The sequence below is a fragment of the Runella aurantiaca genome (assembly GCF_003339505.1).
Lineage (GTDB): Bacteria > Bacteroidota > Bacteroidia > Cytophagales > Spirosomataceae > Runella > Runella aurantiaca.
The window spans coordinates 57,672-115,342 of sequence record NZ_QPIW01000007.1; the positions used below are offsets into that span (position 1 = coordinate 57,672).

Sequence of the window (57,671 nt, forward strand, 5' to 3'; positions counted from 1 at the left end):
GCGTTACAAACGACATTTCACAGTCAATCTGCGTAAACTCTGGCTGACGGTCGGCGCGTAAATCTTCGTCGCGGAAACACTTTACAATCTGATAATAACGGTCAAATCCCGACACCATCAACAATTGTTTAAACGTCTGCGGTGACTGCGGCAAGGCATAGAACTCACCCGGATTCATGCGGCTAGGTACCACAAAGTCGCGGGCCCCTTCTGGCGTTGATTTGATTAAAACGGGCGTTTCTACCTCAATAAAATTCTGGGCGTCCATAAAAAGACGCGTTTGCTGGGCTACTTTATGGCGCAATTCTAAGTTTTTACGCACTATGTCACGACGCAAGTCTAGGTAGCGGTATTTCAGGCGGAGTTCATCTCCCCCGTCGGTTTTATCTTCAATCTGAAAAGGCGGCAGCTTGGCCGAGTTCAGGACCGTCAGCCCCGTCAATTTGATTTCAATATCACCCGTTGCCATTTTATCATTTTTGGCAAAGCGCTCAGTGACCACCCCCGTAGCTTGAACCACAAACTCACGGCCTAAATTTCGGGCCTGAGCGATGATTTCTGGGGCAGTTTTACCTTCTTCGAGCATTAGCTGGGTGATACCGTAGCGGTCGCGCAGGTCAATCCAAATCATACCGCCTTTGTCACGTGTACGTTGTACCCAACCGCTGAGGATTACTTCTTTACTGACATCTGAAATACGGAGTTCTCCGCAAGTGTGCGTTCTAAGCATACAAAAGTCTATTTCTTAATTTCTTTAAAAAGTGCCGCAAAAGTACGGAATAAATGGGAGTTCGTTATAAATAGTACAAAGCATACCTCAATTTTTTACAAGTATTTTCCAATTATAATCTTCTTGCCCTAACCGTTTTATCCACTTTTACACCACAATTCCCACTCACTCACCGTTATTTTTGAGTGAAGTGCACATCTCTTTCCTTCTTCTAAACTTGTTTGATAACATTTTCGTTATTTACTTTGAAAAAGAACGGTTTTACCCGAACTGCTCCTTTTTTTAGTCAACTGTAACTAATCATACAATCCCTTGAACCGCGTAATAGACAACCACGGACGTCCTATCAGCTACCTGCGGCTTGCCGTCACGGACCGTTGCAATCTTCGCTGCTTTTATTGCATGCCCGAAGAAGGCATCAAATACGTACCCAAACCACACTTGTTGACGTGGGAAGAAATGGAGCGTACCATTAGGATATTGGTCAATATGGGCGTCGACAAGGTGCGTCTTACGGGAGGCGAGCCGTTTGTACGGCGCGGAATCATGGATTTTCTGGAAGAATTGAATAAAATCGACGGTCTTCGCCAAATAAACATCACAACCAACGGCGTATTGACGGCTCCGCTGATACCTGAATTTCAGCGATTGGGCATTAAATCGGTCAATCTCAGCTTAGACACCCTTGACCGTCAACGCTTTTTTGACATTACCCGTCGGGATGAATTTCAAAATGTATGGCAAACATTTGAAGCATTGCAGGAATACAACATCCCTACAAAATTGAATTCGGTCGTCATGTCGGGAAAAAATACGGACGACATTATTCCCATGGCCGACCTGACGCGTACGCACAATGTCAGCGTTCGTTTTATTGAAGAAATGCCTTTCAACGGCGATGGCGCCCACGAATACCAAGAGTTTTGGAACTACCGAAAGATTTTGGAAGAACTAAAAAAAACGTACCCAGGGATTTATAAACTGCCTGACCCACCTGCTTCGACTTCGTATAATTATCAGATTCCGGGCCACAAAGGTACCATTGGAATCATCGCGGCGTTTAGCCGAACCTTTTGCGGCACGTGTAATAGATTGAGAATCACGCCTCAAGGCCAATTTAAAACCTGTCTGTACGACGACGGAGTATTCAATATCAAAGATTTACTTCGACAAGGATTGGATGACGCTAGTGTAACACAACGTATTTTTGAAGCACTTCAGCACCGGGCCAAAGATGGGTTTGAAGCAGAAGCCCGACGCACGGTAGGTTTAGTATCCGAGTCTATGTCGACAATCGGGGGATAAAAGCCAACTATTCATCATCCACTTTAACGTGTTTCCAGTTTTCGCCAGAACGGATTCGGTTGAGTTGTGTGTGCGTTATCCCAAACTGTTTGGCAATCATCTTCAATCTGCTCTTGTCACTTTTGAGCATTTTTTTAATCATTCTGACTTTGATTTCGGTCAGTTTGTAGTTGCGGGTACGGGCAGGAAGCTTACGATTTATAACGGCCGGGTTTTCACGGTTATGCTCCACCATTTCTGTCTTGGTTACCCACTTCAGATTGTCGGCACGGTTGTTTTGTTTATCAAAATCAAGGTGAATGACGTATTTATGCAATTCACTTTCGCGTTTTAGGAACAATTCAGCCACCAATTTATGCACATATCTATTGATGGTTTTTCCCCCTGTGATACGAATATTGAGCGAACGATACCCCTGAATCACCGAACCTTTTATAATAACCGCTTTTTTCTCTTCGTTTTGAAAACTTCTCAGGCGTCCATAGTTAGAGACATCATACCGAGGTGGGTTCTCTACTCCCTCAAACTCGACAGGCACCCACTTTTCATTCCAATAACTAAGCACTTTTTTGTCGCTCATGGCCCCTATTTTATAGATTGAAGATTTAGTTTACAAAATAAAAAAGTACATTTCATAGGATGTGAGTAGAACAAGTTTCAAAAACTTTTGTTTAGAAAAAAGGAGTAATTATTATAAAAATGAAAAAAACACTCATTATTGGCGCTTCCACCAATCCAGCTCGTTATTCATTTCTAGCTGCCAATCGATTGGTGAATCATGGGCATCCGGTGGTATTGCTTGGATTGAAAGCGGGGCAGATAGCTGGCAATGAGATTTTAACTGGCAAACCCGACCTCAAAGATATTGATACCGTAACGCTCTACATTGGGCCTCAGCACCAAGCCGAATGGTATGATTATACTATAGCACTTCATCCAAAACGAGTAATTTTCAATCCCGGTACAGAAAACCCCGAATTTGAGCAATTATTAACCCAAAACGGAATCATTGCGGAAGAAGCCTGCACGTTGGTACTGCTTTCGATAAACAGTTACTAACAATAATTAAAGAAGGGGCAATGCCCTTCTTTAATTGTGAACGAACATGGGTATACTTTCCGATTCTTCGGCCTCCACCGTTCCGTCGGCATTGATATTTGTCAGGCGTAGGGTTTTCATTTCATTGATCAACAATGGGTCATATTGTACGCTTACCCGCACGTAATTTTCGGTAAAGCCCTGCATGTACCCATTGACTACATCTTCTTCAAACAAAACCGTACGCTCCAAGCCTAATTGACTTTCATAAAATGCCCGGCGTTTTTTATCAGAAAGGATGTGCAACATTTTAGAACGCTCCGCCCGCTGCGACTGAGGCACGACGGGTTTGATGTCAACCGCTAAGGTATTCGGGCGTTCTGAATACGTAAATACGTGCAAATACGAAATATCCAACTCGTTCAGGAATTGATATGTTTCCAGAAAATCATCATTGGTTTCGCCCGGATGCCCTACAATAACATCCACTCCGATACAACAATGCGGCATTAACTCCTTGATTTTGGATACTCTATCAACGTATAATTCGCGGCGATAACGTCGGCGCATCAACCCCAATATTTTATTTGAGCCTGACTGCAACGGAATGTGAAAATGCGGCACAAAGCGTTTTGATTGCGCCACGAAAGCAATAATTTCATCCGTCAACAAGTTAGGTTCAATCGACGAAATCCGAAATCGCTCAATGCCTTCTACCTCATCTAGTGCCTTAACCAAACCTAAAAACGTCTCCACACGTTGACCATTTTGTAGGCCAAAGTCACCGATATTTACGCCCGTCAGCACGATTTCTTTGACACCCCGCGCCGCAATTTCTCGGGCCGATTTAACTACATTTTCAATGGTATCAGACCGGCTTTTCCCCCTCGCCAACGGAATTGTACAATAAGCGCAAGGATAATCACAGCCATCTTGCACTTTGAGAAACGTGCGGGTGCGGTCATTGAGTGAGTAGGCCACGTGATAATCTACCGCGTCTTCAATCGGCGAAGCAAAAACTTTGCCCTGCTGCTGCGAAGGCTCTTTGACGAATCCATCCAATAAATCAATGAGTCGAAATTTTTCAGCGGCACCCAAAACAGCATCCACGCCAGGAATTTCCGAAATTTCTTGGGGTTTGAGTTGAGCATAGCAACCGATGATCGCCACATAACCGTTTGGATTAATCGCTTGTGCTTCGCGTACAATCTTGCGGCATTTCTTATCGGCATTTTCGGTAACTGAACACGTATTTACGATAAATATATCGGGTTGGTCATTGAACGCCACTTTCTTATACCCCCGTTGCTCAAACATCCGTGAAATACCTGACGTCTCTGAATAATTGAGTTTACAGCCTAATGTATAAAATGCTACTTTTTTCATCCTGCAAAATTAGTGATAATCAGGCTGATTGAGAAAATGAGCGATTGAAGTTTTTAGTATTTTCAATAAATAGGCCTAATTTAGGCCATAAACAAAAAGAACCTGGTTCATTTCTTCAAATTGCTTTCATTACTTTTGTCAGTCAAACAAAAAAAATATATGTTTGGTGTGTATTCCCGAAACAGTTAAATTATTCCAAAATCTAATCCTATAGCATGGCAAATATGCGATTTAAGGCCATCGAAACGGCCTACAACCGTTCTACAATCAGCGTACCCGCTCCCAGCGAAAAAGTAGCCGATTACTACGGTTCTTATACATTTAATGACGACGTAATGAAAACGTTGTTGACACCAGAAGCCTATCTTAAAGTATCCAACGCCATTAAATCGGGCTCCCGAATTGACCGTGAGATTGCCGACGAGGTAGCCGCCGCCATGAAAGCCTGGGCCACTTCCAAAGGGGCCACGCATTATACGCATTGGTTTCAGCCCCTTACGGGTGGTACGGCCGAAAAGCACGATGCCTTTTTTGACGTTACGCCGTCGGGCAAAGCCATCGAGAAGTTTAAAGGAAGCGCACTTGTACAGCAAGAACCCGACGCATCCTCTTTTCCAAGCGGCGGCCTGCGTGCTACGTTTGAGGCACGAGGTTACACGGGCTGGGACCCCAGCTCGCCCGCATTCTTAATGGACAACGGGGCCGGTGGTAAAACGCTTTGTATCCCTTCCGTTTTTATTTCTTACACTGGCGAAGCGCTCGACTACAAAACCCCGATTTTGCGCGCCCTACACGTACTCGACAAAGCCGCCACTGCTGTAATGTACTACTTTGACCGCAATGTCGAAAAAGTAACGGCTACGTTGGGGGCTGAGCAGGAGTATTTTTTGGTCGATAAAGCCCTTTTTTACGCTCGGCCTGACTTAGTGATGGCGGGTCGGACAGTATTTGGGCACTCTCCCGCCAAAGGGCAACAGTTGGAAGACCATTACTTCGGGTCGATTCCTCCGCGCGTCAATGCCTTTATGGTTGATTTTGAATATGAAGCTTGGAAACTCGGGATTCCCGTTCGGACGCGTCACAACGAAGTAGCGCCTGGACAATTTGAATGCGCTCCTACTTTCGAAGAACTCAATCTCGCCATTGACCACAACGCGCTGTTGATGGATTTGATGAATAAAGTCGCCGAACGCCACAATTACAAGGTTCTTTTTCACGAAAAACCCTTTGCGGGCATCAATGGAAGCGGCAAGCACAACAACTGGTCAATGATGACCGATACGGGCGTCAACCTATTGGCACCCAGCACCAAACCCAAAGAAACCCTGCGATTCCTGACGTTTTTGATGAACGTCGTCAAAGCCGTCCACGACCACGCAGATTTGCTACGGGCGTCTATTGCTTCAGCAGGCAATGAGTACCGTTTGGGTGCCAATGAAGCGCCACCGGCCATTGTTTCTATTTTTCTCGGAGATGAACTCATTCGGCTGTTGGAAACCCTCGAAAATCGCGGTGAAGTCCAGCTCGAAAAAGGAGACAATGTCTTTTATAAACTAGGGATTACGCGTACTCCACCTTTGATGCGCGACAATACCGACCGGAATCGTACGTCACCGTTTGCGTTTACGGGCAATAAATTTGAGTACCGCGCCGTGGGTGGAAGTGCCAACAGTGCCTCTCCAATGATTGTCCTCAATACCATCGTGGCCAATCAGCTTCAGGAATTCAGAAAGGAACTCGAAGCAAGGCTTGAATTGGGCGAGAAGAAAGAATTAGCCATCGTTGATATTTTAAAAGACTACTACCGCGAATCCAAGCGTATTTTGTTTCAAGGCAATGGCTATTCGGACGACTGGGTGCAGGAAGCAGCCAATCGCGGCCTTACCAACATTGCCTCTACGCCGCTGGCATTGGGCAAATATATTGAACCTTCGGCCGTTCAGGTACTCGAAAAAATGGGCGTTCTGAATGAGCGTGAGGTCCATGCTCGTTACGAAATTGAGCTCGAAAATTATATCAAGAAAGTACAGATTGAATCGCGGGTTATTGGCGATTTGGCGTTGAATCACGTAGTTTCGACGGCTGTCAAATACCAGCATCAGTTGGCTCAAACGGCCAAATCGTTGATGGAACTTGAATTGGTGGAAGAAGCACAACCCCTCAAAGAACTCATCAAAGAAATCTCGCAACGGGTATATATTATCAAACAGGCGGTAGAAGCGATGACCGAAGCCCGTAAAAAAGCCAATAATACGGATGATATTCCCACCCGGGCCGAGCTATACGGTTCAGAAGTAAAAGATTACTTCGAAAAAATTCGCTATGAAGTCGATAAGCTTGAGCTCCTCATTGACGATGAAGACTGGCCTTTGGTCAAATACCGTGAAATGTTGTTCGTAAAATAAACTCATTTCTTGACTTATTTCTAAAAAAAGCCGCTTATTCAGCGGCTTTTTTTAGAAGGGTTAATAAAATGATTGGCTATTTTTGCGCACGCTAATCGATTTTGTTCAGCGCATTTTCAAGACAAATATGGTTTCAGAATTCGGCACTATTTTCTTATTCATCGTTACGGCTATCGTCCTCATCGTCTCCATGCTGATGTTGGCCAAGTTGCTGAGGCCTCATAAACCTAACGTGGAAAAACTCACCACTTATGAGTCGGGAGAAGACCCGATTGGCAACGCCAACGTTCAATTCAACGTGCGTTTTTACGTAGTGGCGCTGGTTTTCCTTTTGTTTGAAGTAGAGCTGGTTTTCCTCTTTCCTTGGGCCGTCGTTTTTGGCCAAGCCACACTCATCCAGCAAACCGATGGGTTGTGGGGGTGGTTTTCATTGGTCGAAATGCTGATTTTTGTAGGAATTCTCGTTCTTGGACTCGCCTATGCCTGGGCAAAAGGCTATCTGGATTGGGTACGGCCACAACCCAAAGTGCCAGTTATAGAAACGAAAGTCCCCGCCAATCTCTACCAAAAAGTCAACGAAAAGTACGGACGCCCCTCCGTAAATGAGAAATAGACGTTAAGATGATTCAATCACCCCAACGTCTATTTCAATAAAGGCTTACGCTCAGATGAGCGTTAGTTATTTAACACCTACTAATTCTACTTCGAAAATCAACGCCTGCCCCGCCAGTGGGTGGTTGGCATCTACCAAAATCTGCGCATCGGTTACTTCAACGACCGTTACTGGTACGGGTTGGGGGTTGCCATCTTGGTGCATATTCAATTGCATTCCTACCTCAAACGGAATATCGTCGGGCAGTTCAGAACGGTTGAATGGAAAAACCAACTCCGCCTGCGAAGGACCATAGGCCTCCTCTACAGGAATATCAATCGTTTTTTTATCTCCAATGGCCATTCCCTGAATTCCGTTATCGAAACCCGGAATCACCATTCCCGAGCCGAGTTCAAACTCCAATGGCTCACGTCCTTCCGACGAATCAAAAACAGTACCGTCGGTCAAGGTCCCTTTGTAATGTACCTTTACGGTATCTCCTGATTTTGCTACACTCATTTTGTTGTTGTTTTGAATGAATTGATTTTATTGACTGATCTAATTTAAGTTGCACTCGCTGAAATCAAATCCTAAAATCAACTTCAACCCAACCTAAAAAAGTTTTACTAATAAGCCCGCGCAAATAACACCCGCCGACTTGATGGACGCCCCGTCAGAATACATTTGCCTTCTTCTTCGGGAGCATTGTATGGTATACAACGAATCGTTGCTTTTGTTTCTTCTTTAATGCGCTCTTCGGTTTCGGGCGTGCCATCCCAGTGCGCCAAAATGAATCCTCCTTTTTCGTCCAAGACTTGTTTAAACTCCCCATAATCATCAACGTGGTGCGTATTGGCGGTTCTAAATGCCAGCGCTTTATCGTAAATATTCTGTTGAATTTCTTCCAACAAGGTCTCGATTCTGTCCACAATTCCTTCCAGCTGAACCGTCATTTTTTCTTTCGTATCGCGACGGGCCACTTCTACCGTACCGTTTTCAAGATCACGCGCACCCATTGCCAATCGCACAGGCACGCCTCTCAACTCATACTCGGCAAACTTCCAGCCAGGTTTGTTAGCGTCAGAATCATCAAATTTTACACTGATGCCTTTTTTGCGAAGACCCGCCGAGATTTCTTTTACTTTTTCGGTAATCTGAGCTAGCTGTTCTTCACTGCGATAAATAGGCACAATCACCACCTGAATTGGGGCCAATTTAGGCGGCAACACCAACCCAGAGTCATCGGAGTGTGCCATCACGAGTGCGCCCATCAGGCGCGTACTTACGCCCCAAGAAGTTCCCCAAACGTACTCCAAGGTACCTGCCTTGCTCTGAAATTTAACGTCAAATGCTTTGGCAAAGTTCTGGCCTAGATAGTGCGAAGTTCCCGCCTGCAATGCCTTGCCATCCTGCATCATGGCCTCAATACAAAGGGTTTCTTCAGCCCCCGCAAACCGCTCATTGGCAGTTTTATAGCCTTTAATGACGGGAATAGCGGCCCATTCTTCCGCAAAACGCGCATACACTTCGAGCATCTGACGCGTTTCGGCCATGGCTTCGTCAGACGTGGAGTGGGCCGTGTGGCCTTCTTGCCACAAAAATTCAGTGGTGCGTAGAAACAAGCGGGTACGCATTTCCCAGCGCACAACGTTGGCCCATTGGTTTATCAACAAAGGCAAATCGCGGTACGATTGAATCCAGTTTTTATAGGTGCTCCAAATAACGGTTTCAGACGTGGGACGCACTATCAATTCTTCCTCCAATTTGGCATCGGGATCTACGATTACGCCGCTTCCATCGGGCGCGTTTTTGAGTCGATAGTGCGTAACCACCGCACACTCCTTGGCAAAGCCCTCCACGTGGCTCGCTTCTTTGCTCAAAAATGATTTTGGAATAAATAAGGGGAAATAAGCGTTCATGTGACCTGTTTCCTTAAACATATCATCCAATGCCCGCTGCATTTTCTCCCAAATTGAAAAGCCGTACGGTTTGATGACCATACATCCTCTTACGGCTGAATTTTCGGCCAAATCAGCCCTTTTCACTAATTCATTGTACCACTCAGAGTAATTTTCACTACGGCTAGGTATCGCGTTTGCCATTGCTTTTATTTTGGTAAATTTTTATTTTAAATTTTCAAACTATTCTTTCTTCAATTGCGTCTACATTTAGAGTACGTACTTTCTCTAACACCTTAATTAATAACCCCTTAAATCCCCCTAAAAATAATTACTAACATAAAAAAGGCGTAAAATCTACACTTAAACTATACTAGTTGTTCGCAATCAGCACTTTGCAGAATTTAGTGTAGCATCTACATTTATAAATATTTGATTATCAGGAGTTTTTAGCACAAATCTTGACTCTGTTTTTTAGAAAAAACTCTTGCAAAGATACTTTTTTATCTTAAATTTGTGACGAAACTGAATCAATATCAGCCAAATTGACGTTTATAGTAAATACAGACCCTGATTTTCTTTTTAAATCGTAGGAACAAAACTTTTAAATAACCATGAAAACCTTTCGTTCACTCACCTTTTGGTCAGCAGTAGGCTTGGTTGGTTTATGGGGGTGTAACTCTAACCAGTACACCACCGCAAACGACGCCGAATATGACGACCTATATGGTAACTCATCCAGTGTGGCAGTAGCAGCAAAGTCGGGAAACCAGGATGAGGAAAAGAGAAGCCTTCGCAACTATAACCCTGACTACCGTACGGGCCAACAACTGCCCAATACCACCTCTGAAGATTATGATTACTACGACGAATCTTATTTGAGTTCGCGGGGTATTCAGCGTAATGTCGGCCCAAATGCTGGCTATAATTCAGGTTTTTCTGATGGATACCAAACGGCAATGAACAATAACTGGGGAAGTTATTGGAACAACCCTTATCGTTACAATTCGTTTGGATGGAACAGCTTTGGCAGTTCGGCCATGATGTTAGGTTTGGGATACGGTTTTGGTTCTTCTTTCGGCAACCCCTATCGTTTTGGCAGTCCTTTTGGCTGGAATTCAGCCTTCGCTTATGGTTATGGTGACCCATTCTTTTCACCCTATTCCTATTATTCTCCGTATTCTGCTTGGGGTGGCTATTCTAGTTTTGGCTGGGGGAATCCGTGGGGCTTTAATTCGTTCTACTCTCCATACAGTTTTTATGGAAGCGGTTTCTATGGCAATAACTTTTACGGGAATAATAACCTCTGGTACAACGGCCCCAACAACAACATACAGATTGTTGACGCGCGCCGCCGTCCAGGCTCTGATTATTACAACCGTGTAGATCGTTCAGCCAATTCGTATAACCGTAATAATGACAACAGTCCTCGTTATACCAACGACGGCCGCCGTCAAAGCTATGACCCATCTTCACGGGCAAACAGTAGCTCCACCGCCACAAGCAGTGATACCTACTACTCACGTCCTCGTGGTGGTGCCGACCGTTCGTACAATGGCTATTCATCAAATTCGGGCAGCCGTACTGGCAGCACCTATAGCGCTCCTTCTACCCAAAGCTCGGGGTACTCTTCGGGTACTCGCGGGGGAGCAACACGCTCGTATGGTGAAAGCAACACGTACAGCAACCAGCGCAGCAGCTCTTACAGCAACAACAACTCTTCCAACTCTAGCAGTTGGAACAACAATAGCAGCAACAGCAGTGGAAGAAGCAGCTACAGCAGCCCAAGTCCTAGCTACAGTAGCCCAAGCTCAAGCAGCAGCAGTTCGAGCTCAAGTAGCAGCGGTTCATCACGCGGACCACGCTAAATGGTTGGAGCAACGGAAAAGTGAACAAAGACTTTTCCAAGAAAGACAGACCGTTTAAAAAATAAATGACAAAATTCGCTTTCATAAAAAACCTCGCTATTTTTGAATGGCGAGGTTTTTTCTTGCTTATAAATGTACTTTTAACAATAAATAAGGCTCCACATATTATTTTAACAGGGAAATCGTTTTAACTCTGCCATGAGAACACGTCACATTTTAGTGGGAATTGTCGTCGGAATGACCACAACTCACGTTTTTTCCCAAAGCCGTCTTTATTCCAATGCGGCTTCTCAATTATCCCAAATTACCCAAAATGGAACCGCTCGCTTTCAGGGTGTTGGTGGCAATCACGCGTCACTTGGGGGAGATGCAAGCAATATTTTTGGGAACCCCGCCGGCATTGCTTTTTTCAATCGCTCAGAGATAAGCCTCAGCCCGACTTTTTATTCTATCAACAACAAAGCCGACTATATTGGCAACACCACGACCGACCAAAAGGTCAATCCGAACCTATCGCAATTTTCGTTGATTCTGGCTGGAAACCCCCAAAGTTATAACCGCGAATGGCGTCGTACTTCTTTCGGAATCAGTTATTCTAGGCAGGTGAACGCTGGCACCCAGTTTTCTTACGGTGGTACCAACAACCGCAGTTCAATGATTGATGACATTGCAGAACTAGCAAACGGCGTTCCAGTTACAACCCTCGAAAATGACTACAACAATGGCCGCCCCTACTCAATTGAATCGGCTTTTTATAATCTTTATCAAATAGATGCCCTTTCGGCCAACGGCCCTTATCGCCGCCCCATTCCTTTATCACGTTCCTCCTTCGAACAAACTGGCAGTATCGAGCTTTCTGGTGGCTCATCGCAATGGACTTTTGCCTATGCGGGAAATTATGCCGATAAGCTTTACATTGGGGTGTCGGGAGGGTTTTCACGCCACACCTATATTCGCCAACAAAACTATGCCGAACGCTTCGTCAACGGTGGGGCATTTCGTGGATTGGATTATCGTGAGGATATAAATATCAACGGAACGGGTGTATTTCTATCAGCGGGGGTTATTTACAAAGCCACCGAATTTTTACAGTTAGGGGCCTCACTCCACAGCCCCACTTGGAGTAATATGCAAATGACATACGAAGAGGAAGTAGGCGTAGACGTCTTAAACAACCGAGTTCCGATTTACGACTCTAATGGTAACCCCGTTACGAACGGACAAGGGCAACAGGCTTTTGACCAACTGCCCACCAATCGGGTAACGATTGAACCTTATGATTTTGAGTACAGTATGCGTACTCCTCTGCGGGCCACGGGTGGCGCAACTTTTTTCTTTGGCAAAAAAGGCTTCCTCACCGCCAGTGCCGAATACGTGGGTTATAAAGGAATGGGCATCAGTACCCCAGATGACAACCAGTTTCGTAGCAATAATCGCCGTTTAATCCAATCTACGTTCAACAACGTCGTTAATCTACGGGCTGGAGGCGAGGCTCGTCTCAATACCTTTAGGGTACGGGCGGGAGTCGGTTATATGCCGAATATTTACAGCCAGAACTACAACGTAGAGGGAAAACTAAACCGCGCCAAGCTTTCATTTTCAGGCGGGTTAGGGTATCGCAACGAACGTTTTTACATTGATTTGGCGGGTACATATCTAATCACGAAGGATGCTTTTGCCCCTTATCAACTCAACGACCCCAACAATTACTTTTCGGCACAGTTGAACGTCAGCAGCATTAATGTAGTAAGTACCATTGGCTTGTTTTTCTAATTCGTACTCTCTTCAAATACAAAAATCCCCGTCAGGCTTCTGACGGGGATTTTTGTTGTAGTGTTATCTAATTTCGTTGAAATATTAATCAAAAATAAGTAACAGATAATCAATCCCTTATCGCGCCTGTGCGCCATGCTTCCACCATTGAACAGCGTAATTTTTTAGAACGAAAAACGCACTCGCTGAAGCATCTGCATAGGGCGTAGCTGATAGCTTGATTCAAGATACGAGAAAGCACTGGTTGAAACCAACGAAAGTTGGGAGGTATTCCAGATATTATTCCAAGCCGTTTCAAAATCAATTTTTCGCTTTTGCCAAGTAAAGCGTATTATCAAATCGCTGAAAAGTGTATGATTGCTTTTAGCCACCAATCTATTGACATAATACTCATTTTTGAAGCCAACGTGCAGATTTCGAGCAGGATATAGACTAAGGTTAAACTGGTGCTGCTGTTGGGAAGTGGGTGGATATGTACGTTTATTGACTTGATTCAAAAAGTCCATTTTTTTGTAACGATACTCCCAATCCGCCCATTTGGCTACTTTGCCATCTAGTCGAAAACCATAGGTCGTATTTTGGTTTCTGACGGTAGCAGCCACGCCATTTATAATCTGCGGCCGCTCTGTTTGCACGAATTGACCTTCGAGGGTGAATTGGGTGCTTAGTTCAGTAAAATATTTACTCACCTGCGCCATAAACACATCATTGATGGCTCGGTTGGACGATTCCAACGCATAGCTTTCGGCGGCACCGTTGGCATTGAGTTGTGTCCTGTAAAGTAAATTGTTGTCTATCAATCGCTTGGAGTAAGAGGCATGTCCAAAAATCGAGGCAACAGGATTGCGATAACTGGCGTTCAGCCTACCTCCGTGCGAAACATTGGCAGGCAATGGCGCGTTGCGGCGTTCGATGTTTCGATACGTACGGAGCAAATACCCGTAAAAAACATTGTCTATTTCGCCAAAAGTATTTTGTCGGTCTATCGTCGTCGAGAGGGTCCAAAAAGGCGTGGCCTCGTAGCTGGTATTGAGACGAGGCTCAAACGTAAACTGTTGCCTCCGTTGTTGCTGTTGTAGGGGCGTATCTCGTATCGAAAAATCGTAAAAATTCAGTGGCGAATTGAGCGTTATGCGCCACTTGTTTCTACGATACTGGGTTTGTAATTTGGCATAAGCGTGTATTTTTCCCCAGTCCAACTGATTTTCAAAAGTGCCACCGACAAGTTCTAATACCTCCTCCCCATCACCCCGCGCTATCTGGCTTTGCAAGCGTTGGTTTTCTACCTGAAAACCAACTTGTGGCGACACCGAAAAGCCTCTCGCAAGCCCCTTCGTGAGGCTAACCATGTTGTGCGTAAAAAAACTACGTAAAGTTACCTCTTGACTTAATCTATTGTAGGGTAAGTTGTTATTAATCAGTCCTAAAAACGGCCCAGGCGTAACGGATAGTGACTGTGGTGCGTTTTGCAAACTCATAAAAGACTGCAACGTAAGTACCTGCTTTTTGATTTTGAAAATATCTTTCAAATGATTGGAAAGGGCATAAAATGGGCTACTCACGCGCTGCGTCAGAGGATTACCATTGAGCAAAAGTAGCCCCGTTTCGCTGTCCCATTGCCGCTTAAACGAAAACTGATTTTTGAAATATTGACCTCTGTCGTTTTTTTGAAGTGCAAAACTCCCTTCTAATGTCCTGAAAGCAAATCCATTACGTTTTTCTTCTAAGATATTAATGGTATCCGTAGGTGTATAATTTATAGTCTGAGTTCGGCCTATTTGTAGCTGGTGGTCGTTTAGGTAAGATAGGTTGACGCGAAACTCGTAGCCTTTCGGGAGTTTTTTTAAGAAATTAATCGTTCCCAAATGCGCTTTGTTGTCAAGCCAGCGCGTGTCAGAAAAAGTCGGTGCTGCCAGTGGCATTACACGCGCCCATACTATCTTGGCAGGCTCTTTTTCAAATGGATTGAGCACATCTTCTATCGTCAGCGTTTTGATCTGACGGCCTATATTCTGCCCGATATTGTTTGTTTGGTAAGAGGCTATCAACTGCTGGCCGCGTGTAAAAAGCATCGGAGTAACGTTGGCCTCCCACAAAAACGGGCTTGCTCCTACGCCCACACGGGCGGTACCGGTAGTGGTTATTTTGTTTTTGAGACGGATGTTGAGGGCAGCATTTTCAGAAAACACCAAACTATCAAGCATACGCACAGGCTGGTGGTTTTCCAAAATCTCTACCCGCGACACGGCATCAGCAGGTAGGTTTTCATTGGCCAAGTTATAACGGCCATCCAATAAATCTAGCCCTTCAATGTAGTATTTGTTGATGGCTTTGCCTTGGTACAAAATTTTACCGTCGGGCTGTACTTCTACACCTGGTAGCCGCCTAATGACATCACCAATGGCGCGGTCTGACTGGGTTTTGAAGGCATTAACCGAGTACGAGAGCGTATCGCCACTACGCGTAATGGGCTTCTCTTTTACTACAACTTCTTTGAGTTTGATTTCCTGCTCCGACAGTTCAAAATTTACTTCTTGCGTTTTATTTAACACGGTGCGTTGTTGCGTGGCATAGCCCAGCCGATACACTTTCAATACTAGCGTATCAGCCATCGACTTGACTGGAATCGAATAAAAGCCCGATTTATCTGCAATTGCAAATGCCAAAATAGCCGACGAGCGCGGCACATGAAGCGTAATATTTGTACTGGCAAGAGGTATTTGATTGGCTTGGGTAATTTTGCCCGTTATAACAACCTGCCCGAAAGCACTGTTCAATACCAATAGCCCCAAAACCCACCAATGCTTCATACTTAAGGTTTTAATTCGAGGGGGTTGTTATCCCAACTGCGGTCGACTCTGGCCTCGCTGGCGGGTTTGGTTACCCCATCTGGTGTAGTGACGGTAGCATTTTTAAAATTACGGCCGGTTCTACGTCTTATGTACTCGTATCTATCTTTTCTAAACTCAGTTCGTAGCGAAAATACCTTTGCTCGGTCAGTTGGCACAGGTGCTGAATTCATATAAACAGGCTTGTACGTTCTTTCTATTTTATCTTCTTGAAAGCTTTGCATTACAAATACGTAATGGTTACGCACGTCGTTGAGTTTTACAATCAATCCTGGCAAACCTTTGAACACGTAAGGGCCGTCAGAAATGGGGATGTCGGTCGTAAACCAAGCCTCATAGTCTCGACCAGCGTAATGGGTGGTTGCTTTGGTGCAAAAATAACCCACTATACTGTCTTGTTGCGCCAGAATTTTCCAATCTAATGTATTTATAGGATAGATAAATCGGTCGGTACTGAGGGATTCGTGAACCATGGTCTCTGCTTTGGTATATTCTTTACAAACAAAATATCTAAAGTTAGTCTTAAATCTATACTCACTATCCATTTGAATATTTTGAGGCAGAACACCTTTATTCACCAAATCTTTAATAGAATCACTCTTGAAGCGACCTTCTGACCCAAATATTGACGACTCTCCTTTGTTCAAGTAAAGAAAGAAAGTCTCAGAGCCAACGCGTTTTCTATTGGTTGAATCGGGCTGATAAACAAGACTATAACTCACCTTATACGCTTTTGGCGGTACAGTTTGAAATACACAAAACAAAGAAAATAATACAATTTGAAAATATACCGTTGGGAGATGATTCATACAAAGCAATTAACTATGACATGGGGAGTTAAAACAACGTAAAGCTAATATTTTTCTATTGGGTTAACCTGTTTTTCTTTTAGCTGACTTTCAGCCTCTGCGCCATTAAAATTCCCTACTCTGAATCCCCCTTGTTCTAATGTTTTTAAAGGATTTTTAAGACTCTCTTTTTTAAGACTCTTGTATTTATCGAAAGAAACATTGAATAATCGATTTGCTTGTGATAACGTTGGTAAGGTTTCCATTACGTATTTTTCTAAACTTTCAAGACTGAAAATGTAATGTTTTTCCGAATCATAGACCTGAACAATAAGCCCAGGTAATCCCCAAAATTTATATGGACCGTCAGAAATTGGTATTTCAGTAGTATACCAAGCTGTATAATTTCGCCCTTCGTAAGTAGTATTAGCTTTTTGACACATATATTTCTGTATTGTTAATGTATCTGGCTGAGGTGACCAAATCAATTCATTTGCCTGAGTGTAGAAATAACTATCTACTCCGATTTTATCAATAACTTGTAATGTTTTATCTGCATATTGTTTCGATACAAAACTCTGAAACCCTGTTTTAGGATATCTGTTGTTCATAACTTCTTGTGGGGTGATTTTTTGTTCTCGAATCAATCTTCTGATGGAATCCTGTTTGAACAAATTTTCGGTGCCATATATTGAACTTCTGGCTTTTTCAATTACTAAAAAAGCTAATTCTGTCTTTGTAATTTTAGAAATGAGTTCTGGAATGTAAGTCACACGGTACGTTACTTTATATTTATCAATAGTTTGACAAAAGGCCACGGAATAAGTTATCCAGATTAAAAACACAATAAATATTCTATCTTTCATAATATTTGGTAGAAAGTATCCAATACATACATCGATAAAAACAATCAATGTATATATTGGATTACGTTGTTATTGTAATTGACTTATGAGCACGGGTCTATCCACCACAGTAAGCGTCCTCTAATTGATACCACATATCCACAACTTCCTCAGCAGTAGGAGTGCCACTCCAAGTACCGCAGACGGTACCGCAACTTAGGCCGAAGCATTCAAACGCAGGATCTTCTGCTGGAACACTCGTGGATTTATTTTCTACCTCAGAGAATACTGTTTGATTACTTTTTTCTTTTTCCTCCCCTACTTCACCCGCATAGCTAAAAGCAAATGTAAGTAACAACGCACCGGTCAACAATACTTTTTTCATAAAATGTAAGGAGTTTATGTTGTTTAAAAATTGATTTTCCCAATGCCTTTCATAGCTCGGCCGCGCATGAGCTGCATTGGTTGGCACAAATCTCTAAAACCTGTTTTTAAAAAACTACCACTTTTAGTTGTATTTTATAAAGAAAGAAATAAATTTTTCGTATTAAAACGGAGGTTCTAATTAATTAGGTACAATACAAAGAGTATAAATACTAAAAAAAACACGTATTTATACGTAGTGACAAGTGTTTGCATTGTAAGTCTAATTAGTTGAAGTGATATAAAAGCAAATAGATTAAGTATATCAAAGTAATGCCAATTAGATCTAAAATTTTAGACTCATGTCAACCTTACAAAACTTAGCCAACTTTAACATTGGAAAGCTTCGCAAGGAGAAAAAGTTCTCGCGTGAAGATATGGCACATCATTTAGACATCAGTCTTGAAGCCTACCGTAAAATAGAAAATGGGACAACCAACATGAATCTCGATAGGCTGGAGCAAATCTGTGAAGTTTTAGAAATCGATATTTTTAAAATACTTGCGCCGCACCCAGAAAAATATAGCCTGAGTGAAGTAAACGACCAAGGCATGGGCACCAACATATATACAGTAAATCACGGACAAGACTAAAATCTTGAAACCAGGACAGGCAAATAGAAGAAAATTTAAAACTACAAACTCTGCTTAATCCCTTACCGCGCCTGTGCGCCATGCTTCCACCATTGGATACCAAATGGGCTGGTATTCTACATAGCGTTGGAGCTCATAGTGGTCTTCCACAAATTGATTGGCCCGACGATTAAAAGTGAAGTTAATTTCGGAAAAATTGGCGCGCTGTGAGTACACCCATACTTCGCGATCCTTGCTGCGCTGCACACGGTCGGGCGGTCCCATCACAATAAAAATCATTCCTTTGTCCGTTTTCCAACCTTCTTTATACGTAGTAAAAAGTCGATTGGCTTCTTCCACGCGGTTATAAAATACGCTTATGGTACGCTTGGCCAAATCGGTGTTGCCATTCATCAACGAAAGCCAATACCGATCCAGCGATTTTTTAGCGTCTTTTGTCCCTAGGAGTTCGTTGATTTCCTGATTCTGACTCATATACATCACAGGCCGAACCAACTCAACAGGGCGGGTCATTTTAGGAAAACGTTTATTACTTACCACCAATCCGATACCCGTGGCGTCGGTGGTGTCTTCGGTCATATAATACAAGCCCTCCTCTTTAAACGTAAGCGGCATACTGGTATTAATGATGAAAGTTGTATCAATGCCCAACGTACGAGGTGCGTTGCGCGGCGTAGTATTCATCGGCGACGAGGCCGCCTCGAAATCATGGTTATAGCGCATGACGTACAGCGGCTTCACGGTCTTTTTGATGTCTTTGATGAGCAATGTGTCGTTTACGTTGACATAATTTTGGAGCATCACGACTTGACCTGTTCGCTCAAACAACGCAAAGCGGTCGCTGAGTTTGGGGGCGTTGAACCGAACTGCCAAATCGTTGAGCACCTTTTTGGTCGTTCCAATTTCCGATATTTCGGCCAACATAACGGCCGTAGCGTGATTTACTGGCCTTTTCACGTCAAACCGAATCATAAATTTGGTGGCACTGAGCTGCACCACATTCTGCTCATTGAGAGGGATATTGCCGTAACCTAGTCGCTCGCGAGACGCAAAATCAGGATACAGCACGTAGTTAAGGGTAAATTTATCCGTAAAATCTTTCCAACGGACGGGGATATTATTGGGTTTGCTCAAATCAACCCGCATAAAAATAGCGACCGAGTTGGTATCCTTGCTCAAAAATTTACTTTTAATGCCTAAGATGGTCACGTCGTCTACCCCACTAGCGGCGGCAGTCGTTTGAGCATCACCTTTGCGTTTTTTGGTTTTAGAAGTTTGCTGTGCCTCACTAAAAGTGCCGACAGCAATTAAAAAAAATAAAATCAGGCCAATGCGATTCATCCTGTGAGTGTGTTAAACCACTTGAATTGATAAAGAAGCGGTATAGGTTTACTTACCTAAAAACGTAAAAATCCACGTAATAGCGTACAATCCGTTTATTTTTTCATCGAACTGATTTTATCTAAATCAGTAGTTTGATAATGTCGGTACACTTTCAGAATAATAGCCAAAGCAACGGCCGATTCGGCGGCAGCAACAACCATTACAAACAAGGCAAAAAGTTGGCCTTCAAGCCGTAAAGGGTCATATTGCGAAAAAGCTACTAAATTGAGATTGACCGCATTTAAAATTAATTCAACGCCAATCAGCACCGCAATGGCATTACGTTTGGTAATCATGACCGCAAGTCCAATGCTGAACAATGCCGCCGCAACGATAAGGAAATAGTGTATCGGAACAATTGGTTGCATGATGCAATGTTAAGAAAAATATTCAAAAAAGAGGCGCTATTTTTGCCTTATTAAAAAACCATCCGTCAATGTCTGAAGTACCTGCCCGCCTCCCCCATTATCAACATTTGTACGAAACCTTACGCCAACAACTCATTAAAGGCGTCTATGAAATCGGGAGTTTGTTGCCTTCTGAAAAAGAACTACAACAAACCTACAATCTAACCCAACCCACTATCCGTCAGGCGCTTTCGATGTTGGCCGAAGAAGGATTTATCAAGAAATACCAAGGAAAAGGAAGCATCGTTCAACCGCTTCCCGTGGGTTTGGGGATGCTTTCGATTCAAGCACATTATCCAAACCCTTTGCATAAAGAACTCAAAGAGGAAGACATCAGAACCGAAATTCTGAAAAAACCTCAATTGATGCCTTTTCCAATCGATTTTTTGTTTGCGCCCATCCATCCAAATGAGCCATTTTATTATTTTGAGCGCTTACGATTGGTCAACAAAGAGGTGATTTTTTTTGAGAGGCTGGCTTTCCCAGCGGCAGAAGTTCCTGATTTTCATAAACAAAAATTAGAAAATCGCTCCCTTTTTGGCGTCTTTCGGAGTCGGTACAATATTATCGTAAAAGGTGGAGAAGAAAAAGTTTGGGCTACTGCCGCTCAAGCTCCCTTAACCGATATAATGCGTGTTGCGGAGCATACCCCCGTGCTTCGTCTCGAAAAATGCATCGAGACCAACCGTCCTCATTTTACCATCTATTCCTCTTTATATGCGTGTACGGATACTTATTTGTTGAAAGGAAGATTTTGATAATCCCTTTGAATCCTGATATATTTGGGAAACAATCATTTAACTTTCCTCTTTGCCATGGGATTATTAACTACGCTAAAACAAAAGGTAATTGCTACCAAAGAACAATTATTTCCGCAAACAGAATTCGATGAAGCAACCCTTCCATGGATTGATCGGGCTGATGCAGACGTAGATGAATTTGTAAAAAAATACCAACCCAAATTTGACGTCTCCTACAATTTGGCCGAAAAGCTGAAGTTCTGGCAAAAAAATGGGTACGTTATTTTAGAACAATCAATCCAGTCTGAATTATTGGATTTATTTTGGTCAGATGTTGAAGAATTAGTAGAGCATCCCGAAAAATACAAAATGTGGGCGCGCATCGACCTTCCAAAGTTTGACCCCGTCCGCGAACGCCACATCAAAGATTTCCCGAAAGAAGACCTTCAGGGAAAATACGTAAAGTTAAATGACTTTCATAACCTATCGGTGGCGGGCAAAAAACTCATGACTCACCCCGCCATTGTTAACTTTTTGGATGCGGTTTTCCAACAAAATACGGTGGTGATGCAAAGCCTAACGTTTATGTATGGCAGTCAGCAGCCTACCCATCAAGATTATCCTTGGGTAACGGCCAAAATTCCCAGTCATTTGGCCGCCGCATGGATTCCACTGGAAGACATCAAAATTGATTCTGGTCCGTTGTACTATTACATCGGCTCACATAAAATGCCTAAGTTCAATTTTGGCAACGGAATTCTGTACAATAACCGCTCAACCAAAACCGCGCTCGAATTTGCGGATTATCTTGACACAAAATGTGCGGAATTAAAGCTTCCCAAAGATACACTGCTTATCAAACGCGGCGATGTCCTGATTTGGCACTCTGCCTTGGCTCATGGTGGTGGCCTGATTACCAATCCTGACCAAACCCGTAAATCATACGTGTGCCACTATTCGACCGAAGAAGCCCTTCCTTTTCACCGTCACCGGTTTGGAGAAACGCCAGTCACTGAATACCACAATGGCGTTGCCATTTATCAAAACCCTGATTTTGGTGATCAAGAAAACATTTTGAAAAAAGGAGAAAAATGGGATTCAAAAAAGTAAATACACCCCTACGAGTTATTCATTGATGTGTCTGACGCGAAAGCGCAACAACATCCATAATACTAAATACAGCATACTCAACAGTAGTCCAAATTCTAGGCTGAGAACCAGCGCAGTGCGGTCTGTGAGGCTTTGCCAGACCGCACTCAAAAGTTCTTTGGGGTTGTGAATAATATCCCAACTGTTCCAACGGCGAATCCGGCCAAGATAAATACCAAAGCCCGCCATCGGTAAGCTGATGGCCAACAAGACGTTGCCAGTGGTATTTGTGAAGGTTTTTTGCCAACAACGATGCATCCAATACAAAGAAACAAGCCCGTTGAAAAGGCTAACTTCTGCGTAATAAAAAAGCATGATGATATCATGCCAAGTCAAATCGCTGCCCATATTGACCGAAATGTGCAGCAAATCGGTAATCATATAAGGGGCATTGGGGAAAAATAACAACCAGATAATACTCCAAAACCCTACCCATTTGGGCAATTTTCCGAATCGTTTTACGGTTACATCCACCAAAAAAGCGACCAATAAAGGAATCCAACTTAAAAATAAATTCCAATCCATCGAAAAATCCACGGCTTCTTTAAATTGGATACGTATCATGTGATATGTAAGCGCCACCATACTTAACAGCAAAAGAAGCAAAAGTGGGTACAGTCCTTCCATCGTAATAATAGGAGGATCTGATACGTAGAAGCGATACTTCCAAAACCTATTGAATAAACGTTTGAGCAAGATTTACGTTGATTTGTTTCCTAAAGAACGTCTAAATCACGGTCACCGTTTATGAATTTACTGAAAAGTTTTAGGATTAAGCAATAAATAGTTACTTATTTCTATTTTATCTATACTTATTACAATTTATTCCAGTAGGGCAGTAATCCTAAAGTCTGAAAAATTGCCTGAACGACGCTTATTCCCAAACTTTCTGCACTTTATCCTGGCCCATTCGGCTAAAACCAGAGAAATCCTATTTCTCATTCAGTTATTTTCCGTAATTTGGCACGGTAAAACAAAAACTTACAAACACTCACCAGAATATATAATATGAACATTCACGAGTACCAAGGAAAAGAAATACTCAAGAAATACGGTGTTCGCATTCAAGACGGTATCGTCGTTGATACCCCAGAGCGCGCCGTAGAAGCCTACCGTTCGATTGCCGAGCGTACGGGCTCAAAATTTGTCGTCGTAAAATCTCAAATCCACGCTGGTGGACGCGGAAAGGGTCAAATTCAAGGTTTGGAGCAACGCGGCGTGCAAGTGGCGAAATCACCCGACCAAGTGCGCGAAATCGCTACCAATCTTTTGGGTAACGTTTTGGTCACTCACCAAACAGGGCCCGAAGGCAAAAAAGTAAATAAGATCTTTTTGGCAGAAGATGCCTACTATCCTGGTGCTTCTGAGCCCAAAGAATACTACATTTCAATTCTACTCGACCGTGCCAAAGGCTGTCCAGTCATTATGGCAAGTACCGAAGGCGGGATGGATATTGAGGAAGTAGCGGAGCATACTCCCGAAAAAATCATCAAAGAATGGGTAGATCCACGCGTAGGTTTGCAAGGATTCCAAGCCCGTAAAATTGCCTTTGCTTTCGGACTATCAGGCAATGCATTCAAAGAAATGGTGAAGTTTATCACTTCTCTTTATACTGCCTATTGGGAGTCTGACGCGTCTATGTTTGAAATCAACCCTGTGTTGAAAACATCAGATGATAAAATCATGGCAATTGATGCCAAGGTGAACTTGGACGACAACGCCCTGATTCGCCATCCTGAGCTCGCCATCATGCGCGATACCAACGAAGAAGATCCGTTGGAAGTAGAAGCAGGCGAAAGCAACCTCAACTACGTAAAACTTGACGGAAACGTGGGTTGTATGGTAAATGGTGCTGGTTTGGCCATGGGTACAATGGATTTAATTAAACTTTCGGGCGGTGAGCCTGCCAACTTCCTCGACGTAGGGGGTGGTGCCAATGCCAAAACGGTAGAAGCGGGTTTCCGTATCATCCTGAAAGATCCTAATGTGAAAGCGATTCTTATCAATATCTTCGGAGGTATTGTACGTTGCGACCGCGTAGCAACGGGGGTTGTGGAAGCCTACAAGGCCATCGGTAACATTCCAGTGCCTATCATTGTGCGTCTACAAGGAACCAACGCCGAAGAAGGTGCACGCATTATCAATGAGTCTGGCCTGAAAGTATATTCAGCCATTGAATTCAAAGAAGCGGCCGCCAAAGTAACCGAAGTACTGAAATCTCTAGGATTATAATCAGGGGATTTATCTATTATAAATACCTAAAGACAGGCCGTTTGCTTCGGCAGGCTGCCTGTCTTTAGGTATTAAAAAGTTCATTTAGCCATCTGACAAACTTTTTACAGACTTCTGAATTAGTTGTCAAATATGTTTTTGTAATTGCCAGTCCCATTGGAGTTCCAGGATCCTCTTGCCAAGCAAGCCATGTATGAATACGAGCCTTGGATTTGTGAATAAGATGATATTTATTGTACGATTCTATTTCCAATTTTTCTAAAACTAGTTCTGTCTCAGCTAAAAGTAAATCATCCTCTGGAATAAGATGTTTAACAAAATCTTCTAGCATCCCAGCGGCATTGTTATCAGGCATTAGCCATATCCCAATATCAGGATTTCGCTCTTCCCCTTTTAAAATTGTCCCATTAGGATTAGGTTCTTGAGGAACACTATATCCCAGTTGTTTAAGTGCATGCTTAAGTGATTCCCAGCGAGTAAGTAGATTTTCATCCGCATCAACAACAACTCCTATGGCTTCAACATTCGGTCTCTTCTATAAAAAATATGACTCAATCTTTCCATACACATTTGGAAACCCTTTGCTGTCATCTATGTAGAAAACGGCGGAGTGCTCTCCCACATAGTTTTTCCAAATATTGGCAATAACATGTAAATCATCGTTGCCTTCAACTACTAGGAACTTTTTAAAGTGTTTCGGATTTAAGCTACTCATCGTGGGTCAACGTGTAAACGGGTGGTATTTTGGATTTCATTTGCATCGTAGACAGTTGCCTCAATATTATTTTCATAATTGTCAAGACGAATCATTACACCTGAATCTTTAGAATATTTACCACCATTGAGAACTTCTGAAAATGCATCTATGCAATCATAACTGTGCGTTGTAGCAAAAACCTGAACATTAAGCCGCTCAGCCAAATGAAAAATAATTTCCCATAATTTTTCCTGAACAGAGTAGTGGAGGCCATTCTCAAACTCATCAATCAGCAAATATCCATTTTCACAGTTGACCATTGCTAAAATAATGGTAAGAATCCGATTGATACCATCGCCCATTGAACGTAATGGGACAGGTTCATCTTCTCCTTCCAACAATACATACGGTTTCAAACCACCTTCAAAATGTAGATTAGAAATTTGAGGCTGTATAATCTTCAGTGCCTCAAAAACTTTTTTTCGCTTTTCAGTTCGAAGAGCCACCTTATCCCAGAGAGTTCCATTATCAGGTGCATTTATAATCCCTGATGATACTAGTCCAAAGGGAAAGCGCAAGAATTCACGACTTAACCTTCTCCTATAAACTTTTTCTGAAAGAATTAATGATATAAAATCGTTTTCATCTTTTTGCCCTAAAAGTTCAACAGTAAAAGCATTCCCTCCAATTTCTTCCTGCGAAGTTGCTATTTGGATTGCTCCATCTTTATTATAAGTAACTTTTACTAATCTGATAGTTAAGGGAGAGATATTATTGACTTCTCCAATCTTAATTGAAAGGGTATCATCAAAATATGAAAATTTTTTTTTGTAGAAAAGCGATGAAATAGCCTGCTCTTGTTTATCAAATTCTATTCCTTCAACTAAATTTTCCCCTCTAAAATTTAAAAATCTATCAACCCATCCAAAAAAATCTAGGTTATCATACGAAAAGAAAAGCACTAATGCCTCAAGTACACTTGTTTTGCCTGTATTATTTTTACCTAAAATCAGATTAACCCGTCCCACCTTATCAATTCTAAGATGTTCAAGACTCCGATAATTACGTATTTCCAATGAATTAAGCATAACATCCTTCAATTTTGTATTTGTTCAAAAGTAATGTTTTTGATTAAACGTACCAAAAATGATATTTTATGATACAATCCACCTTTTTTACCGCAAAAGCAATACTTTCCCCCGCAATACGTGCCCGTTTGGTTCGGTAAGGATAACGTAGGCGTATTCGCCAACGGGCAATACACTCCCATTAAACGTACCATCAAAAGGTTTGGGAGCTTCACCTGTTTCATAAAAAACGGCCTGTCCCCAACGATTGAAAATGGTAATTTGGGCTTGAGGATAAAGCTCCAACCCTTTCAGTTCCCATGTATCGTTTTGACCATCCCCATTTGGCGTAAAAATATCAGGAATATACACGCCTGAAAACACATTAATGGTAATACTGTCTTCAGCCAAGCACCCCATCGGTCCCGTAGCTACGATGTGATAAGTCGTAGTTTGTTCGGGCCTAAACAACGCTTTGGGTGAAACGGGATTATCAATGCCCTCCGTTGGCGTCCATTTGTAGGTATACCCAATGCCCAACTCAGCGTCAAGCGATAAGGAACTTCCCTGAAAAATAATGCGGTCTTCTCCCAAATTGAGCGTTGGGGGGCGCGAAACAATGACTTTTTTCTGTGCTTCCCCGTTCAAACAATCCAAGGCTCCTTGTACAACATAAGTAACGACATGCTCACCAACGCCCACCAATTTTGAATCAAAAGTTCCATTGACCACGCCCGTTCCCGAAAAAATCCCACCCGACGGTATTCCTTTAAGCGGAATCGGGTTTCCAAGTGGCCCACAAAAATCGGGGAGAGAGTCGATTCGCACCGTAATTTTGTCCACTTTTTTTACTTCAACGGCTTTCGCTACGGCCTTACAACCATTTGTATCGGTGATACTTACAGAATAACTCCCCTCCACATTTACTTCAAACGTATTCTGGGAGGCCCCCTTAATGGGTTGCCCATTCATCAACCATTCAAACTTTTTCAAATCAATTCCTGCGGCGGTTAGAGGCAGCGCTGCCCCTGGACAAAACTCATTCCCGGGACTTTCGATTGAAACCACGGGTTCGGGGTGCCGTATCACGGTGATTGGCAACGACGTAGTGGAGCACGAATTGGGTGCGGTCACTTTTACGCTGTACACCCCTGCTTGTGCAATAATAATCGTGTCTTTGATGCCCCCAATGGCTTGCCCATCCCGCATCCATTGGTAGACGTTGGTTCGACCTCGGGTCGAAAAAAGCGTTACGTTTTCTCCCGCACAAAACCCGCCTTTTGAAGCACTAATCTCAGCTTTGGGCGGTGTAGCAGGAATAACGGTCAAATTACCAGATACGGTGGCACATCCGTCAGAGTCCGTGACCCTTACGGAATAAACCCCTGTTTCAATAACATCAAAAGAAGTTGAATTTGCCCTTTCTATTGGTCTGGTTTCACTCAACCATTGATAACTTAACGAACTATTTCCAGTGGCCGTTACGGTTAGTTTTTCGTAGCCATCCACGCAGGGCGTACCCACAAAGCCACCCCGCACGACAGGTCCAACAATTGGTTTTGGAATCAATGAAATAGCAATGGGGTCAGATATGACGGGGTTTGTACACAACACATTGTTTTTAACGGTACAAGTGTAAACTCCAGCCTGATTGTTTCTGATTACCAAAATGGTATCCTTTGCGTTTGGAATATCAGTGTTGTTCAACCTCCACTGCACCACCGTTCCTTTTTCGTAGTTCTTTAGATTAAGCTGGACTAAACTATCCTGACAAACGGTCGTTAGGGCCGCTACGGCAGGTCTTCCTGCTTTTGAAACGCTCACAATTGGCTTGTTGATTGACAAATTACAGTCATTTCTTTGGGCCCTTCCTTGCAGCGCCAACCACCAAAGAAAAAAAATAATGTAACGCTTCGGCATAGCTTAAAAATAACAATGTATCAATGACTTAACTCCATTTCCAAAAGAAGGTTTTTGCAGATTGTACTATTTTTAAAATGCAATTTTTTTGGGAATGGTGAATTTTTCAAAAATTGAGACGGTTGTCTTTATAACTAACGTTTCAATGATAATGACAAAACCTCGCCTTATTTTAGATCAAGATGACGTATTGGCCGATACCCACGGCAAACTCGCTGATATTATCGTGCGTGACTTCGGAACGGGCCTTGCCCGCGAAGAATTCGACAAAATGTCTTTACATAAAATTCTCTCTTCCGACCATCATCAACGCCTCTATGGCCTCATTCATGAGCCGGGCTTTTTCAGTGATATTTCTTTGGTGCCCCATGCGCAGGAAACAGTTTTTGCACTAAGCAAAAAATATGAAATTTTTGTGGCAACGGCGGCGATGGAATTCCCGAATTCGTTTCGAGAAAAATACGATTGGTTAAAGAAACACTTCGATTTTATCCCTTGGTCAAATATTATTTTCTGCGGCGATAAAAGTGTGCTCAGTGGAGACTATTTGGTTGACGACCTTCCCCGTAACCTAAAGACGTTCAAGGGGAAAGGGTTATTGTTTAACGCACCGCATAATTTAGAAGATACCGAATTTGACCGAGTCATGGGCTGGGACGAAATTGCGTCGCGATTGCTCTAAAACGAAAAAAGGGTCGAAATATTCGTCCCTTTTTTCGTTTATTATATAAAGCACAAATGTGTATTATTGCATCATTTCGGCCTTTTGTTTAGGCACTTCCACTCCTACTTTTGACTCTTTCATCTTAATGATTTTAGTCCAGCTCAGGAGTTTAATTACTGGATAAGTTGGGTCAAATTCAAACCATTTTGCTCCAAAATTAACGCGGTTGGGCAGTTTGTGGTGGTTGTTCTGAAACAACTCTCCCATCATCAAAATATCAAAAATAAGGGAGTTTTTAGACTCATCTTTGTTGTCAAAATTCTGGTAGCCGTATTTGTGTCCGCTCCAGTTGACAATCGCACCGTGCACGGGACCCATTAAATAATGAATGGGTAACAACAGGAAAAACGCCCAGTGCATATCCAAATACATGAAAGCGAAGATGTAAAAAGCTGAGTACAAAATCCCCCAACCAAGACGCGACATCCACGAATCACCCAGTTTTTCGAGTTTTTCCCAATAAGGATAATCACGCTCAAAACGAGCCTCAACTTTCATTTTACGGCTCAAAACCGCATTATAAATATCTTTGGTTTTCCACATCATCGTAAATACGTTCTCAGTATGATGCGGAGAGTGCGGATCTTTGTCGGTATCACTGAATGCATGATGCATACGGTGCAAAATGGCATAAGCCCGTGGGCTTAAATACGATGAACCCTGCGAAATGTAGGTTAAGGCATAGAAAAACTTTTCCCAGAATTTGTTCATAGTGAACATCTTATGGGCAGAATAACGATGCAAGAAAAATGTTTGACAAAACAAGGAAAGATACCAGTGTCCAAAAAAAGCGGCCAATACTGCGTACATGAAAATTAACGGGTTATTTTAATGTGAAAACTTGTACAAATCTAAGAAATACTTTCGGCAAAACCAACAGAAAAAAAGGGAATTTTCGCCGTTATTGGTTTACCGTAAGCGCATATTGTACCAAGTTGGCTCCCATACGCAACGCCTGCTGTCTCAGTTCCTCGGGGTCGTTGTAAACACTCTGGTCTTCCCAACCATTTCCTAAGTCGCACTCATAACTATAAAAACATACCAAACGGCCTTCCCAAAAAAGGCCGAACCCTTGCGGAGATTTAGCATCGTGCTCGTGAACTTTGGGCAGACCGTTGGGAAAATTGAATTTTTGATGATATACCAGATGCGTATAAGGAACTTCCACAAACTCTAATTCAGGAAAGACTTTTTTCATCTCCCGCCGAATAAATTTATCAAGGCCATAGTTATCGTCTAAGTGTAAAAAGCCCCCTGAAATCATGTAACGACGCAAATTCCGTGCTTCTGAATCCGAAAAAAGGACGTTGCCATGGCCCGTTAAATGCACAAATGGATAGGAAAATAAATCGGGGCTTCCCGGCTCCACAATGTCTTCGTCGGGGAAGACATTCATGCGCAGGTTTTGATTACAAAATTTAATTAAGTTGGGCAATGATGTTTTGTTAGCGTACCAGTCACCGCCGCCGCCGTATTTTAGTTTTGCAATTTTATACGCGTATTGCGCATGGGCGGAGGGCAAGAAACAGAAAACCGTCAGCAGAGTGGATACAAAAAAAAGGCGAATAAGTGTCATAGTTGCCTTGTCTGAAATGGATAATTTATGGTTTTACGAACTTAACGTAAACGAACGGTTTACGCAAACATATATACCGAATTTATCCATCTCCAGCAAAATCAATACCAAGTTCGGCGCTCGCGCAGTTTGCTAAAGAGCGAAACCACGTTTCGATTGCGTTTGAGAGCCCGCCCTTTGCGGCGTGAAACGGGCAGTTGAATCCCATTTTTGAGTAAAACAAAATCGGAAGTCATCGACACAATGCAATTTCGATTGACCAAATAAGACTTATGAATTCTAATAAACTCGGTATCTTCCAGTACTTTATCAAAATGCTTTAATGTCTTAGCCTCCAAGTAGGTCTTTCCGTCTTTGGCAAAAAAACGGGTATAATTCACCTCTGATTGGAGGTACATAATGCTTTGAATATCAATGGTTCTGACCAATCCACCGATGTGAATACAAAGGCGGTGAATGGGAGTTTCTTCAAGTTGAGGTAGCGAAAAGAGTTGTGGCTGCGACATGGCTAAAGTTGATTTAGAGATTTTCAATGCCCCAAAGGTGGGGTTTGAAGCGGCCCTAATTCAAATAAGAAACAGTGAATCGTACCAATAGCCAAGTGAACCGTAGAGAACTTACAAGCGAAGCGTTAGGATTGGGATATAATATTCACCAAATGAAGCGTTTGGCAAGCCACCAAAGCGGCCGTTTCGGTGCGTAAACGCGTATTACCGAGCGTTACCATCTCAAATCCGTGCTGTTGGGTTAACTGTATTTCGGCCTCCGTAAAATCTCCTTCGGGGCCAATCACAACGGTATAATTCTGTTCAGGACTGGCTTTCTTTAATAAATGCGCGGGGATTTTACCTTCGGGCAAATGCGCAATGAACCTCTGAGTAGTATTGACCGTAGGGATATATTTTCCAAAATCACCCACTTCCCTGATTTGGGGCAAAAAGGCCTGCAACGACTGTTTCATGGCCGAAACGGCGATTTTGTGCAGACGTTCCAACTTCATGTTGCGTCGTTCGGAATGTTTGGTATAAAAAAACGAAACGGTATCAATCCCGATTTCGGTCGCTTTTTCCACAAACCACTCAATTCGGTCCATGTTTTTGGTCGGGGCCAACGCAACTTCAATCCGAAAGGGGCGCGGGTGCTGTACCGTTTGTTGAACCACTTTTAAATTACAACGTTTGGGCGTACTGCTTTGCACAACGGCATCATACCAACTCCCCTGCCCGTCCGTAACCCGCACCGCTTCCCCTTCACGCAAACGCAGTACTTTGGCGGCATGAAAAGCTTCGTCCTCGATTAATGCAGAGAGTTCGGAGAAATTAGGCTGGTAAAAGAGATGCATTAATTTTCAAATTTAACTTTAGGATTTTTCAAACATTTCATTGCTTGGGTAAGGCCGCTGAGCGTGAGCGGAAACATCCGATTGTCGGCCCATTCTCGAATGATACTGATGCTGTGGGTGTATTTCCAGTAATCAGCCACAGTAACGGGATTAAGCCACACAAAATGAGGATATTGCTCTTTAAAACGATTGAGCCAAACCAGCCCCGACTCTTCATTGTAATGCTCTACGCTACCGCGTGGATGCGTAATTTCGTAGGAAGCCATGGAAGCGTCACCCACAAAAATCACTTTGTATTCTTTGTTGTACTTATGCAATACCTCCAAGGTAGGTACGCGTGAACTTCGGCGGGAATTGTCGCGCCAAAGGGTTTCGTAAACGCAGTTATGAAAATAGAAATATTCGATGTGTTTAAACTGGTACTTGGCCGCCGAAAACAATTGCGAGCATTGCTCAATGTGCTCATCCATCGAACCGCCTACGTCCAACAACAGTAATACTTTAACGTTGTTTTTGCGCGACGGATGCATATGAATGTCCAGAATGCCGCCGTTGCGGCTGGTGCCTTCGATGGTGGCATTCATGTCAAGTTCTTCGTCCATGCCTTCGCGGGTCAGGATACGCAGTCTGCGCAGGGCCATTTTCATGTTGCGGGTGTTGAGTTCGAGGTCTTCGTCGTAATTTTTATACTCCCGATTTTCCCAAACTTTGGTGGCCGTACGGTTGCCCGCCGAAGGCCCTTTTACCCGAAATCCCTCTGGGTTATAGCCATTGTTGCCAAAAGGTGAAGTTCCCCCCGTACCAATCCAAGTATTGCCTCCGTCGTGACGTTCATTTTGTTCTTGAAGCAACTGCTGAAACCGCTCAAAAAGCTTTTCTAAGCCGCCCATTCGTTCAATCATCTCTTTTTCTTCGTCGGTCAACTCGCGCGACAACGCATCTTTAAACCATTCGGGCGGCAAATGAGTCTCCAATATTCTTGCTTCGACGGTTTGGGCATTTTTGAAATACTCGGCAAAAAGGCGATCAAACAAATCATAATGCATCTCGTTTTTGATGAGCGCCGTGCGACTAAAATAATAGAACTCCTCCGCACTCATGTCAATCACCTGTCGTTTTAGCCCTTCCAACAGGTTCAAGTACTCCCCGATAGAAACGGGCAGGGCGTGTTTTTTCAGCAGTAAAAAGAAGTCTAAAAACATATTCGCAACCATTAAATCAGAAACCCATCCTATCAAAATCGAGTCATTAATAGGGCTTAAAACCTTTTGCCCGTAGAGCCGCGTACAAATCATTGTCCTGTTCATTTTTGAGCAAAGCACCCAAAAACGGTGGCACTTCGGGCAGTGATTCGAGGTCTTTGAGGTCGTCGGCGGAGACCTTAGCCCACAGAAGCAATTTTATCCAATCCAGTAGCTCGCTCGTGGATGGCTTCTTTTTCAGGGCTTTCACGTCGCGCACGGCAAAAAATGCTTTCATGGCGCGCTCAAGCAACTCTTTGTCCAGTTCGGGATAATGCACGTGTACAATCTGCTGCATAGTATCACGGTCGGGAAAACGAATAAAGTGGAAAAAGCACCGCCGCAAAAACGCATCTGGCAATTCTTTTTCGTTGTTTGAAGTAATGATAACAATCGGGCGCTGTTTGGCCGCGATGGTGCGGTCGAGTTCATAACAGTAAAACTCCATGCGGTCGAGTTCCTGCAACAAGTCATTGGGAAACTCAATATCGGCTTTGTCAATCTCATCAATCAGCAATACCACTTGTTCTTCCGACTCAAATGCCTCCCATAATTTCCCCTTTTTGATGTAGTTTTCGACACTGTACACGCGCTTATCGCCCAATTGCGAATCCCGCAAACGCGACACGGCATCATACTCATAAAGCCCCTGATGCGCATTGGTGGTTGATTTTATATGCCACGTTAAGAGCCGTTTACCCAGTGCTTTGGCTACTTCAAAGGCCAGCATGGTCTTACCCGTACCCGGTTCACCTTTCAGTAAAAGCGGCTTTTGTAAGCTAACTGCGGCATTGACCGCGACCGACAATTCCCGCGTTGCTACGTATTTATCGGTTCCTTCAAATGGGAGATTCATTAGTATAAAAATTGGGGTTTTCGATTGACGATTTTCGACTGCATTAACCATCTAAATATCAACCAATTACTTTCATTAGATTTCTAACTTGGGTTTGTTGTTTCAATCTTTACAAGATACTGCTCCACAAAATAGTTGAAACTTGGATTTTGTGGATATGCGTTTTTCAGAATCTTTGTTTTACAGAATTCTCGCGATAGTTTCTGATAGATTTTAGCATCTTTCCGAGTAGGATTTATAATGTCTTTTTTGCTTTTAGTCAACAATTGATTGAGTTTATGGATGCAATTATTGGATGATGCTTGCGTCTTTTTGTCAGTTGAATAAAGTGGCAACAGCCAACATTCGATTTCATTGACCGATACTGCAAAAAGAATTCTACGTTGATGCGATTCATAAAATTCATCTCCAAAGCCATTTTGAAATAGTCCCACAAATTTGGCGATTACTCGTTCAATAAATTCTTCAGTCGACTCACCATGAATCGGAGGTACATCATAATTTTTCTCGTGGGAGCAGTCAGTATCAATCTGAATAATAAGGTAATCAATTTGAATAAACGCGTCTTTGAAAAACGAAGATTTACAATACTCAAAGACATTGTACCAACCACCAAACCCCTGCAAAGCATCAGTAGCATCCCGCAAAGGTGTTAGCGGACGAACATCAAGGTCAAGGTCATTGAAGAAGCCCACCAAAATATTTTCCAAAACCACATGGTCGGTGACGCCTTCCGCAATCAGTCCAAAAGTAGGCATACATTAAAAGTTTTTAGGAAGCCCACCAATGTATCCTCTCAAAAACTGCTCCGACAGCCGCACAGGTTCCTGACCTTCGGGGGTAGGTTTATGGGTAATGCGTAAGGCTTTGGTATGCCCAAGCTTGTTGCGCGAAATAACAAAAAGACGCTGTTCGTCATCTTTCAAATCAAGCCCATCCAACACGGCAGGGTTGTGGGTAGTCATGATTACCTGTTTATCATGTTCTTTGGCAAGTTGCGTTAATTGCTGCACCAATCGACTCGCCAGCTTGGGATTCATGGCGTTGTCGATGTTGTCAATGGCAAAAAATTTGGGGGTGTAATCGCTGATAAACAATGAGAAGTAAAACAGCAGATACAAAAAGCCTTCGTTGGAACTGTGTTGGTCAAAATACGCCAATCCTTCTTCCAAAAAGCGGTCTTTAATACGGATGCGGCGTTCGGTAAAGCGTAAATCGTTAGGAATTTCAAAACCCTCGAACCAGTCTATCAAGGCCAAGTTTTTTCTTATTTTTTGGAATTGCTCGGGTTTTTCTTCATTTAAAATTGAAATAAGCTTAAACAATCCTTCTCCTCGAATACCTAACGGCATTATTTGTGATTCATCCTCAAAGCGTCGGAGGAAGTAGTTTTCGGGGGAATAAATGAGAAAATCATGAAAATCATTCCAGAACTTCTCCCAAAGTATCTGATTAGTTATATATGTGTCGTTTTTAAATTTAATAATTGATGGATCACTCAATTTTTTCTCATCTATTTGGGCGAATGCAGTTGCAAAACCTTCAATTGAGTCTATTTCTCGTTCCCATTTGGAATAAATTTCATTAGTATTTCTAAGTTTAAAACTTAATTGATGATATGGGGCAATTCTTGTTATATTTATCTTAATATCTTTTTTTAGATTTTTCTTCTCAAATCCACTTCTCATTGACTGGGGCTCACTTCGCCTAATTCCCCGAGAACTCAAAAATTCATTATCCAATTTATTCTCTCCAGCTGCTGAGCCCATCGCAATAGCTTCTAAAATATTGCTTTTCCCGCTGCCGTTTTCACCAATAAACACATTCACTCGCCCCAACTCCAACGTGAGCGACTGAATAGATTTGAAATTTTCAATTGTTACCTGTTGAACCATGTCTTTGCTTTCGCTTCTTTTTCCTGCCGCAAATTACACTTTTTTTATTGTCTCATTGCTTCGTTTGAGCTGCTTAAAAACAACGGGATTAGGAGTATAAAAAAACGGAATTAGACTTATTATAATAAGTTAAAGTAAAATCGCATTAACGGTTATAAAATGTACCTCAATACCGAAGTTCAGAAAAATAACACCTACGACGCCATCGTCATTGGTTCTGGCATCAGCGGTGGCTGGGCCGCCAAAGAATTGACCGAGAAAGGATTACGCACCCTAATGCTCGAACGCGGACGCGACGTAAAACACGTTGTCGATTATCCCACCACGATGTCGGCACCGTGGGAGATGGCCCACCGTGGACGTCTGCCGCTCGAACTCGCTGACCGCGTGCCGATTCAGCGCAAAACGGGCCCTGCCGCCAACGAGTACGGCAATCATTTTTTTGTCAAAGACGACGAACATCCCTATACCCAAATCAAGCCTTTCGACTGGACACGCGGCTATCAGGTAGGCGGAAAATCGCTGATGTGGGCACGGTGGGTACAGCGCTGGAACGAAGACAATTTTGAAGAAAATGCCCGCGAAGGCATCGGGGTTGATTGGCCCATTCGTTACAAAGACCTCGCGCCGTGGTACAGTTACGTCGAGCGTTTTATTGGGGTTTCGGGCAATAAAGACGGCATTAAATCCTTGCCCGACGGCGAGTTTTTGCCACCTTTTGAGCTTAATTGCCTTGAAAAACATTTCCAAAAAACCGTCGCCAATAAATACAACGACCGGCATTTTATCATCAGTCGCACCGCCAATCTGAGCAAGCCTTCGGCAATTCATACGGCCTTGGGTCGCTCGGCCTGTCAGTCGCGCAACTGGTGCAACAGGGGGTGTCCTTATGGGGCCTATTTCAGTACCCAATCCTCCACCCTTCCGGCCGCTGTCAAAACAGGAAAGTTGACATTACGCCCGTTTTCCATTGTCCATTCCATCATTTACGACGAAAAAAAGGGGAAAGCCACGGGAGTACGCGTCATTGACACCAATACCTTAGAAATGACGGAGTTTTATGCCCGAATTATTTTTGTCAATGCCGCTACCATCAACAGCACCGCCATTTTGATGAATTCCACTTCGGGGCGTTTTCCCAACGGTTTGGGCAACGACAGCGGCGCACTGGGCCGTTATTTGATGGACCATAACTACCGAATTCGGGTAAGTGGCATATACGAAGGAGCTGAGTTTAATGATAGCTATTATTTTGGTCGGCGTCCCGCAGGCTCGTACGTCCCACGTTTCAGAAATCTCGGCAACGACCGACAAAAAGACTTCGTACGCGGCTACGCTTATGCCTGCGGAGCTGGGCGACAGGGCTGGGAACGTGGCAACGGAAACGACAGTTTTGGGGCAGATTTTAAAGAAAGCATGACCAAACCTGGCCCTTGGACATTCAGCATGACGGGCATGGGAGAAATGCTCCCGCACGTGGACAACAAAATTGAACTTGACCCTGACAAAAAGGATAAATGGGGAATGCCAACGCTGAAAATTGATTGTCAATGGCACGAAAATGAAGATAAAATGGTGTTGGATGCGCTCAATCAAGCGCAAGAAATGATGCACCATGCGGGCATTAAGGTTACGGCGGCGTTTGATAACCACCAAGCCCCGGGCCTTGCCATCCACGAAATGGGCACCGCCCGCATGGGACGCGACCCAAAAACATCGGTTCTCAACGGCTTCAATCAAGTACACGCCTGCAAGAATGTATTTGTCACTGATGGCGCAAGCATGGCTTCATCGGCCTGCCAAAATCCCTCGCTGACGTACATGGCCCTCACGGCACGCGCCGCTGACTATGCCGTCAAAGAAATGAAGAAAATGAATCTATAAACTTTTTATTTCCTTCGTGGTTTTTATGAAAAACAACGTATGAAACCCACCGTAGAACAACTGCACGACGCTAACTCTTATGAATTGATTGACTCTTTCCACGTGGATGAAATGGGAAAATTTCTGATGCAAGAATTAGGAATGAAACAGCCTGATAACCAACCCACCCAACCCAAATAAAACGCCAAATCGCTGCTTTTTTTCGCAGTGTTTGCTGGCATTGGGGGTGTTGTGGGCTGGTCAATCGGTAAATTCATCCCAAAATCAGAAGGTGGATTAGATACCTTTGCCACCCAATTCGGCCTCGCGTTCCTGTGTTTTTTTATTGTTTTACTCCCCATCCACGAAGCCATCCACGGGTTATTCTTTAAGCTGATTGGTGCCCAAAAAGTAGGTTTTGGGTGGTCAATGAAAAGCCTGATTGTGTACGCTTACGCCCAAAAATTTGTCATGACCCTCCGCGAAAATGCGTTGGTGGCCGCCATGCCCTTTGTGGTCATTACAATTTCGCTCACTGTTCTATGGTTTATTTTTCCGCAATGGCAGTTTTTTTGGGGAAGCGCCCTATTGCTGCATACTTTCGCTTGCATGGGCGATTTTATCCTGATTCGTTATTTTTACAAAAACCGTACCTCTCAGATGTACACTTACGACGATATTGAAGAGAAGAATTATTCGTACTTTTTTCGCAAAAAATCAAGATAACCGTCTGACGGTTAATACATTCCAAAACCAAAGCATCTGACGGTTTGGTTTTCTCAGTAGACTTTCATGGCCTCACCCAGTTTGAACTCTACTGAAACATGTTGGGGTAATGCTTCAAAACGGTAGCCCAAAGCTGAAAAATGTTCAAGAAATCGGGGCAATACATAACTCATGTTACGCCAAGCTTTGAGGCTGTCGTGCATGACCACGATTGAACCCGCTTGCGTGTGTTTCAGCGTTTTTTCCAGGCAATGCTCGGGAGAAAGGTATTTTTCAAAGTCACCCGTTAGTACTTCCCACATCACAATGTGGTAATCATTGAGGAGCGGCTTGGCCTGACTCAATTTAATGCGTCCGTATGGAGGCCGAAACAAGTTTGTTTTTACGGGCAAAATATCTTGACACTGGGCCACGTTTTGCCAATAGGTTGCATCGTCGGTTTTCCAACCGTTGAGGTGATTGTGCGTATGATTGCCAACGCTGTGTCCATTGACAACCAATTGCGAAAAAATATCGGGATATTTCAACACATTATCACCAATGCAAAAAAAGGTGGCTTTGGCATCAAAGTGGTCCAATTGTTCCAATACCCACTCTGTCACATCGGGGATGGGGCCATCATCGAAGGTAAGATAAATGATGTTTTCGTCCGTCGAAATATTCCACACGAAAGGTGTGTAGAAAGCCTTGAGCAGGCGGGGTGATTTGTGAACAAACAATGGAATCATTCGCTGTAAATAGTGAGTTTTGTCCGTCAACTGTACTTTTTAACGCAATCTCCTCCCCTTCCACTCATACTCTTTCTGTTGGGCAGCCAGTCCAAAAAACAACACATAAAAAGGATAAAAAAGTTGCACTAAAGGAATATACCAAACTAAGATACGTTTCTTCAAGAAACTGATAATCAAACCCAAAAATAGAAATTCAGGAAGAAATTTAAGAATTAAAATTGTATTCATTCCAAAATTCCTCATTTCTTCTCCCAATGCTTTGGCCACCAACACAATCGTCAAAGCATTGACAACAAACACAAAAACGGCCACAATCATCGTTGCGGGCCTGCGATTTACGGCCCATTTTCCCGCCCAGCGAATCCGTTGGCGATAAAACGCCCGCCAATTTTCCTGCGGTTGAGTACGAACAATGGCCGCTTCATTTTTCAAAAAATACGCACTTCCAGGATACCGTTGATGGATTTTTTGGAGTAAAAACTCATCATCTCCCGACGCTATCTGGTCCACCCCTTCATACCCCCCAACTTCGTCAAATGCCGCCCGTTGGTACGCAAGATTAGCTCCGTTGCACATCGTTGGATGCCCTGCTTCTAGCAAACAGGCACCCGTACCTATCAAGCTGGCAAATTCAATGGTCTGAAAAATATCAAAACTATTTTTTTCATCCAAAAACGTTACAGGGCCACTGATAAACTTGGCGTTGGTTTGCAGATAGGTCTGAACAATCGTTTCCAACCACTTCGCTCCCACCCGACAGTCACCGTCTGTAGTGACAATCAATTGGCCAGAGGCTACTTTCAATGCCGCAGTTATCGCCCGTTTCTTGGGTGACTTTACCGCAACATCATTTAAAGAAATAAGCTTTAAATCAAAGAATTGGCCTTCTTCAAACGCCCGAACAATCGCTTCAGTGGCGTCGGAGGAAGCATCATTTACGACGACTACTTCAATATGTCGCTTATCCAACGTCTGTTGCTGCAAGTCATTCAACAATACGCCAATGTTCCGTTCTTCGTTGCGTACAGGAATAATGACTGACAATTTAAAATCGTTTGGGACGGGGATTGAATCAGAAGGTCGTTGCGGAATACGTATCCATTGCGCACAGAGCCAAAGGCACGCCACAGCATACAGAAAAAAAATAATAAAGGCGGCATATATCATGCGGCGAAATTACAAAAAACTGGTCATTCCAAGTCTCGCATAAGATTAATCAACTCGGCAAGGCTGTTGACGCCCAATTTAAGATAAATATTTTTCCGGTAGCTTTTGACAGTTTCGTAGCCCACTCCCATCTCTTGGGCAATGGTTTCGGCTTTTTTGCCCGCTATCAATTTCTCAGCAACTTCTCGCTCACGTTTTGTCAATAGCAATTGATTGGTAAAGGCGTCGTCATTTATGATTACTTTTTTATGAAGCTTTGGGTCGAAAAATTTTTGTCCAGACAGCACTTTTTCAATGGCTTCAAGCAACAATTGCGACGGTGAATCCTTCAATACATAGCCTTCAATATTTAACGCTATGGCCGACTCCACTACGTGAGCCTGATTGTACATTGTCACGACGATGATTTTAATATCAGGATAATCTTTTCGCAGTTTGCTAGCAATTTCAATACCGTTTAATTTGGGCAAATTGATGTCAAGTAACAATAAATCAGGCATATTTTTTTGAACCGAAAAAAGCAACGAATTGCCATCAAAGACCTGTTGTACAGAGTGAAAAGAAGAACGGAGTAAACCCGCAATGGCATCATTAAACAATCGGTGATCATCCGCGATCAGAATTTGTGTGGAGTTGGCTGGGAGCGTCATAGGGTACTTCCAAAATAATCGTTGTTCCCTGCTCGCTGCTGTCGGTATGCAGGCGGGCGTGGAGGTAATTAACTCTGGAAAATACGTTCTTTAGCCCAATACCCCAACTCTTCTCTCGATTTTTTTCAAGGGTATCTCCAACCCCATCATCTTCCACAGTGATGGTCAGTATATCTTCATGAAAAAAAAACTGCACCGAGGCAGTTTTTGCCTGAGCATGTTTTTGAATATTATGAATCAATTCGGACAATATTCGGTAAATATTGAGTTCTTTCTCCAACGACAGGCGCCGTTCGGTACCAAATATCAGACACCTAAACTGTGGTTTTTCATTCTCATTGAGTTGTACAATTCGCTCCTGAATCAACAATACCAAGCCTACTTTTTCCAAATCTGGCGGCATCAGGTTGTGCGAAATCTGACGAATTTGATCTCCCGCTTTTGCAGATATCTTCAAGGTATCTACAATTCCGTGCTTTATTTGACTGATTGACTCAGCCCCTACCAATTGAGAGAGTTTGGCATTGACGGTTGCAATAGTGCCGCCTAAATCGTCATGTAAATCTGCTGCGATACGCTGTTGTTCAGAATCTTGAGTTTGAATAATTTGTTGGGATAACTTCTGATTCTGTTCTGACAATTCAAACTTTGCCTGAACCATTGCTCTTTTAAAATTTATCGAACGAAAGACAAGTACTAAGATTAGAAAAATAGACACAAATAAAATGACAATTGCAATATTTGTATTTCTTTGCTCTTCTATCTCTTTTTCCAAAGACAATTTTCTAAGGTCTTCAATCTCATTATTCTTTTTTTCTAATTGGTAGAGTGACTCAATTTTTTTAAATTCATTGCTAAGGTTTTCAGTTTTTAATTTCTCTCTCGTTTCTTGCCACTTCTCAAAGTAGTACAATCCTTTTTTATAATTCAAAAGTCCTTTGTATATTTCATAAAGATGTTTGTAATGAGTAGCATAATCATTTTGATTCCTTTCAGGCAATATTTTCGTGTATAACTGTTCGAACTCAAGCGCCTTATTAAACATATTTTTTTTAATAAAAAAACTACTATACTCTAATAAAACAGCATGATGTACATAATTTGCGTAGCCCCCAAAATCAGGATTATTAACTCCGTAAAATTTATAAAAGAAACGAACAGCCTCTTTTTCATTTCCCAGATGTAAATAACAAATTCCAAGATTTGCATAATTGGTTCCTTCGCTATAATATCCTAAGTTAATATCGCCATGTTTTTTAAACATAGGAATTTGTTTTTCAAAATAAACCAATGCTTTTTTATAATCACCCTGCATCGAATAAATATCTCCTATATGGGCATTTGCTTTATGTATAACTTCCCATATTTTATATTTTTCACCAATTGTAATGGCTTTTTCGAGACAATGTATTGCTTTGATTATTTCTTCTGGTGTTTTTATTTCCCTGTAAACAAGTTTTTCAGCCAAAGCAATAAGTATCCAAGCCTGTTGGTAAGGAATTGACAATCTTTCATACCCTTTTTGAATATCTAATAAAAGCGCATAAGCAGAATCAACTTTTCCCCCAAAAGCAAGTTTCTGAGATTTATATTTCATGGAAAAATAAATACCTTCCTCCCATTTGTTCCTATTGGCAATTTTAAAAAGCGAATCTGTTAAAATAGACTGTTTTGCAAGCATAGGCTTCAAAACAGTATTTAATTGAGACCATTGAACATAAAAAGTATCTAATTTTCTAAATAAAATTGTATCTCTCTGAAAAGATGGAGGTTGACCGTACAATTGTTTTAAATCCTTTTCCAATCTCTTTATTAATACCCCACGTTCATTTTTGGAGAGGAATATTTTGTGCTGGGTAAAAGCTTTTCCTGTACTAAAAAGGATAAGACAACACAGAAAAGCGCACATGCTGTTTAACTTCATCTTACATTCTGGTTATATCTCACGGAATAAATTATTCAAAATTAAGTCTCAATTTATTTTAATTCATCCCCCTTCAGGGGGATTTACAAAGGTTATCAATGCTATTTATATTTGTACATAATTATCTGTAAAAGATTCACCAAATGAAGCAATATACTTATTTACTACTACAATTAAACATATTTTTTTACAATAATCTCGCTTTACATAAACACCTTTGCCTTATGAACTTGATTATAATTCCATTTCACTCTTACACACATTGTTTGCCTTTTTCCTGGAATGAGATACAGCGCATTGAAGGTGATGGTAACTACACACGGTTTATCCTTTCCAATGGTGAAAGGCCTCTGTTTGCCAAAAATATCGGACTTTATGCCCCTTACATCCCTAAAGAGTTTATACGTATCCGTAAAGGCTGCATTGTCAATCAGCATTTTATTACAGCATTCAACCCAGGAACCAAAACAATTTTACTGGCCGACCAAACCATTGTCAAAGCATCCCGAAGAAAATGGAAAGACCTTACCCAAAACTATCACATATTTCTGGCAACTTTATCTTAATTCGTTCCCTATGAAAAGTTTTAAAATTCAATCTGTCATTTTGCTTTTTATCGCACAGGCAGATGCCACAAACGACCTTAAAATCAGCACTTTAAAAAAAACAATACTCACTTTTTTTCTATGTGGCTATGTCTTTCTAGGGATGGCTCAATTACCTACTAACGGTCTTATTGCTTCTTATTCCTTTAACGGAAATGCCAATGATGAATCAGGCAATGGGAATAACGGAACAGTTTATGGAGCAACGCTCGTAGCCAATCGCTTCGGGCAGGCAGATAAAGCCTATTATTTTGACGGAGTCTCCAATTACATCAACTGTGGCAATAATTCGGCGTTGGCTCCCACCTCAGGCCAGCCCATGTCTGTTTCGGTTTGGGTAAAACCTTCTTTCATAACCGTTGATCCTTATACACGCGTTATTTGTAGTAAAGGGGTAGCGTATCAACCAAGTAACGCTAATTTTTATGGAGGAATCAACTACACACAACCCACTAAATTTGTATTCAAGCAAAACAATGCCATCAATCACACCATCACTTCTGGGGAATATAATTTAGACCAATGGTATCATTTGGTCATGGTGTTTCAGGAAGGAGCCAACAATTCTAAATTGTACATTAACGGTCAATTAGTACAGGAGGCGACGGTATCTTACAATGCCAATGTTTCGGCTGCCCCTTTCATAATCGGTAATATTCCTCAACTTGACGCCTCGGACCCCTTTTTCTTTAAAGGCGTGATTGATGATTTGGCAGTGTATAACCGACCGCTTTTACCGGCTGAAGTATCTACCATTTACAATAACTCGGTTAGCGGAAGTAGCATCATTGCTAATTTCCCCTTCAATGGCGATACCAATGATGCTTCGGGAAACGGGGTTAATCCTACCAATGCCGTGAATGTTGCTTATGGAACAGACCGATTTGGTGTTGCAGGCAAATCGTTGTATTTAAATAACCCGACCAATGCCGCAGCCACCTCCTATGTAGAGTTTTCGCCCGTCAACTTTTCGTTTGCCAGTGCTTTTAGCTTCTCAGTTTGGTTTTATAACGAATGGGGCTTTTATAATCCACGAATCCTTGAAATAGGGGTAGATGGGTGCGGCTTAAACTTCGGTTTAAATTCAAATCAAAGAATGTATTTCTACCACAAATGCCAGGGTGGCCCAGATACAACCAATATGCTTACCAACCAATGGTACCATGCTGTGGGTACGTACGACGGTACCGGCACTTTAAAACTCTACCTCAATGGCAAATTGGTCCAGACCTTCAGCAATGTAACGGGCAATGCCGTTTACAATACAAATTTCAATGTGGGCAGAAAACCCACGCCTGTTTATGATGGATTTAAAGGGAAGATTGATGACCTTACGTTTTATAGCAAAGAGCTTACGGCCTCTGAAGTAGCGGGCATTTACGGATATGTGCCTTCTACCGCCAACTACGTAGAGTTCGGCATCAATAACACCCACGACCCAAACGCTATTTTTGAGGCTACCTCTCCCAACAAAGGCGTTCTTTTACCCCGCCTCGATTTTAACGACCGTCCTACCACTAACCTTATCAGCGGGCTGTTAATCTATGTCATTGCCAATGGCCCGCAGGGAAACAATTGTTTTTATTATTGGAACGGCACAAGCTGGGTTAAACTCTAAGGCCTACCAGATATGAAAAGATATCTATCTCCTTTTTAGTATTCTGTATGCAGTAATTATTGCTGACCCTTCTCATGCTCAAGCACTTGTGAAAGTATGGGATAAAACCTTTGGAAGTAGTGGTTCTGATATTTTTTTTACCCTAGTTTCCACCGCAGATATAGGCTATTTACTAGGAGGTCATTTTTTTACAAACAATAAAACAGAGAATAGAAAAGGAGATGACGATTACAAACAGCACTTGTACTGCAAATTGTACGCTTACTGCTGGCAGCATCATGGCTCCATCCAATGCCTGCCCTGCGGGCAGTGTGATTGAATACAGCACTAATAACGGTACATCTTGGTCTAAGACTTTAACCATCACTCCCGCCACCACTTCATCTTCAACATCCAAAATGCCCCCACCAGTACTGGAAGCAAAATATTGATGCACCACAGCGTCAGGGTTACGGCCACCACGCGGGCGGGGGCAATGTTATAAAAGCTAAAAAAGTACAATGAGGATGCTTCTCGAATGCCCAAATCGCCCAAGAAATTGAGAGCAGGAATAAGGGTTTTGGCAAAAAATACCAGAAAAATGCACGCAAGGGCCGTCAAAATGGGCAGCGAAACGTCAAAAATCGAAAGCAACAAACCAAACTGAAGGGTAAATACCCCATAACGAAGTACCGCCCAACGAAAAGCCCGACGAATTTCAACCAAATCGTATTGAGCAATTACGTCAACGTAGGGTTCAACCCACCGAAACCATTTGAAACGCTCCAAGTAACGCTCCGCACTTTTACGTGTGATAATCAACCAAATACCAAAAACCAGGGTAGCCGTTAATGTCCCTAGCAGCGTTAGCTGCGGCCAGTTTTGTAGCGTAGCATGCTGGCCTATGAAAAATCCCCAGCCAAGTGTTCCAAAAAATAATGATGCATAAAATTGCAGACCGTTGGAAAGCAGCGCCGCGCCTACCCCCGTCAGGCGCTGATGACTTTGAAGCGACAGCACCCGCCCTGCGGCATCACCTACGTTGTTGGGCATGATAAACCCTAGCGCCAATCCTGACAGAACCCCTTTCAGGGATTGCAGAAAACTGATGTTCTCAATCTTTTGGGCCAACAATTGCCACTTTCTGCTTTCGCAGGCCCAATTGAGCGGGGTCAACAAAATCACCAAGGCCAATTCTGCAAAATGATTGGTGGTGAGCCGCTCCCTCAGTAATTGAAGGACATCCTGTAAGCTTTGGCCTTTTTCCTGAATTGTCACGTACAGGTAAGAAAGCATGGCACCCAAAAGCAGCCATTTGAAAACCCATCCGATTTTTTTGAGAGAATACCGCCGAGAAAACCACGAAGGGGTGTTACTTTGCATCATGCAACAAAACCTATCAAATCAGCCAACTGAAAAAATCATTTTGGGCGTCGACCCTGGCACCCGCATTGCGGGCTACGCAATCATCCGTATCATCGAACACCGCATTGAATTGTTACAATACGGCGTGTTAAAACTTGACAAATATAACAGCCACGAACTGAAACTGAAGAAAATCTTTGAACGCATCACGCAGCTAATCGAAGAGTTTTTGCCCGACGAAATGGCCATTGAAGACCCTTTTTACGGAAAAAACCCCCAATCCATGCTTAAACTCGGTCGCGCACAGGGGGTTGCGATGGCCGCCGCCCTCAATCGCAGCATTCCGATTGTGGAATATTCGCCCAAAACCGTAAAAATGTCGGTCACAGGTAGCGGTAGTGCCTCCAAAGAGCAGGTGGCTTATATGCTCGAAAGCATTCTCAAACAAAAATTGGAAGCCCAATACCTAGATGCTACCGACGCCGTGGCCATTGCCATCTGTCATCACTACCACGCCAACGCGCTTCCCTCGGCTGCTTCTAAAAAGAAAGGTGCAAAAAAAGGTGGCTGGTCGGCGTTTGTCAGCGAAAACCCCAACCGAATCAAATAATGGAAGCGGGAAATAAGGCAAAAAACCTCATTTCCTTTTAATAAATAGTGGTAAAACCCCGCGAAGTTGTCTTCCTGTAAGTTTGTAAAGAAAGGTCTCTTGACTATTTTTGCAAAATAAGTCTATAAACTCGAACCCTTAGAAAATCTCGTCATTGTTGAAATTTACCGCCAAAATAACGCTCGTCTATGCCCTTTTTATCGCTTTTTGCAGCGCCCAAGCGCAGGAAGTACGTATTCAGGTGTTACAACAAGGCAAAACGTTTAAAGACTCTTCTTTTTATGATATAGTTCCCGTAGGCAATCGCTTCTGGATTGGGGGCAAGTATGGCACATTAAAGTCTAGTGATTCTCTCGGAAATCTAACGGATGTTTCCTACCCAAACCTTCACGTTGATATTTATAAAATTGACCGTTTTGATGCTCAAAATTTAATTGCCTGTGCCGACCAAGGCGTTATTTATAAGCACAATCTTCTGGCCAAGACCTGGGAGGTCATCAAGGTAAAAGGGTACGAAAAAGCCTGTTTTTACAACATGGCGGTGGTAAATGACTCCACGGCTTTTGTATGCGGAGGAAATACCGCCATTGCCCATTCTCAAAAAACCATCCCTTTAGGTTTTATTTTAAAGTCCACCGACCGTGGTCGCACGTGGCGAAAAGTGTACAGCAATGCGTTCAAAATGGTTTGGTGCGTCAAATATAACCCTCATAATCAACAGGTTTATGCGCTCATGTACACCCCCAACCGCACCCACCTGTACGCACTCGAAAATGACCGCTGGCAACGAAAACAAAAAATAGGGAACAGTATATTTCACGAAATACAGTTTGAAAATGCCACTGATTTTGTAGCAATGGGAGGCTGGATTGGCAAGAAAGGGCGCATTTATCGCAATACTCAAAAAAAGGTTATCAACGATGCGGGCTTAATTTGGGGACGGGTTTCCAACCACAAATACGACCTCTATACCGCCTGTGACGGACAAATCGTGGTGGACAATAAAACGGGGAATTATAAGCGATTCGGCATAAAGCTCAACGACCAATTTAGTATATATGAAGCCATTTTCACTTCCGACCATACTGCGTTGGCCATCGGAAGTGCGCAAACGCTTCTACACATCACCGTTGTTGATTCTGATTTGACGGCTAGTCACGCCCAGTGATTGATTGACTGAGATTTTCCTGCATGATGTATTTTTGCAATGCCTGCGCCACCAGCGCCGTTGTGTAAGCATCTGATGTAAAATAAAGCACATTGCGCACCACCGTCCCACCAGAAAAGTAAACACCCCCTTCCCAAAACACCTTATTGTCAACACATTGCCGTTGACTACGCAAAAAATTTACGGCCCTATTCAATGAAGATTGGGGAACATTTAATCCCATGTTTTTGAAATTCAGCAAGGCCAACAACGCATAAGTCGTAGACTGTAACTCGTCGCCATGATTGACCCGACTCCGACTGCGATAGCTTCCTGCCTGCCGTTGCGATTCCGTCAAATGCTGAAGCATCAAGCGCGCAGTGGGGAGCAGGGCGGTATCTCCCGCCGCCAAAGCCCGCGAAACGGCATAATGAAAATGATACCGATTGGGATAATAGTGCCCTGCCCGACTCCAACGTTTTCTGACGGCCTGATGATAAATAAAACGATGAGCGCCCGTTGTACCTTTGCTCAAAGCTAACTCACCTTTTTGGGCCAAATATGTCAGCACATTGGCATTTACGACGGCGTCAACGTCATTGGTTCCGTAGGGGAGATAAGGGAGATACGGCTTTGGATAACAAATACTTTGTTTCAAATAAAATATCTGATTGTGGCCGAAGGTTTTGACAATGCTCCACTTTTTAAAAGCAACCTCCTGCCCTAGCCAAGTCATGTACGCTCCCGAATGTGCACAGCCGTTAAATAAATAATTATACCAATGCCGATTTTTTCGGAGCGTGTCAAGATAGGTATCAAATAATTGAAACGGTGCCAATCGACGTTCCGACGTATTACTGAAATCAACTAACGAGTCAATAGCAGCCAGCTGACTTGTTTCTTCTCCAAAAATTTGACGATGATATAAACCCGCCAAATTTCCCGATGCAGTATCGTCGGCATCATTTTCGACATTGGCCGCATTATTTATGTAGCGCGACCTAAGTTTGAAATGCGTAGGACGCCGCACCCACGGCACAGGGCTAGGTTGGAGGCCTTTCTGCAAATCCCGATTGGGAGGTAGTAGCTTCCAAAAATTGTACCGTTGCTCCGTGGCATAACTTTGAATCTCATGAAACGAAGCGCGCAACATCGGCAGGATTTGTGTCAAAGAAGTGTCGGTTAAGTACATCTCTGACAATAAGTTGTAAATACCCGACGTTGTAAAGCTGTTGGAATCACGGTACTTTTGTCGCGTGCCCAGCATGACAAAACGTTTATGCATTTGCATGTAAGCGGGCCATTCTCCAGCGTACGTTTTTCCCTCAATGGTTTCTTTACACTGTGCATCCGCTAAAAATTGAAGTGCCCCTTTCAAATCATATTGAAGCGTATCAAATGAAATTTTTGACTGGGCCATTGTTTGTAAAGACGTAAAAAGTAGCCAAAACAAGCAAACCCATCTCCAAACCCATTGCGTAAGGAGAAAAGAGCTTAGGTTCAGGCGCTCCAATTTGTGCAACTGTTCAGAACACCCTTTGATAATATTTATTGAAAATCTCATCAGAACGGACAATAGACCCAATTTTATGTTCGTTATTAGACCGGTAAATTAAACGGATTAATCCTTAGGTATAATCAAAAAATCGGGGTTATTTAAGTTTGGCAAAGTTATTGATACAGAACAAATCAATAGAATTTTAGTTGTATTTTGGGCAATAATCGTATTTTTGCCCGATTCTTTACCAAGAAAGAGTATCACTTGTAGCACAATAACGAGCAACGAATATCAAATAACGATTAACTATTTAATCTAAATGGTCAAATTCAGTATGAAAGCGGCGATTTGGGTACTAGCAGCCACGGTGCTGTTTAGTGCTTGTAAGTCAAAACACCCTTCCAGCCTTAATCCAGGCAAAAAAAGTACGGCTACAAACTCCGACTTTGCCTCTAAGAATGGAAAGAAAAGTAAAAAGAAGAAAGGTGCGGCAGATTCGCAGGAATCAGACGGTTTTGTGGTATTACCTTACAAGTCACAAGTTGTAGGACCCAACCTTGTCTTTATTGAAGGCGGTCGTTTTACGATGGGGGCGTTGGAAGAAGATGTGATGAGTACGCACGACAACCGCGAGCGTACTGTGAGTGTGCAGTCATTTTACATGGACGAAACAGAAATTGCCAATTTGCACTATTTGGAGTATTTGCACTATACCCAACGCGATTCGTCGGCAGAAGTATATGCAAAAGCGTTGCCTGATACCACAGTTTGGTACGACCCATTGTCGTTCAATGACTCATACGTAACCTATTATTTCCGTCACCCAGGCTTCCGTATGTACCCTGTAGTAGGGATTTCATGGATTCAAGCCAACGATTATTCTACATGGCGGACCAATTTTGTGAACAGCAACTTGGCTAAACAAGCCAACGGCAAAAGCAAGAAAGGCTCTCCTATCAAGCGTAGCAAGAAAAAAGGACAGGCTGCCGCCGAGTCAGAGGCTTTGATGGCAAGTTCGCCTTCGGCACGACCTGCGGTAGAAAGCGGCTATGTATTGCCTGATTATCGCCTACCAACGGAAGCAGAATGGGAATATGCCTCCAAAGCCATGATTGGTACGCAGTATGCCGATGAAAACCAATCCAATCAGCGGATTTACCCTTGGGATGGCTCATCATTGCGCAATCCTCGCGGCAAAAACAAAGGTCAAATGTTGGCCAACTTTAAACGGGCGCGCGGTGACTACGCGGGTATTGCTGGTAAATCAAACGATGGTGCCATCATTACCGAAGAAATTTACAAGTATCCGCCAAATGATTTTGGTTTGTACAACATGGCTGGAAACGTAAACGAGTGGGTGTATGACGTCTATCGTCCACTTTCGTACATGGACTTCAAAGATTTGAACCCACTGCGTCGCGATGGTTTTCTGGATGACGAAAAACGCTACGATGCCAAAAACAGCAACTCTGTCGTAAATGATAAGTTGCGGGTTTACAAAGGCGGTTCTTGGAATGACGTAGCCTATTGGCTTTCACCAGGTACGCGTCGCTTCTTGTCGCAGGATTCATCTACCGCAACCATCGGTTTCCGTTGCGCAATGATTTCAACGGGAAGAAATAAATAAGCATTCCGTTTTTTGAAATAGAAAGAGGGGCGATTGCAGATGCAGTCGCCCCTCTTTTATTGGGTTATTTTCTCCTAATACGCCGCCGCTATCGTTATGACCGAGACTTCCTTAGCCCCGTTTCGCCGCAATTCAATAATGGCCGATTCCAACGTTGAACCCGTCGTTACGATATCATCAACCAAGGCAATGCGTCGGTTCTGGATTTTTTCGGGCTGCGTGATTTCAAAAATGCCCGACACATTCTCAAATCGTTCGATGCGGGTTTTATGCGTTTGAGTCTCCGTGAATTTGCCCCGTTTCAGAATTTCATCCGACCACGGAATTCCTAAACTTTCAGAAAGACCTGCTGCAAATTGGTCGCTTTGATTATAGCCCCGCTGGGATAATTTTCGGGGATGAAGCGGAATCGGAATCACCCAATCAAAAGAATGACCCTCTCCGGCCTGCAAAAGTTCATACCCGTAGATTTGCCCCAACACCTTTCCTACTTCTGGGCGTTTGCCGTATTTTAGTTGATGAAGCATACGCTGTACTCCGCCTCCTTTTTCAAACTTTAAAAAGGAGTAAACATTTTCCACGGGTACCTTCCCAGCAAATTTTTCCGCTAGAGCGGGAATCTTCACCAAATGCGACTGCGTACGAGGTAGATTTGCCCGACATTTAGTACAAATACACTCCTCATTCCCCACCAACTGAGCCTTACAAGAGCTACAAAGATTTGGATAAAACAAATCAAGTACATCGCGCCAGAAAAGGGCAAATTGCAGTTTTGGGGGCATTTTTTGGGGTTATTATTAGTCAATTCTACTTTTTAACGACTGAATAAAATCGGATTCAGCGGACTATCGGGGACACCTCCCACGGGCGCCGACGCCAGCCATGTTTCCCAATCGGCAGTTTGATAGCTGTTTCGGGGTTGCATCACACGTTGGTCTTTGTCCATGTATATCATCGTCATTACTTTACGGGCAATTGTAGAGACATTGGGTCCTGCGCGATGAAACAACCAACCTGCGTGATAACTCACTTCTCCCAACTCAAACGGACCTTCGTTGAGATTAAATTGCGTCAGACTTTGAGACATCAAAGCTTCACTTTCGTCACTAATTTCAAGGTCACGCCCAATCTCAACGGCTTGGCTTTTTTCGGCAAACGCCAACGGGCCCATTTCCATCGGTGTAGCCTGCAAAGGAATCCAGACGGTTACGGTCTTAGGTGAAGCCAACGGCCAATAAAACTGGTCGGCGTGCCAAGGCGTAATTCCTCCCGTTGGTTCTTTGTAGAGGGCTTGGTCGTGGTATAAACGAACCCCGTCCACCTCCATCAAGTCGGCGGCAATTTGGGCGAGGCGCTTCGAAAACACAAATTCCTTGGCCGTTTCGTCTTCCCGCCAAAGGTTCATGATTTGCAGAAAGGCGCGTTCATACGTGGTGCGCTCCTCCATCGGTTTGGTCAATTTATTAAGTTTAAAGACCAGATCAGTAATAATGTCCCCGTAATACGAAAGGACTTCGGGACTCAACACATTTTTGAGTTTGACGTAGCCAAATTCCTGATAAAATGCAATGGCCTCGGGCGAAACTGAGTAAGGAGTATTTAGTTCTTCCTTCAAAACTGTGGTACCAATTGTTGCGAGCATAAGTATAGATGGTTAGCTGAACTGTTGATACAAAATAACAGAATTTTTAAAATGAGAAAATACGCTTTTTTGATTACAATATATGGTATATTAACTTAAAATAGATTATATAATAACAAACAAGGCAAATATTTGATATTTTTCAAATTACATCCCTAACCACTTGAAGCGATGAAACCACAACTTGAAAAGCTAAGCATCGAAGGTTCTTTTTCTTACTTGGCGCGTGGTTTCAAAATGGCGTTTTTCGACGCACCATGGCATTACCATCCCGAATGTGAACTTACTTTTATTGTAAAAAGCCACGGACAGCGGTTTGTGGGGGATCATATAGGGCCATTTTACGAAGGAGATTTGGTTTTGTTGGGGTCAAACCTCCCCCATTTTTGGCGAAATGATGAGGCCTTTTATCAATCCAATCCCGCGCTGTGGGCAGAATCGGTGGTGATACAGTTCCCGCAAAGTCTGGTTTATGATTTCATCGAAAAAGTACCCGAATTTAAGTCTATTCAAGAATTAATGAAACGGTCGGCGCGGGGCATTAGGTTTAGTAGCGAAACGACCCAGCAAATAGAAAACGATATTCTCCAACTGCCGCATTTGCCCGAAGGTGTCCGCTTTATTTCATTTTTGGGCATTCTTTTGGCTTTAGCGAAGGACAATTCTGCCGAAACATTGGCCAGTACCGCCTACCAAATCGCACCCGACGACGCAGACACCGAGCGTATGAAACGCATCATTGAGTTTACATTGAGGCATTTTCAGGAAGAAATTCGGCTAGAAATCGTGGCCGAAACGGCGCACATGACCGTTCCTGCATTTTGTCGGTATTTCAAAAAAAGAACGCAGAAAACGTATGTTGAATTTCTAAATAGTTTTCGCATCAGTCACGCCAGAAAGCTTCTCGGCAATTCTGATCTTAGTGTAGCGCAGGTTGGGTTAGAGTGCGGCTTTCGAAATTTATCTAACTTTCATCAAATTTTTAAACGTCACACGGGCATTTCTCCGCTCCAGTATAAAAATGAACAGAAAAAACGAATCCGCTAAAAACGATAAATCAGCGTCAATTGCATCTTATTCGGTAAAAATAAGAACACGATTAACGCTGATTTGTATTAAGGCATTTTCAAAACCACTCTACCTTAGACTAGCAGCAACCCGAATTGGGTGTACAACAAGCAGAAACTTGCTCCAAGTCAGACAACTTGATTTTAGGTTTTTCAATGCTTTTTTTCATTACTACTGCCGAACTCGGACATAAACTACTGAACTGTTGGGATTGCGTTATTTCGGCGGGCACGTTTTCACGTTCTACACGCTCATAGCCTTGTTTTTCAAAATAACCATCCGCCGTGGTGGTTATAAGATACAAGTCTTTCACTCCTTTCAGCCTCACTTGTTTGCTCAAATCATTCACCAAACGGCCCCCAATTTTATAGTTACGAAAGTCTTCCTGTACCGCAACTGAGCGCAGCAATCCGACCGTACCATTGACTTCTACTCCAGCTGAGCCGACTAATTTTTCATTGGCGAAGGCCAATAGAAAATCGGGCAATTTCGCGTTTAGGTCTTCAGTAGGCAATCCAACCGATTTCAGAAGCGAAACAACAGATTCATAATCAGCTGGCTGCGCCAAACGAATTTCTATTTCCACCGCGTCTGACGGTTTGGAACCGTCCGACGCGGTTGGTTTTTCGGCATAAACCGTAATACTGTAAATTCCAGTGCCACTTGTTCGGAAAGAGGCGATTTCTTCAGGCAACAAAAATGTACTTAAAATTGAATCCGGCAGAAAAATCTCGCGGTCTTTTTGCAACGTGATGTTTGTAAAACCTGCTTGCTCAATCAGACCAAGATAAGACTCCTTTTGTATGGCCCCCGATACACAGCCCGCGTACATTTCGGCGGCCTGCTGCAAGCCCGCAGGCAGCTGACCAACCAATACAATATCCGAAATACTAAAATGTCCGTTGGGTTTTAAAACACGGTAAATTTCGTTGAACACATTGGCTTTATTGGGCACTAAATTCAGTACGCAATTGCTCACAATCACATCCGCAACCGAATCATTAACAGGCATTTGTTCAATATCACCTTGACGAAATTCCACGTTATTGAATCCCAATTTTTCGGCATTGGCACGGGCCTTGGTGAGCATTGCTTCCGTAAAATCAATCCCGATTACTTTGCCTTCGGGACCCGTTTCGGCGCGCGCTACAAAGGCGTCATTGCCTGCTCCGCTACCTAAGTCAATGACCGTATCACCAGGTTTGATTTGTGCAAATTTTGTGGGCAAACCGCAGCCTAATCCCAAGTCGGCATCGGCTACGTACCCACCCAGCTTGGAATAATCTTCGGCCATGATACCGATAAAATCTTCGTCGGGGCCGCAGGTAGGGCCGCAACCACAGCAGGAAGCAGCGTTTTGGTCTTTTGATTGGTTGGCTACTTCCGTGTATTTTTCACGGACAATTTCTTTAAGTGACTGTTCTGTGTTCATAAGTATTTGATTTTCTATTGTAATATTACGATATATAAGGGTAAAAAATTTTAACAGCAACCTACTTTCGAAAAAAGAGCAAATACGCCACCAAATGCTTCTTCGGCCTCTTCCCACACTTGTTCGTTGATACAGTAACAAACGCGCGGTGGGTCAATGCTTCCCTGAATAATACCAATACGTTTGAGCTCTTTCAAATGCTGCGATACAGTGGCCTGAGAAAGGGGAAGTTCATCTACTAAATCTCCACACACGCAGGCCTTTCTTTGGGCTAACAGCCGCAAAATGGCAACCCGTGCGGGGTGCGCAAAGGCTTTGGCTAAATCGGCCATCCGGTTATCTGCCTCACTGAATACTTCACTTTTGGAAAGTCCCATAATAGTTGTCACATATTTTGCATCGCAATATTACGATGATATATTTTATAAAACAAATATTAAGCTCATTTTTCACTCACCATCAAGGAGTTAAGCCAAGAATCAGAAGCAAATAAAAATTGGACAACTTGGCATTAATTGGAGATTTATATCAACAAAATTGGATTTTGCCAAATTTTTTACTTTACTTGGCATAATCTTTGTTTTAAACAAGGTCAATCCGTTCCTCAGAACTTATGATAAAAAAAATAATTTTGTTACTGGTACTCTCCAGTTTTGGCCAAACTATTGTTGCCCAAACGGCCAAAAAGGACACCACGCAAAAAGCTTCGATGTCGGCTGAGTTGCTTAGTTTTGCCAAAAAGCACTTGTCACTGCGCTACCGCTCAGGAGGTACTTCCAAAAAAGGATTTGATTGTTCAGGATTTGTCCGCTATTGTTTTTCTCAATTTGGTTTTACCTTGCCGCATTCTAGCGCCGCCCAGATTTCTCACGGCACCGAGGTTGACATTGACCAAGCCAAAGCAGGAGATTTAATTTTTTTCAAAGGCCATAATTCAAGCAGCCAACGCGTAGGGCACGTCGGCATGATTGTGGAAGTGGGCACCAACTACGTCAAATTCATTCATTCGGCCTGGAAAGGCGGCGTACGCTACGATTTTCTGAATGCCGATTATTACAAGAAACGATTTGTAGGGATTAGGCGCGTAATTCATGAGTCAAATCGCTAGGCGGGAAATACCTTCACTAATCGCTCCACGGCTCGCTCAAGCGTTTCTTCTTTTTTGGCAAAACAAAAGCGCACAACGCCGTTGTCGGTCGCTTCTTGATAAAAAGCCGATACCGGAATACAAGCCACTTTGTGCTCTTTGGTCAACCAAATGGAAAAATCTTTGTCTGATTTTTCGGACAGATGATCAAAATAATAAAGCTGAAAATAACTGCCGTAACTTGGCAAGGGTTTAAAACGGGTTTGTTCCATGAGTTTGGCGAAATAATTGCGCTTGCCCTCATAAAAACCCGCAATGCTTCGGTATTCTGCCGAATCTTTGAGGTGCTCCGCCAATCCTACCTGCGCGGGCGTAAAACACGAAAAACAATTGAATTGGTGGATTTTACGAAATTCTACGGTAAAAGCGGGCGGCGCTACACAATAACCCATTTTCCAACCTGTGCAATGGTACGCTTTCCCAAACGAAAAACACACAAATGCCCGTTGGCGTAAATCTTCGTAGCGCAACATACTCCGATGCGGCTCCCCGTCATAAATCAAATGCTCGTAGACTTCATCCGACATAATCAGCAAATCGTATTCCTGAACAATCTGACGTAATTGTTCAATATCATCATCACGCAGAATGCTCCCCGTGGGATTGTGGGGCGTATTGAGCGCAATCATACGCGTGCGGGGCGTGATGCGCGCCCGCACTTCGTCCCAATTGATACGGTAAGTCGGAAAATCGAGGGAAATTCGAACGGCAACAGCTCCGTTGACTTCAATATTTGGGATATAACTATCGTATGCGGGTTCAAACACAATGACCTCATCGCCAGGGCGTAATACGGCCGTAAAGGCGGTATAAATCGCGTAAGTACCGCCAGGGGTGATGGTGATTTCGGTGTCGGGATTAACCGAAACTCCGTGCAAATCATGAATTTTGGCGGCGATACTTTCCCGTAGCGGCATCCAGCCCGCCATGGGCGAATACTGGTTGAACCCTTTCTGCATGGCCTCGCTTGTGAGGCGCACGAGTGCTTCGGGCATATCAAAATCAGGAAAACCCTGCGAAAGATTGATGGCTTTATGCTCAGTGGCCAACGCCGACATGACCGTAAAAATCGTCGTACCGACGTTGGGAAGTTTTGACTCCATTTTTAGACCTTCTGTGTAGTGTTAGGTAATTTCGTGTAAAAATATTG

Annotated in this window: 55 protein-coding genes and 1 pseudogene (1 of these 56 only partly in view); 21 read left to right on the top strand and 35 right to left on the bottom strand. The window is 43.1% G+C overall.

What is annotated here, in order from left to right; all coding sequences use genetic code 11:
* Nucleotides 1-730, bottom strand: the 5' portion of a protein-coding gene (gene aspS / locus DVG78_RS10640; RefSeq protein ID WP_114461067.1) for an aspartate--tRNA ligase. The gene continues 1,043 nt to the left of window position 1, outside the view; only the first 730 of its 1,773 coding nucleotides appear in the window; the start codon lies at nucleotides 728-730; its stop codon lies off the left edge, out of view.
* 312 nt (nucleotides 731-1,042) lie between these two features.
* Here aspS and moaA point away from each other — a divergent pair, with 312 nt between their 5' ends.
* Nucleotides 1,043-2,035 (top strand): GTP 3',8-cyclase MoaA, encoded by a 993-nt coding sequence (moaA, locus tag DVG78_RS10645; RefSeq protein WP_114461068.1) that lies wholly within the window; start codon nucleotides 1,043-1,045, stop codon nucleotides 2,033-2,035.
* Between the two features lie 7 nt (nucleotides 2,036-2,042).
* Here moaA and DVG78_RS10650 read toward each other — a convergent pair whose 3' ends face one another.
* Nucleotides 2,043-2,615, bottom strand: coding sequence for an HNH endonuclease (locus tag DVG78_RS10650; protein ID WP_114065403.1), 573 nt, complete (start codon nucleotides 2,613-2,615; stop codon nucleotides 2,043-2,045).
* A 119-nt stretch (nucleotides 2,616-2,734) separates the two neighbouring features.
* Between DVG78_RS10650 and DVG78_RS10655 the strand changes: the two genes are divergently transcribed.
* The gene (locus tag DVG78_RS10655) at nucleotides 2,735-3,094 is read left to right on the top strand and encodes a CoA-binding protein (protein WP_114461069.1); all 360 of its coding nucleotides are present in this window, start codon (nucleotides 2,735-2,737) and stop codon (nucleotides 3,092-3,094) included.
* A gap of 30 nt (nucleotides 3,095-3,124) precedes the next feature.
* Here DVG78_RS10655 and mtaB read toward each other — a convergent pair whose 3' ends face one another.
* Nucleotides 3,125-4,459 carry a tRNA (N(6)-L-threonylcarbamoyladenosine(37)-C(2))-methylthiotransferase MtaB gene (mtaB, locus tag DVG78_RS10660; protein WP_114461070.1) on the bottom strand — a complete coding sequence of 445 codons (1,335 nt, stop codon included), beginning with the start codon at nucleotides 4,457-4,459 and terminating at the stop codon, nucleotides 3,125-3,127.
* Nucleotides 4,460-4,674: 215 nt separating this feature from the next.
* Here mtaB and DVG78_RS10665 point away from each other — a divergent pair, with 215 nt between their 5' ends.
* The gene (locus tag DVG78_RS10665; protein ID WP_114461071.1) at nucleotides 4,675-6,864 is read left to right on the top strand and encodes a glutamine synthetase III family protein; all 2,190 of its coding nucleotides are present in this window, start codon (nucleotides 4,675-4,677) and stop codon (nucleotides 6,862-6,864) included.
* Between the two features lie 127 nt (nucleotides 6,865-6,991).
* The gene (locus DVG78_RS10670; RefSeq protein WP_114461233.1) at nucleotides 6,992-7,477 is read left to right on the top strand and encodes an NADH-quinone oxidoreductase subunit A; all 486 of its coding nucleotides are present in this window, start codon (nucleotides 6,992-6,994) and stop codon (nucleotides 7,475-7,477) included.
* Nucleotides 7,478-7,543: 66 nt separating this feature from the next.
* On the opposite strand, the gene DVG78_RS10675 is transcribed toward DVG78_RS10670, so the two are convergent.
* Both DVG78_RS10675 and proS read right to left on the bottom strand, forming a co-directional pair.
* Nucleotides 7,544-7,975, bottom strand: coding sequence for an FKBP-type peptidyl-prolyl cis-trans isomerase (locus DVG78_RS10675; RefSeq protein ID WP_114461072.1), 432 nt, complete (start codon nucleotides 7,973-7,975; stop codon nucleotides 7,544-7,546).
* Between the two features lie 107 nt (nucleotides 7,976-8,082).
* A complete protein-coding gene (gene proS / locus DVG78_RS10680; protein ID WP_114461073.1) occupies nucleotides 8,083-9,558 on the bottom strand; it encodes a proline--tRNA ligase in 1,476 nt (491 codons plus the stop codon).
* 410 nt (nucleotides 9,559-9,968) lie between these two features.
* Here proS and DVG78_RS10685 point away from each other — a divergent pair, with 410 nt between their 5' ends.
* Both DVG78_RS10685 and DVG78_RS10690 read left to right on the top strand, forming a co-directional pair.
* Entirely contained in the window at nucleotides 9,969-11,222 is a 1,254-nt protein-coding gene (locus DVG78_RS10685) for a hypothetical protein (RefSeq protein ID WP_114461074.1), read from the top strand.
* A gap of 198 nt (nucleotides 11,223-11,420) precedes the next feature.
* Entirely contained in the window at nucleotides 11,421-12,995 is a 1,575-nt protein-coding gene (locus tag DVG78_RS10690) for an OmpP1/FadL family transporter (protein ID WP_147277046.1), read from the top strand.
* A gap of 164 nt (nucleotides 12,996-13,159) precedes the next feature.
* On the opposite strand, the gene DVG78_RS10695 is transcribed toward DVG78_RS10690, so the two are convergent.
* From DVG78_RS10695 to DVG78_RS10710, 4 genes are all read right to left on the bottom strand, one after another.
* Nucleotides 13,160-15,805 (bottom strand): hypothetical protein, encoded by a 2,646-nt coding sequence (locus DVG78_RS10695; RefSeq protein WP_114461076.1) that lies wholly within the window; start codon nucleotides 15,803-15,805, stop codon nucleotides 13,160-13,162.
* Between the two features lie 2 nt (nucleotides 15,806-15,807).
* Nucleotides 15,808-16,653 (bottom strand): GLPGLI family protein, encoded by an 846-nt coding sequence (locus tag DVG78_RS10700; protein ID WP_114461077.1) that lies wholly within the window; start codon nucleotides 16,651-16,653, stop codon nucleotides 15,808-15,810.
* Between the two features lie 44 nt (nucleotides 16,654-16,697).
* Complete coding sequence (locus tag DVG78_RS10705; RefSeq protein ID WP_114461078.1) at nucleotides 16,698-17,498, bottom strand: GLPGLI family protein; 801 nt, start codon at nucleotides 17,496-17,498, stop codon at nucleotides 16,698-16,700.
* A 97-nt stretch (nucleotides 17,499-17,595) separates the two neighbouring features.
* Nucleotides 17,596-17,862, bottom strand: a complete 267-nt coding sequence (locus DVG78_RS10710) for a hypothetical protein (protein ID WP_114461079.1) — start codon at nucleotides 17,860-17,862, stop codon at nucleotides 17,596-17,598.
* Between the two features lie 340 nt (nucleotides 17,863-18,202).
* Between DVG78_RS10710 and DVG78_RS10715 the strand changes: the two genes are divergently transcribed.
* On the top strand, nucleotides 18,203-18,493 hold the full coding sequence (locus tag DVG78_RS10715; RefSeq protein ID WP_114461080.1) for a helix-turn-helix domain-containing protein: 291 nt from the start codon (nucleotides 18,203-18,205) through the stop codon (nucleotides 18,491-18,493).
* A gap of 54 nt (nucleotides 18,494-18,547) precedes the next feature.
* Here the strand turns inward: DVG78_RS10715 and DVG78_RS10720 are convergent, their stop codons facing one another.
* Together DVG78_RS10720 and nuoK are read right to left on the bottom strand one after the other, a co-directional pair.
* Complete coding sequence (locus DVG78_RS10720; RefSeq protein WP_114461081.1) at nucleotides 18,548-19,834, bottom strand: GWxTD domain-containing protein; 1,287 nt, start codon at nucleotides 19,832-19,834, stop codon at nucleotides 18,548-18,550.
* Nucleotides 19,835-19,929: 95 nt separating this feature from the next.
* Complete coding sequence (nuoK, locus tag DVG78_RS10725; RefSeq protein ID WP_114065388.1) at nucleotides 19,930-20,244, bottom strand: NADH-quinone oxidoreductase subunit NuoK; 315 nt, start codon at nucleotides 20,242-20,244, stop codon at nucleotides 19,930-19,932.
* Between the two features lie 68 nt (nucleotides 20,245-20,312).
* On the opposite strand from nuoK, the gene DVG78_RS10730 reads away from it, so the two are divergent.
* Together DVG78_RS10730 and DVG78_RS10735 are read left to right on the top strand one after the other, a co-directional pair.
* Nucleotides 20,313-21,041: a GntR family transcriptional regulator gene (locus DVG78_RS10730; protein WP_114461082.1), complete on the top strand. Its 729-nt coding sequence runs from the start codon at nucleotides 20,313-20,315 to the stop codon at nucleotides 21,039-21,041.
* 57 nt (nucleotides 21,042-21,098) lie between these two features.
* Nucleotides 21,099-22,133: a phytanoyl-CoA dioxygenase family protein gene (locus DVG78_RS10735; protein ID WP_114461234.1), complete on the top strand. Its 1,035-nt coding sequence runs from the start codon at nucleotides 21,099-21,101 to the stop codon at nucleotides 22,131-22,133.
* A 15-nt stretch (nucleotides 22,134-22,148) separates the two neighbouring features.
* On the opposite strand, the gene DVG78_RS10740 is transcribed toward DVG78_RS10735, so the two are convergent.
* Nucleotides 22,149-22,736, bottom strand: coding sequence for a DUF1361 domain-containing protein (locus tag DVG78_RS10740; protein ID WP_229598194.1), 588 nt, complete (start codon nucleotides 22,734-22,736; stop codon nucleotides 22,149-22,151).
* Nucleotides 22,737-23,180: 444 nt separating this feature from the next.
* Between DVG78_RS10740 and sucC the strand changes: the two genes are divergently transcribed.
* Nucleotides 23,181-24,404, top strand: coding sequence for an ADP-forming succinate--CoA ligase subunit beta (gene sucC / locus DVG78_RS10745; protein WP_114065384.1), 1,224 nt, complete (start codon nucleotides 23,181-23,183; stop codon nucleotides 24,402-24,404).
* A 64-nt stretch (nucleotides 24,405-24,468) separates the two neighbouring features.
* On the opposite strand, the pseudogene DVG78_RS30550 reads toward sucC, so the two are convergent.
* From DVG78_RS30550 to DVG78_RS10760, 3 genes and pseudogenes are all read right to left on the bottom strand, one after another.
* Nucleotides 24,469-24,924 (bottom strand): annotated as a pseudogene (locus DVG78_RS30550) (DUF3226 domain-containing protein); the annotation flags it as partial.
* A 191-nt stretch (nucleotides 24,925-25,115) separates the two neighbouring features.
* A complete protein-coding gene (locus tag DVG78_RS10755) occupies nucleotides 25,116-26,189 on the bottom strand; it encodes an AAA family ATPase (RefSeq protein ID WP_114461084.1) in 1,074 nt (357 codons plus the stop codon).
* Nucleotides 26,190-26,276: 87 nt separating this feature from the next.
* Nucleotides 26,277-28,088 (bottom strand): T9SS type B sorting domain-containing protein, encoded by a 1,812-nt coding sequence (locus DVG78_RS10760; RefSeq protein ID WP_114461085.1) that lies wholly within the window; start codon nucleotides 28,086-28,088, stop codon nucleotides 26,277-26,279.
* A 151-nt stretch (nucleotides 28,089-28,239) separates the two neighbouring features.
* Between DVG78_RS10760 and DVG78_RS10765 the strand changes: the two genes are divergently transcribed.
* The gene (locus DVG78_RS10765) at nucleotides 28,240-28,770 is read left to right on the top strand and encodes a 5' nucleotidase, NT5C type (protein ID WP_114461235.1); all 531 of its coding nucleotides are present in this window, start codon (nucleotides 28,240-28,242) and stop codon (nucleotides 28,768-28,770) included.
* Nucleotides 28,771-28,833: 63 nt separating this feature from the next.
* On the opposite strand, the gene DVG78_RS10770 is transcribed toward DVG78_RS10765, so the two are convergent.
* From DVG78_RS10770 to DVG78_RS10805, 8 genes are all read right to left on the bottom strand, one after another.
* Nucleotides 28,834-29,622 carry an acyl-CoA desaturase gene (locus DVG78_RS10770; protein WP_114461086.1) on the bottom strand — a complete coding sequence of 263 codons (789 nt, stop codon included), beginning with the start codon at nucleotides 29,620-29,622 and terminating at the stop codon, nucleotides 28,834-28,836.
* Between the two features lie 91 nt (nucleotides 29,623-29,713).
* A complete protein-coding gene (locus DVG78_RS10775; protein WP_229598196.1) occupies nucleotides 29,714-30,388 on the bottom strand; it encodes a DUF4159 domain-containing protein in 675 nt (224 codons plus the stop codon).
* Nucleotides 30,389-30,489: 101 nt separating this feature from the next.
* Nucleotides 30,490-30,894, bottom strand: a complete 405-nt coding sequence (locus DVG78_RS10780; protein WP_114461087.1) for a LytR/AlgR family response regulator transcription factor — start codon at nucleotides 30,892-30,894, stop codon at nucleotides 30,490-30,492.
* 125 nt (nucleotides 30,895-31,019) lie between these two features.
* The gene (locus tag DVG78_RS10785; protein WP_114461088.1) at nucleotides 31,020-31,730 is read right to left on the bottom strand and encodes a 16S rRNA (uracil(1498)-N(3))-methyltransferase; all 711 of its coding nucleotides are present in this window, start codon (nucleotides 31,728-31,730) and stop codon (nucleotides 31,020-31,022) included.
* Nucleotides 31,730-32,932 (bottom strand): vWA domain-containing protein, encoded by a 1,203-nt coding sequence (locus DVG78_RS10790; RefSeq protein WP_114461089.1) that lies wholly within the window; start codon nucleotides 32,930-32,932, stop codon nucleotides 31,730-31,732. The genes DVG78_RS10785 and DVG78_RS10790 overlap by 1 nt, the downstream gene beginning before the upstream one ends.
* Nucleotides 32,933-32,978: 46 nt before the next feature.
* Nucleotides 32,979-33,827, bottom strand: a complete 849-nt coding sequence (locus tag DVG78_RS10795) for an AAA family ATPase (protein ID WP_114461090.1) — start codon at nucleotides 33,825-33,827, stop codon at nucleotides 32,979-32,981.
* A gap of 83 nt (nucleotides 33,828-33,910) precedes the next feature.
* Nucleotides 33,911-34,585 (bottom strand): hypothetical protein, encoded by a 675-nt coding sequence (locus DVG78_RS10800; RefSeq protein ID WP_199563230.1) that lies wholly within the window; start codon nucleotides 34,583-34,585, stop codon nucleotides 33,911-33,913.
* A 3-nt stretch (nucleotides 34,586-34,588) separates the two neighbouring features.
* Entirely contained in the window at nucleotides 34,589-35,722 is a 1,134-nt protein-coding gene (locus tag DVG78_RS10805) for an AAA family ATPase (protein WP_114461091.1), read from the bottom strand.
* Between the two features lie 159 nt (nucleotides 35,723-35,881).
* On the opposite strand from DVG78_RS10805, the gene DVG78_RS10810 reads away from it, so the two are divergent.
* The 3 genes from DVG78_RS10810 to DVG78_RS10815 are packed head-to-tail and all read left to right on the top strand — an operon-like array spanning nucleotide 35,882 to nucleotide 38,311.
* Nucleotides 35,882-37,606, top strand: coding sequence for a GMC oxidoreductase (locus tag DVG78_RS10810; RefSeq protein ID WP_114461092.1), 1,725 nt, complete (start codon nucleotides 35,882-35,884; stop codon nucleotides 37,604-37,606).
* Between the two features lie 39 nt (nucleotides 37,607-37,645).
* Entirely contained in the window at nucleotides 37,646-37,786 is a 141-nt protein-coding gene (locus tag DVG78_RS30050) for a hypothetical protein (RefSeq protein WP_158550002.1), read from the top strand.
* Between the two features lie 27 nt (nucleotides 37,787-37,813).
* Complete coding sequence (locus tag DVG78_RS10815) at nucleotides 37,814-38,311, top strand: DUF3267 domain-containing protein (protein WP_158550003.1); 498 nt, start codon at nucleotides 37,814-37,816, stop codon at nucleotides 38,309-38,311.
* Between the two features lie 53 nt (nucleotides 38,312-38,364).
* On the opposite strand, the gene DVG78_RS10820 is transcribed toward DVG78_RS10815, so the two are convergent.
* The 4 genes from DVG78_RS10820 to DVG78_RS10835 form a co-directional block, all read right to left on the bottom strand.
* A complete protein-coding gene (locus DVG78_RS10820) occupies nucleotides 38,365-39,039 on the bottom strand; it encodes a polysaccharide deacetylase family protein (RefSeq protein WP_114461094.1) in 675 nt (224 codons plus the stop codon).
* A 39-nt stretch (nucleotides 39,040-39,078) separates the two neighbouring features.
* The gene (locus tag DVG78_RS10825; protein WP_229598197.1) at nucleotides 39,079-40,086 is read right to left on the bottom strand and encodes a glycosyltransferase; all 1,008 of its coding nucleotides are present in this window, start codon (nucleotides 40,084-40,086) and stop codon (nucleotides 39,079-39,081) included.
* A 146-nt stretch (nucleotides 40,087-40,232) separates the two neighbouring features.
* Nucleotides 40,233-40,859, bottom strand: a complete 627-nt coding sequence (locus tag DVG78_RS10830; protein WP_114461096.1) for a response regulator — start codon at nucleotides 40,857-40,859, stop codon at nucleotides 40,233-40,235.
* Nucleotides 40,816-42,783: a tetratricopeptide repeat-containing sensor histidine kinase gene (locus DVG78_RS10835; RefSeq protein WP_114461097.1), complete on the bottom strand. Its 1,968-nt coding sequence runs from the start codon at nucleotides 42,781-42,783 to the stop codon at nucleotides 40,816-40,818. Before DVG78_RS10835 ends, DVG78_RS10830 begins: the two co-directional genes overlap by 44 nt.
* 224 nt (nucleotides 42,784-43,007) lie before the next feature.
* Between DVG78_RS10835 and DVG78_RS10840 the strand changes: the two genes are divergently transcribed.
* Together DVG78_RS10840 and DVG78_RS10845 are read left to right on the top strand one after the other, a co-directional pair.
* Nucleotides 43,008-43,349 (top strand): LytTR family transcriptional regulator DNA-binding domain-containing protein, encoded by a 342-nt coding sequence (locus DVG78_RS10840; RefSeq protein WP_158550004.1) that lies wholly within the window; start codon nucleotides 43,008-43,010, stop codon nucleotides 43,347-43,349.
* A 10-nt stretch (nucleotides 43,350-43,359) separates the two neighbouring features.
* Nucleotides 43,360-45,006: a LamG domain-containing protein gene (locus DVG78_RS10845; protein WP_114461099.1), complete on the top strand. Its 1,647-nt coding sequence runs from the start codon at nucleotides 43,360-43,362 to the stop codon at nucleotides 45,004-45,006.
* 172 nt (nucleotides 45,007-45,178) lie between these two features.
* On the opposite strand, the gene DVG78_RS10850 is transcribed toward DVG78_RS10845, so the two are convergent.
* The gene (locus DVG78_RS10850) at nucleotides 45,179-45,442 is read right to left on the bottom strand and encodes a hypothetical protein (RefSeq protein ID WP_147277047.1); all 264 of its coding nucleotides are present in this window, start codon (nucleotides 45,440-45,442) and stop codon (nucleotides 45,179-45,181) included.
* Nucleotides 45,370-46,371, bottom strand: coding sequence for a lysylphosphatidylglycerol synthase domain-containing protein (locus DVG78_RS10855; RefSeq protein ID WP_114461101.1), 1,002 nt, complete (start codon nucleotides 46,369-46,371; stop codon nucleotides 45,370-45,372). Before DVG78_RS10855 ends, DVG78_RS10850 begins: the two co-directional genes overlap by 73 nt.
* On the opposite strand from DVG78_RS10855, the gene ruvC reads away from it, so the two are divergent.
* Entirely contained in the window at nucleotides 46,370-46,960 is a 591-nt protein-coding gene (gene ruvC / locus DVG78_RS10860) for a crossover junction endodeoxyribonuclease RuvC (RefSeq protein WP_114065373.1), read from the top strand. The genes DVG78_RS10855 and ruvC overlap by 2 nt on opposite strands.
* Nucleotides 46,961-47,117: 157 nt before the next feature.
* Nucleotides 47,118-48,128, top strand: a complete 1,011-nt coding sequence (locus tag DVG78_RS10865; RefSeq protein WP_147277048.1) for a WD40/YVTN/BNR-like repeat-containing protein — start codon at nucleotides 47,118-47,120, stop codon at nucleotides 48,126-48,128.
* On the opposite strand, the gene DVG78_RS10870 is transcribed toward DVG78_RS10865, so the two are convergent.
* Nucleotides 48,112-49,527, bottom strand: a complete 1,416-nt coding sequence (locus tag DVG78_RS10870; protein ID WP_114461103.1) for a prenyltransferase/squalene oxidase repeat-containing protein — start codon at nucleotides 49,525-49,527, stop codon at nucleotides 48,112-48,114. The two genes, DVG78_RS10865 and DVG78_RS10870, sit on opposite strands and share 17 nt — an antisense overlap.
* Nucleotides 49,528-49,924: 397 nt before the next feature.
* Between DVG78_RS10870 and gldJ the strand changes: the two genes are divergently transcribed.
* The gene (gene gldJ / locus DVG78_RS10875; RefSeq protein ID WP_114461104.1) at nucleotides 49,925-51,232 is read left to right on the top strand and encodes a gliding motility lipoprotein GldJ; all 1,308 of its coding nucleotides are present in this window, start codon (nucleotides 49,925-49,927) and stop codon (nucleotides 51,230-51,232) included.
* 74 nt (nucleotides 51,233-51,306) lie between these two features.
* Here the strand turns inward: gldJ and DVG78_RS10880 are convergent, their stop codons facing one another.
* A complete protein-coding gene (locus tag DVG78_RS10880) occupies nucleotides 51,307-52,014 on the bottom strand; it encodes a ComF family protein (RefSeq protein WP_114461105.1) in 708 nt (235 codons plus the stop codon).
* Nucleotides 52,015-52,046: 32 nt separating this feature from the next.
* The gene (locus DVG78_RS10885; protein ID WP_114461106.1) at nucleotides 52,047-52,874 is read right to left on the bottom strand and encodes a phytanoyl-CoA dioxygenase family protein; all 828 of its coding nucleotides are present in this window, start codon (nucleotides 52,872-52,874) and stop codon (nucleotides 52,047-52,049) included.
* Nucleotides 52,875-53,045: 171 nt separating this feature from the next.
* On the opposite strand from DVG78_RS10885, the gene DVG78_RS10890 reads away from it, so the two are divergent.
* Entirely contained in the window at nucleotides 53,046-53,921 is an 876-nt protein-coding gene (locus DVG78_RS10890; protein WP_114461107.1) for an AraC family transcriptional regulator, read from the top strand.
* Between the two features lie 100 nt (nucleotides 53,922-54,021).
* On the opposite strand, the gene arsN2 is transcribed toward DVG78_RS10890, so the two are convergent.
* Nucleotides 54,022-55,374 (bottom strand): arsenic resistance N-acetyltransferase ArsN2, encoded by a 1,353-nt coding sequence (gene arsN2 / locus DVG78_RS30630; protein WP_147277049.1) that lies wholly within the window; start codon nucleotides 55,372-55,374, stop codon nucleotides 54,022-54,024.
* A 50-nt stretch (nucleotides 55,375-55,424) separates the two neighbouring features.
* Entirely contained in the window at nucleotides 55,425-55,751 is a 327-nt protein-coding gene (locus DVG78_RS10900) for an ArsR/SmtB family transcription factor (RefSeq protein WP_114461109.1), read from the bottom strand.
* A 236-nt stretch (nucleotides 55,752-55,987) separates the two neighbouring features.
* On the opposite strand from DVG78_RS10900, the gene DVG78_RS10905 reads away from it, so the two are divergent.
* The gene (locus DVG78_RS10905; protein ID WP_114461110.1) at nucleotides 55,988-56,482 is read left to right on the top strand and encodes a C40 family peptidase; all 495 of its coding nucleotides are present in this window, start codon (nucleotides 55,988-55,990) and stop codon (nucleotides 56,480-56,482) included.
* Here DVG78_RS10905 and DVG78_RS10910 read toward each other — a convergent pair.
* Nucleotides 56,479-57,624, bottom strand: coding sequence for a methionine aminotransferase (locus tag DVG78_RS10910; protein WP_114461111.1), 1,146 nt, complete (start codon nucleotides 57,622-57,624; stop codon nucleotides 56,479-56,481). The two genes, DVG78_RS10905 and DVG78_RS10910, sit on opposite strands and share 4 nt — an antisense overlap.
* Between the last annotated feature and the right edge of the window lie 47 nt (nucleotides 57,625-57,671).

Bases quoted from the DNA above. Each gene is read 5' to 3' on its own strand.
- DVG78_RS10650 (WP_114065403.1), bottom strand. From the start codon at position 2,615: ATGAGCGACAAAAAAGTGCTTAGTTATTGGAATGAAAAGTGGGTGCCT.
- DVG78_RS10655 (WP_114461069.1), top strand. From the start codon at position 2,735: ATGAAAAAAACACTCATTATTGGCGCTTCCACCAATCCAGCTCGTTAT.
- mtaB (WP_114461070.1), bottom strand. From the start codon at position 4,459: ATGAAAAAAGTAGCATTTTATACATTAGGCTGTAAACTCAATTATTCA.
- DVG78_RS10665 (WP_114461071.1), top strand. From the start codon at position 4,675: ATGGCAAATATGCGATTTAAGGCCATCGAAACGGCCTACAACCGTTCT.
- DVG78_RS10670 (WP_114461233.1), top strand. From the start codon at position 6,992: ATGGTTTCAGAATTCGGCACTATTTTCTTATTCATCGTTACGGCTATC.
- DVG78_RS10675 (WP_114461072.1), bottom strand. From the start codon at position 7,975: ATGAGTGTAGCAAAATCAGGAGATACCGTAAAGGTACATTACAAAGGG.
- proS (WP_114461073.1), bottom strand. From the start codon at position 9,558: ATGGCAAACGCGATACCTAGCCGTAGTGAAAATTACTCTGAGTGGTAC.
- DVG78_RS10685 (WP_114461074.1), top strand. From the start codon at position 9,969: ATGAAAACCTTTCGTTCACTCACCTTTTGGTCAGCAGTAGGCTTGGTT.
- DVG78_RS10690 (WP_147277046.1), top strand. From the start codon at position 11,421: ATGAGAACACGTCACATTTTAGTGGGAATTGTCGTCGGAATGACCACA.
- DVG78_RS10695 (WP_114461076.1), bottom strand. From the start codon at position 15,805: ATGAAGCATTGGTGGGTTTTGGGGCTATTGGTATTGAACAGTGCTTTC.
- DVG78_RS10700 (WP_114461077.1), bottom strand. From the start codon at position 16,653: ATGAATCATCTCCCAACGGTATATTTTCAAATTGTATTATTTTCTTTG.
- DVG78_RS10705 (WP_114461078.1), bottom strand. From the start codon at position 17,498: ATGAAAGATAGAATATTTATTGTGTTTTTAATCTGGATAACTTATTCC.
- DVG78_RS10710 (WP_114461079.1), bottom strand. From the start codon at position 17,862: ATGAAAAAAGTATTGTTGACCGGTGCGTTGTTACTTACATTTGCTTTT.
- DVG78_RS10715 (WP_114461080.1), top strand. From the start codon at position 18,203: ATGTCAACCTTACAAAACTTAGCCAACTTTAACATTGGAAAGCTTCGC.
- DVG78_RS10720 (WP_114461081.1), bottom strand. From the start codon at position 19,834: ATGAATCGCATTGGCCTGATTTTATTTTTTTTAATTGCTGTCGGCACT.
- nuoK (WP_114065388.1), bottom strand. From the start codon at position 20,244: ATGCAACCAATTGTTCCGATACACTATTTCCTTATCGTTGCGGCGGCA.
- DVG78_RS10730 (WP_114461082.1), top strand. From the start codon at position 20,313: ATGTCTGAAGTACCTGCCCGCCTCCCCCATTATCAACATTTGTACGAA.
- DVG78_RS10735 (WP_114461234.1), top strand. From the start codon at position 21,099: ATGGGATTATTAACTACGCTAAAACAAAAGGTAATTGCTACCAAAGAA.
- DVG78_RS10740 (WP_229598194.1), bottom strand. From the start codon at position 22,736: ATGATACGTATCCAATTTAAAGAAGCCGTGGATTTTTCGATGGATTGG.
- sucC (WP_114065384.1), top strand. From the start codon at position 23,181: ATGAACATTCACGAGTACCAAGGAAAAGAAATACTCAAGAAATACGGT.
- DVG78_RS10755 (WP_114461084.1), bottom strand. From the start codon at position 26,189: ATGCTTAATTCATTGGAAATACGTAATTATCGGAGTCTTGAACATCTT.
- DVG78_RS10760 (WP_114461085.1), bottom strand. From the start codon at position 28,088: ATGCCGAAGCGTTACATTATTTTTTTTCTTTGGTGGTTGGCGCTGCAA.
- DVG78_RS10765 (WP_114461235.1), top strand. From the start codon at position 28,240: ATGACAAAACCTCGCCTTATTTTAGATCAAGATGACGTATTGGCCGAT.
- DVG78_RS10770 (WP_114461086.1), bottom strand. From the start codon at position 29,622: ATGTACGCAGTATTGGCCGCTTTTTTTGGACACTGGTATCTTTCCTTG.
- DVG78_RS10775 (WP_229598196.1), bottom strand. From the start codon at position 30,388: ATGACACTTATTCGCCTTTTTTTTGTATCCACTCTGCTGACGGTTTTC.
- DVG78_RS10780 (WP_114461087.1), bottom strand. From the start codon at position 30,894: ATGTCGCAGCCACAACTCTTTTCGCTACCTCAACTTGAAGAAACTCCC.
- DVG78_RS10785 (WP_114461088.1), bottom strand. From the start codon at position 31,730: ATGCATCTCTTTTACCAGCCTAATTTCTCCGAACTCTCTGCATTAATC.
- DVG78_RS10790 (WP_114461089.1), bottom strand. From the start codon at position 32,932: ATGTTTTTAGACTTCTTTTTACTGCTGAAAAAACACGCCCTGCCCGTT.
- DVG78_RS10795 (WP_114461090.1), bottom strand. From the start codon at position 33,827: ATGAATCTCCCATTTGAAGGAACCGATAAATACGTAGCAACGCGGGAA.
- DVG78_RS10800 (WP_199563230.1), bottom strand. From the start codon at position 34,585: ATGCCTACTTTTGGACTGATTGCGGAAGGCGTCACCGACCATGTGGTT.
- DVG78_RS10805 (WP_114461091.1), bottom strand. From the start codon at position 35,722: ATGGTTCAACAGGTAACAATTGAAAATTTCAAATCTATTCAGTCGCTC.
- DVG78_RS10810 (WP_114461092.1), top strand. From the start codon at position 35,882: ATGTACCTCAATACCGAAGTTCAGAAAAATAACACCTACGACGCCATC.
- DVG78_RS30050 (WP_158550002.1), top strand. From the start codon at position 37,646: ATGAAACCCACCGTAGAACAACTGCACGACGCTAACTCTTATGAATTG.
- DVG78_RS10820 (WP_114461094.1), bottom strand. From the start codon at position 39,039: ATGATTCCATTGTTTGTTCACAAATCACCCCGCCTGCTCAAGGCTTTC.
- DVG78_RS10830 (WP_114461096.1), bottom strand. From the start codon at position 40,859: ATGACGCTCCCAGCCAACTCCACACAAATTCTGATCGCGGATGATCAC.
- DVG78_RS10835 (WP_114461097.1), bottom strand. From the start codon at position 42,783: ATGAAGTTAAACAGCATGTGCGCTTTTCTGTGTTGTCTTATCCTTTTT.
- DVG78_RS10840 (WP_158550004.1), top strand. From the start codon at position 43,008: ATGAACTTGATTATAATTCCATTTCACTCTTACACACATTGTTTGCCT.
- DVG78_RS10845 (WP_114461099.1), top strand. From the start codon at position 43,360: ATGAAAAGTTTTAAAATTCAATCTGTCATTTTGCTTTTTATCGCACAG.
- ruvC (WP_114065373.1), top strand. From the start codon at position 46,370: ATGCAACAAAACCTATCAAATCAGCCAACTGAAAAAATCATTTTGGGC.
- DVG78_RS10855 (WP_114461101.1), bottom strand. From the start codon at position 46,371: ATGATGCAAAGTAACACCCCTTCGTGGTTTTCTCGGCGGTATTCTCTC.
- DVG78_RS10870 (WP_114461103.1), bottom strand. From the start codon at position 49,527: ATGGCCCAGTCAAAAATTTCATTTGATACGCTTCAATATGATTTGAAA.
- gldJ (WP_114461104.1), top strand. From the start codon at position 49,925: ATGGTCAAATTCAGTATGAAAGCGGCGATTTGGGTACTAGCAGCCACG.
- DVG78_RS10880 (WP_114461105.1), bottom strand. From the start codon at position 52,014: ATGCCCCCAAAACTGCAATTTGCCCTTTTCTGGCGCGATGTACTTGAT.
- DVG78_RS10885 (WP_114461106.1), bottom strand. From the start codon at position 52,874: ATGCTCGCAACAATTGGTACCACAGTTTTGAAGGAAGAACTAAATACT.
- DVG78_RS10890 (WP_114461107.1), top strand. From the start codon at position 53,046: ATGAAACCACAACTTGAAAAGCTAAGCATCGAAGGTTCTTTTTCTTAC.
- arsN2 (WP_147277049.1), bottom strand. From the start codon at position 55,374: ATGAACACAGAACAGTCACTTAAAGAAATTGTCCGTGAAAAATACACG.
- DVG78_RS10900 (WP_114461109.1), bottom strand. From the start codon at position 55,751: ATGGGACTTTCCAAAAGTGAAGTATTCAGTGAGGCAGATAACCGGATG.
- DVG78_RS10905 (WP_114461110.1), top strand. From the start codon at position 55,988: ATGATAAAAAAAATAATTTTGTTACTGGTACTCTCCAGTTTTGGCCAA.
- DVG78_RS10910 (WP_114461111.1), bottom strand. From the start codon at position 57,624: ATGGAGTCAAAACTTCCCAACGTCGGTACGACGATTTTTACGGTCATG.